Origin of the sequence: Blautia wexlerae, from assembly GCF_013300825.1 — a bacterium.
GTDB lineage: Bacteria > Bacillota > Clostridia > Lachnospirales > Lachnospiraceae > Blautia_A > Blautia_A wexlerae_B.
This window is the reverse complement of sequence record NZ_JAAIMY010000019.1, coordinates 1-57,671: the sequence shown is the minus strand read 5'-3', so window position 1 is coordinate 57,671 and position 57,671 is coordinate 1. Positions and strand designations below refer to the sequence as shown.

The 57,671-nt window shown below is 39.2% G+C and carries 53 protein-coding genes, 2 tRNA genes and 1 riboswitch; of the genes, 29 read left to right on the top strand and 26 right to left on the bottom strand.

Annotated elements, in window-relative coordinates; genetic code table 11:
* Positions 1-154: 154 nt before the first annotated feature.
* On the top strand, positions 155-808 hold the full coding sequence (locus G4417_RS10790; protein ID WP_173683446.1) for a CpXC domain-containing protein: 654 nt from the start codon (positions 155-157) through the stop codon (positions 806-808).
* Positions 809-986: 178 nt separating this feature from the next.
* On the opposite strand, the gene G4417_RS10785 is transcribed toward G4417_RS10790, so the two are convergent.
* From G4417_RS10785 to G4417_RS10775, 3 genes are read right to left on the bottom strand one after another with little or no spacing between them, the layout of a single operon-like run.
* Positions 987-1,529 carry a flavodoxin family protein gene (locus tag G4417_RS10785; protein WP_173683445.1) on the bottom strand — a complete coding sequence of 181 codons (543 nt, stop codon included), beginning with the start codon at positions 1,527-1,529 and terminating at the stop codon, positions 987-989.
* 2 nt (positions 1,530-1,531) lie between these two features.
* Positions 1,532-2,122, bottom strand: coding sequence for a sugar O-acetyltransferase (locus G4417_RS10780; protein WP_173683444.1), 591 nt, complete (start codon positions 2,120-2,122; stop codon positions 1,532-1,534).
* Between the two features lie 2 nt (positions 2,123-2,124).
* Positions 2,125-3,123, bottom strand: a complete 999-nt coding sequence (locus G4417_RS10775; protein ID WP_173683443.1) for an alpha/beta hydrolase — start codon at positions 3,121-3,123, stop codon at positions 2,125-2,127.
* 119 nt (positions 3,124-3,242) lie between these two features.
* Here G4417_RS10775 and G4417_RS10770 point away from each other — a divergent pair, with 119 nt between their 5' ends.
* On the top strand, positions 3,243-3,680 hold the full coding sequence (locus tag G4417_RS10770; protein ID WP_055154026.1) for a MerR family transcriptional regulator: 438 nt from the start codon (positions 3,243-3,245) through the stop codon (positions 3,678-3,680).
* 30 nt (positions 3,681-3,710) lie between these two features.
* On the opposite strand, the gene G4417_RS10765 is transcribed toward G4417_RS10770, so the two are convergent.
* The 9 genes from G4417_RS10765 to G4417_RS10725 all read right to left on the bottom strand — a co-directional run bounded on the left by G4417_RS10765 (position 3,711) and on the right by G4417_RS10725 (position 11,671).
* Positions 3,711-4,040 (bottom strand): antibiotic biosynthesis monooxygenase family protein, encoded by a 330-nt coding sequence (locus G4417_RS10765; RefSeq protein WP_062808198.1) that lies wholly within the window; start codon positions 4,038-4,040, stop codon positions 3,711-3,713.
* Between the two features lie 417 nt (positions 4,041-4,457).
* Positions 4,458-4,531 (bottom strand) — tRNA-Arg (locus tag G4417_RS10760).
* Positions 4,532-4,884: 353 nt separating this feature from the next.
* A complete protein-coding gene (locus G4417_RS10755; protein WP_173683442.1) occupies positions 4,885-6,162 on the bottom strand; it encodes an anti-sigma factor C-terminal domain-containing protein in 1,278 nt (425 codons plus the stop codon).
* Positions 6,159-6,716 carry an RNA polymerase sigma factor gene (locus G4417_RS10750; RefSeq protein ID WP_243872125.1) on the bottom strand — a complete coding sequence of 186 codons (558 nt, stop codon included), beginning with the start codon at positions 6,714-6,716 and terminating at the stop codon, positions 6,159-6,161. The genes G4417_RS10755 and G4417_RS10750 overlap by 4 nt, the downstream gene beginning before the upstream one ends.
* A 300-nt stretch (positions 6,717-7,016) precedes the next feature.
* A complete protein-coding gene (locus G4417_RS10745; protein ID WP_173683440.1) occupies positions 7,017-7,892 on the bottom strand; it encodes a DUF3881 family protein in 876 nt (291 codons plus the stop codon).
* Positions 7,893-7,924: 32 nt separating this feature from the next.
* A complete protein-coding gene (gene serS, locus G4417_RS10740; protein ID WP_022379908.1) occupies positions 7,925-9,217 on the bottom strand; it encodes a serine--tRNA ligase in 1,293 nt (430 codons plus the stop codon).
* A 183-nt stretch (positions 9,218-9,400) separates the two neighbouring features.
* Positions 9,401-9,919, bottom strand: a complete 519-nt coding sequence (locus G4417_RS10735; RefSeq protein ID WP_022379907.1) for a DUF4446 family protein — start codon at positions 9,917-9,919, stop codon at positions 9,401-9,403.
* Positions 9,920-9,932: 13 nt separating this feature from the next.
* Positions 9,933-10,904, bottom strand: coding sequence for a ParB/RepB/Spo0J family partition protein (locus G4417_RS10730; RefSeq protein ID WP_022379906.1), 972 nt, complete (start codon positions 10,902-10,904; stop codon positions 9,933-9,935).
* Positions 10,904-11,671 (bottom strand): ParA family protein, encoded by a 768-nt coding sequence (locus G4417_RS10725; RefSeq protein WP_022379905.1) that lies wholly within the window; start codon positions 11,669-11,671, stop codon positions 10,904-10,906. The genes G4417_RS10730 and G4417_RS10725 overlap by 1 nt, the downstream gene beginning before the upstream one ends.
* Before the next feature lie 368 nt (positions 11,672-12,039).
* Here G4417_RS10725 and G4417_RS10720 point away from each other — a divergent pair, with 368 nt between their 5' ends.
* Positions 12,040-12,993: an alpha/beta fold hydrolase gene (locus G4417_RS10720; protein WP_022379903.1), complete on the top strand. Its 954-nt coding sequence runs from the start codon at positions 12,040-12,042 to the stop codon at positions 12,991-12,993.
* Positions 12,994-13,255: 262 nt separating this feature from the next.
* On the opposite strand, the gene G4417_RS17745 is transcribed toward G4417_RS10720, so the two are convergent.
* The 13 genes from G4417_RS17745 to rpmH form a co-directional block, all read right to left on the bottom strand.
* Positions 13,256-13,342 carry a DUF6783 domain-containing protein gene (locus tag G4417_RS17745; protein ID WP_368197030.1) on the bottom strand — a complete coding sequence of 29 codons (87 nt, stop codon included), beginning with the start codon at positions 13,340-13,342 and terminating at the stop codon, positions 13,256-13,258.
* 80 nt (positions 13,343-13,422) lie between these two features.
* Entirely contained in the window at positions 13,423-15,066 is a 1,644-nt protein-coding gene (locus G4417_RS10715; protein ID WP_173683439.1) for a DUF4340 domain-containing protein, read from the bottom strand.
* A complete protein-coding gene (locus G4417_RS10710) occupies positions 15,067-16,551 on the bottom strand; it encodes a GldG family protein (protein WP_173683438.1) in 1,485 nt (494 codons plus the stop codon). It lies immediately after the preceding gene.
* A 17-nt stretch (positions 16,552-16,568) separates the two neighbouring features.
* A complete protein-coding gene (locus G4417_RS10705; RefSeq protein ID WP_055200607.1) occupies positions 16,569-17,432 on the bottom strand; it encodes an ABC transporter permease subunit in 864 nt (287 codons plus the stop codon).
* 2 nt (positions 17,433-17,434) lie between these two features.
* Complete coding sequence (locus G4417_RS10700; protein ID WP_173683437.1) at positions 17,435-18,508, bottom strand: ABC transporter ATP-binding protein; 1,074 nt, start codon at positions 18,506-18,508, stop codon at positions 17,435-17,437.
* Between the two features lie 233 nt (positions 18,509-18,741).
* Positions 18,742-19,464, bottom strand: coding sequence for a 16S rRNA (guanine(527)-N(7))-methyltransferase RsmG (rsmG, locus tag G4417_RS10695; RefSeq protein WP_020993346.1), 723 nt, complete (start codon positions 19,462-19,464; stop codon positions 18,742-18,744).
* A 188-nt stretch (positions 19,465-19,652) separates the two neighbouring features.
* Positions 19,653-21,527, bottom strand: a complete 1,875-nt coding sequence (gene mnmG / locus G4417_RS10690) for a tRNA uridine-5-carboxymethylaminomethyl(34) synthesis enzyme MnmG (protein ID WP_020993345.1) — start codon at positions 21,525-21,527, stop codon at positions 19,653-19,655.
* A gap of 70 nt (positions 21,528-21,597) precedes the next feature.
* Positions 21,598-22,971 (bottom strand): tRNA uridine-5-carboxymethylaminomethyl(34) synthesis GTPase MnmE, encoded by a 1,374-nt coding sequence (gene mnmE / locus G4417_RS10685; protein ID WP_173683436.1) that lies wholly within the window; start codon positions 22,969-22,971, stop codon positions 21,598-21,600.
* Between the two features lie 277 nt (positions 22,972-23,248).
* Positions 23,249-24,190, bottom strand: coding sequence for an RNA-binding cell elongation regulator Jag/EloR (gene jag, locus G4417_RS10680; RefSeq protein WP_173683435.1), 942 nt, complete (start codon positions 24,188-24,190; stop codon positions 23,249-23,251).
* Positions 24,191-24,210: 20 nt separating this feature from the next.
* Positions 24,211-25,500 carry a YidC/Oxa1 family membrane protein insertase gene (locus tag G4417_RS10675; protein ID WP_173683454.1) on the bottom strand — a complete coding sequence of 430 codons (1,290 nt, stop codon included), beginning with the start codon at positions 25,498-25,500 and terminating at the stop codon, positions 24,211-24,213.
* Positions 25,501-25,587: 87 nt separating this feature from the next.
* Positions 25,588-25,800 (bottom strand): membrane protein insertion efficiency factor YidD, encoded by a 213-nt coding sequence (yidD, locus tag G4417_RS10670; RefSeq protein WP_173681245.1) that lies wholly within the window; start codon positions 25,798-25,800, stop codon positions 25,588-25,590.
* On the bottom strand, positions 25,769-26,140 hold the full coding sequence (gene rnpA, locus G4417_RS10665; RefSeq protein ID WP_173683434.1) for a ribonuclease P protein component: 372 nt from the start codon (positions 26,138-26,140) through the stop codon (positions 25,769-25,771). Before rnpA ends, yidD begins: the two co-directional genes overlap by 32 nt.
* A gap of 63 nt (positions 26,141-26,203) precedes the next feature.
* Complete coding sequence (rpmH, locus tag G4417_RS10660; RefSeq protein WP_008708004.1) at positions 26,204-26,338, bottom strand: 50S ribosomal protein L34; 135 nt, start codon at positions 26,336-26,338, stop codon at positions 26,204-26,206.
* A 623-nt stretch (positions 26,339-26,961) separates the two neighbouring features.
* On the opposite strand from rpmH, the gene dnaA reads away from it, so the two are divergent.
* From dnaA to G4417_RS10625, 7 genes are all read left to right on the top strand, one after another.
* Entirely contained in the window at positions 26,962-28,317 is a 1,356-nt protein-coding gene (gene dnaA / locus G4417_RS10655; protein ID WP_173683433.1) for a chromosomal replication initiator protein DnaA, read from the top strand.
* A gap of 278 nt (positions 28,318-28,595) precedes the next feature.
* Positions 28,596-29,711 (top strand): DNA polymerase III subunit beta, encoded by a 1,116-nt coding sequence (gene dnaN, locus G4417_RS10650; RefSeq protein ID WP_173683432.1) that lies wholly within the window; start codon positions 28,596-28,598, stop codon positions 29,709-29,711.
* 13 nt (positions 29,712-29,724) lie between these two features.
* On the top strand, positions 29,725-29,934 hold the full coding sequence (locus G4417_RS10645; RefSeq protein ID WP_173683431.1) for an RNA-binding S4 domain-containing protein: 210 nt from the start codon (positions 29,725-29,727) through the stop codon (positions 29,932-29,934).
* 4 nt (positions 29,935-29,938) lie between these two features.
* Positions 29,939-31,024 carry a DNA replication/repair protein RecF gene (gene recF, locus G4417_RS10640; protein WP_173683430.1) on the top strand — a complete coding sequence of 362 codons (1,086 nt, stop codon included), beginning with the start codon at positions 29,939-29,941 and terminating at the stop codon, positions 31,022-31,024.
* A gap of 78 nt (positions 31,025-31,102) precedes the next feature.
* The gene (locus G4417_RS10635; protein WP_334296880.1) at positions 31,103-33,544 is read left to right on the top strand and encodes a hypothetical protein; all 2,442 of its coding nucleotides are present in this window, start codon (positions 31,103-31,105) and stop codon (positions 33,542-33,544) included.
* A gap of 29 nt (positions 33,545-33,573) precedes the next feature.
* On the top strand, positions 33,574-34,446 hold the full coding sequence (gene rsmA, locus G4417_RS10630) for a 16S rRNA (adenine(1518)-N(6)/adenine(1519)-N(6))-dimethyltransferase RsmA (protein WP_173683428.1): 873 nt from the start codon (positions 33,574-33,576) through the stop codon (positions 34,444-34,446).
* 401 nt (positions 34,447-34,847) lie between these two features.
* A complete protein-coding gene (locus G4417_RS10625) occupies positions 34,848-35,300 on the top strand; it encodes a DUF1002 domain-containing protein (protein ID WP_173683427.1) in 453 nt (150 codons plus the stop codon).
* Positions 35,301-35,630: 330 nt separating this feature from the next.
* On the opposite strand, the gene G4417_RS10620 is transcribed toward G4417_RS10625, so the two are convergent.
* Positions 35,631-36,287 (bottom strand): GTP pyrophosphokinase, encoded by a 657-nt coding sequence (locus G4417_RS10620; protein ID WP_173683426.1) that lies wholly within the window; start codon positions 36,285-36,287, stop codon positions 35,631-35,633.
* A gap of 242 nt (positions 36,288-36,529) precedes the next feature.
* On the opposite strand from G4417_RS10620, the gene G4417_RS10615 reads away from it, so the two are divergent.
* From G4417_RS10615 to G4417_RS10525, 19 genes are all read left to right on the top strand, one after another.
* Positions 36,530-37,438 carry a S1 RNA-binding domain-containing protein gene (locus G4417_RS10615; protein ID WP_173683425.1) on the top strand — a complete coding sequence of 303 codons (909 nt, stop codon included), beginning with the start codon at positions 36,530-36,532 and terminating at the stop codon, positions 37,436-37,438.
* Positions 37,439-37,451: 13 nt separating this feature from the next.
* Positions 37,452-39,122 carry a putative manganese-dependent inorganic diphosphatase gene (locus G4417_RS10610; RefSeq protein WP_173683424.1) on the top strand — a complete coding sequence of 557 codons (1,671 nt, stop codon included), beginning with the start codon at positions 37,452-37,454 and terminating at the stop codon, positions 39,120-39,122.
* Between the two features lie 34 nt (positions 39,123-39,156).
* Positions 39,157-39,747 carry a flavin reductase family protein gene (locus G4417_RS10605; protein WP_173683423.1) on the top strand — a complete coding sequence of 197 codons (591 nt, stop codon included), beginning with the start codon at positions 39,157-39,159 and terminating at the stop codon, positions 39,745-39,747.
* Positions 39,748-39,798: 51 nt separating this feature from the next.
* Positions 39,799-40,311, top strand: coding sequence for a shikimate kinase (locus tag G4417_RS10600; protein WP_173683422.1), 513 nt, complete (start codon positions 39,799-39,801; stop codon positions 40,309-40,311).
* A gap of 216 nt (positions 40,312-40,527) precedes the next feature.
* On the top strand, positions 40,528-41,820 hold the full coding sequence (locus G4417_RS10595) for a UDP-N-acetylglucosamine 1-carboxyvinyltransferase (RefSeq protein ID WP_173683421.1): 1,293 nt from the start codon (positions 40,528-40,530) through the stop codon (positions 41,818-41,820).
* A 113-nt stretch (positions 41,821-41,933) separates the two neighbouring features.
* Positions 41,934-42,035: riboswitch (SAM riboswitch) on the top strand.
* A gap of 163 nt (positions 42,036-42,198) precedes the next feature.
* Positions 42,199-43,380 (top strand): methionine adenosyltransferase, encoded by a 1,182-nt coding sequence (gene metK, locus G4417_RS10590; protein WP_008707987.1) that lies wholly within the window; start codon positions 42,199-42,201, stop codon positions 43,378-43,380.
* A 237-nt stretch (positions 43,381-43,617) separates the two neighbouring features.
* Complete coding sequence (locus tag G4417_RS10585; protein ID WP_173683420.1) at positions 43,618-44,760, top strand: sensor histidine kinase; 1,143 nt, start codon at positions 43,618-43,620, stop codon at positions 44,758-44,760.
* Positions 44,757-45,446: a response regulator transcription factor gene (locus tag G4417_RS10580; RefSeq protein WP_173683419.1), complete on the top strand. Its 690-nt coding sequence runs from the start codon at positions 44,757-44,759 to the stop codon at positions 45,444-45,446. Before G4417_RS10585 ends, G4417_RS10580 begins: the two co-directional genes overlap by 4 nt.
* Positions 45,447-45,542: 96 nt before the next feature.
* Entirely contained in the window at positions 45,543-47,009 is a 1,467-nt protein-coding gene (locus G4417_RS10575) for an aminotransferase class I/II-fold pyridoxal phosphate-dependent enzyme (RefSeq protein ID WP_173683418.1), read from the top strand.
* Positions 47,010-47,019: 10 nt separating this feature from the next.
* Entirely contained in the window at positions 47,020-47,607 is a 588-nt protein-coding gene (locus G4417_RS10570; protein WP_173683417.1) for a guanylate kinase, read from the top strand.
* Between the two features lie 52 nt (positions 47,608-47,659).
* Entirely contained in the window at positions 47,660-48,649 is a 990-nt protein-coding gene (gene holB / locus G4417_RS10565) for a DNA polymerase III subunit delta' (RefSeq protein WP_173683416.1), read from the top strand.
* 1 nt (position 48,650) lies between these two features.
* The gene (locus G4417_RS10560) at positions 48,651-49,550 is read left to right on the top strand and encodes a PSP1 domain-containing protein (protein ID WP_173683415.1); all 900 of its coding nucleotides are present in this window, start codon (positions 48,651-48,653) and stop codon (positions 49,548-49,550) included.
* Positions 49,543-50,283 (top strand): tRNA1(Val) (adenine(37)-N6)-methyltransferase, encoded by a 741-nt coding sequence (locus G4417_RS10555; RefSeq protein ID WP_173683414.1) that lies wholly within the window; start codon positions 49,543-49,545, stop codon positions 50,281-50,283. Before G4417_RS10560 ends, G4417_RS10555 begins: the two co-directional genes overlap by 8 nt.
* A 40-nt stretch (positions 50,284-50,323) precedes the next feature.
* The gene (gene rsmI / locus G4417_RS10550; RefSeq protein WP_173683413.1) at positions 50,324-51,166 is read left to right on the top strand and encodes a 16S rRNA (cytidine(1402)-2'-O)-methyltransferase; all 843 of its coding nucleotides are present in this window, start codon (positions 50,324-50,326) and stop codon (positions 51,164-51,166) included.
* 199 nt (positions 51,167-51,365) lie between these two features.
* Positions 51,366-53,291, top strand: a complete 1,926-nt coding sequence (gene gyrB / locus G4417_RS10545; protein ID WP_118331274.1) for a DNA topoisomerase (ATP-hydrolyzing) subunit B — start codon at positions 51,366-51,368, stop codon at positions 53,289-53,291.
* 19 nt (positions 53,292-53,310) lie between these two features.
* Positions 53,311-55,884, top strand: a complete 2,574-nt coding sequence (gene gyrA, locus G4417_RS10540; protein ID WP_173683412.1) for a DNA gyrase subunit A — start codon at positions 53,311-53,313, stop codon at positions 55,882-55,884.
* Positions 55,885-55,886: 2 nt separating this feature from the next.
* Complete coding sequence (locus G4417_RS10535) at positions 55,887-56,444, top strand: hypothetical protein (protein WP_173683411.1); 558 nt, start codon at positions 55,887-55,889, stop codon at positions 56,442-56,444.
* Between the two features lie 18 nt (positions 56,445-56,462).
* Positions 56,463-57,176: a lysophospholipid acyltransferase family protein gene (locus tag G4417_RS10530; RefSeq protein ID WP_173683410.1), complete on the top strand. Its 714-nt coding sequence runs from the start codon at positions 56,463-56,465 to the stop codon at positions 57,174-57,176.
* A 176-nt stretch (positions 57,177-57,352) separates the two neighbouring features.
* Positions 57,353-57,440 (top strand) — tRNA-Ser (locus G4417_RS10525).
* Positions 57,441-57,671: the final 231 nt, after the last annotated feature.

The window sequence follows — 57,671 nt, the reverse complement described above, 5'->3', positions numbered from 1 at the left end:
CAATCTTTTATTCTGTTCCAACTTCATACATGATCATAACATGTAAACTTTAAACTATAGAGATACAGAGCAATTTTCTGGCGAAATAATAGCGGATAAGATTATTCTACAATAGAAAAACTATAGATTTATCTCACTAAAAGGGGGATTATTTATGTCAAAACATCATATTGAAAAGGTAACTTGTCCTTCCTGCCATCATGAGGGGGATTTTGAGCTCTGGGACAGTATTAATACTGCACTGAATCCTGAAATGAAAGAGAAGGTACTTAATCAATCTATTTTCCTTTATACCTGCCCGAGCTGTGGAGAGACCTTTCGTTTAAACTATCCTACACTCTATCACCAGATGGAAGATCTTATCATGATTTATCTGGTTTCTGAATCAGAAGCAGAAAAGACATATGAAATGTTTTATGGTGAAAATGCTTTGTTTGATTTTCGTACTGAAAAATATTTAGCCCGAATCGTAACGTCACCAAATCAGCTCGTTGAAAAGATACAGATTTTTGATGCAGGTAAAGATGACAGGATAATGGAACTTGTTAAATTACTTGCGACAGATTCTATTCTCAAAAATGATCCTGATAAAGAATTTGATGAACTGCGCTTTGCTGTCGATGCCGACGGAACAAATATTCTTGTAATCATTAATAAGGGTGAGATCACTGGTGCAGTTGACATTGACAATATGTATGAATTTGCTTCTTCACACTGCGATGATTTCAAGGATCTCCGAGATGATGAGGACATTGTTATCAATCGGGAGTGGATTCTTAACAAACTTGCCGAAGCAGAAAACGAATAGTATATTTGGTGGCTACACCCCCAAGCCCCTGTGGAATCAATAACGCCGGTACTGGATATCAAAATCCCGCACCGGCGTTATTGATTGTAATTATCTCTTTTTTCTAATCATAGAATGACTGATTATCAGCCCTACACATCTTGAAGTTATGGATTTTCTTGTAGCGACAACCAACAAATTATAATTCCCTTCCAAGTTCATATGCTTTCTTCATCACATCCACATGGCTTGCAGCTGTATTTGCGTCATCAATTCCACCGCCACTTACGATGCCTTTTAAGGAAGCCTTTTCAAAACAGTCTACCCATCCCTGCAGACCATTGTAGGCTTTTTCAAATGCACTTTCATCATTCTCAGCGGCAGTTGCAATCATATAAATATCTCTGAATGAATAATCTGTCGAATATAACGGATTCAATCTATCAAGAAGTGTTTTCATCTGGCCGCACATCTCATAGTAATAAATTGGTGTTGCATAGACAATGACCTCTGCATCCTTTACCTTTGCCATAATATCTGCAACATCATCCTTCAATACACACATTCCAGTCTTCTGACAGGATAAACAACCGATACAATATTTGATATCTTTTCCTTTCAAAGAAAGCAGTTCCACATCATGCCCCACTTCTTTCGCTCCCTTCGCACACTCATTTGCAAGCATATCAGAATTGCTGCCTCCTCGAAGACTTGTCGATATGATCAATACTTTTTTTGCCATGATTAAATTTCTCCTTTTTCAGTGTCTTTTTTAACCTTCCGTATAACTTTCGCAGGCACTCCTGCCGCAATCATATTGGCCGGAACATCTTTTGTTACAACTGCTCCGGCTGCAATGATCGAACCTTCACCAATTGTAACCCCTGGAAGAACCGTCACATTTGCTCCAAGCCATACATTTTTTTCAATGTGAATCGGCTGAAATATCATACTAGCTCTTTTCTCGGGATCTTCCATATGATTGATCGTTGCCAGTACTGCATTATGTCCGATCAGAGTTCCATCCTCTATAAAAATACCACCCTGATCCTGAAACTTACATCCTGCATTAATAAAAACATTTTTGCCTATATGGATATTTCGCCCACAATCCGTATAAAACGGAGGAAACATTCCAAAACTTTCATCTATTTTTTGTCCGGTAAGTTCCGACATAAGCTGTATAATTTCTTCTTTTGTATGATATTTGTTATTCAGCTCCATCGTTATCTTTAATGCCCTTTGAGACAGCTCATGCATAACCAGATGTTCTTCACTTCCACCATCTACGATATATCCGGGCTTCATATTACTCAAATATTCTTCACACGTCATAATTAACCAACTCCGTTTTCTTTAAAAAATTTCTGAATTTTGTCAAATGGGATCACATCCGGATTATCGTATAGATCTGTATGAACAGCTCCCGGAATTATCAGCAGTTCTTTATTGGATGTGTACTTGCTGTTCTTAATCATATTTTCATAAGCATCTTTTCCAAAATAATAGCTGTGTGCTTTTTCTCCATGAATGATAAGGACTGCACTTCTGATTTCATTACTGTACTTTAATATTGGCTGATTCATAAATGACATACATCCAATACTGTTCCAGCCATCATTTGAATTCAGACTCCTTTTATGATAACATCTGCCTTTATAATACTCACTGTAATCTTTTACGAAGAAAGGTGCATCTTCCGGAACCGGAAGGGGAACACAACCACCGCCTCTTGAATATTCGCCTTTACGGTATTCTTCTGTCCTAAGGGTATTCAGTGACTGTTTCTTTGCATAACGTGCTTCTTCACTGTCCTCAGAATCAAAGTATCCATTCACATTTACTCTTGTCATATCATACATGGTAGAAGCAACGGTTGCTTTTATTCTTGTATCCAACGCAGCTGCGTTAAGAGCCATTCCACCCCAGCCGCAGATTCCAATGATTCCTATTTTATCCAGATCCACATCTTCCCGAACAGAAAGGAAATCAACAGCAGCCATAAAATCTTCTGTATTAATATCTGGAGAAGCCATAAATCTTGGATAGCCTCCACTTTCCCCCGTAAAAGAAGGGTCAAATGCAATCGTTAAATATCCTCTTTCAGCCATTGTCTGTGCATATAATCCGGAACACTGTTCTTTGACTGCCCCAAATGGTCCGCTTACGGCAATCGCAGGATATTTCCCAGATGCATTTTTCGGTTTATACAAATCTGCGGCAAGTGTGATTCCATAACGATTTACAAATGTCACTTTCTTATGGTCTACTTTTTCACTCTGTGGAAAAGTTTTATCCCATTCAGATACCAGCTTTAATTTTTCTGTTTTTAACATATTTAACATCCTCCATATGCAAAATTTCTTGTAATTACACTAACAATAGTATATGATATAAATATCTTACAACCTAAAGTTAACTTTAGGTCAAGCATAAATTTGAAAGAAGGTTTTTTATGTATACAATCGGTCAGGTCTCTGCAATGTTTAATCTTCCTGTTTCTACATTAAGGTATTATGACAAGGAAGGCTTTTTCCCTAATCTGGAACGCAAAGGAAATATCCGTTATTTCAGCGATAATGAATTAGAAGCACTTCGTATCATTGAATGTCTGAAGAAATCCGGTCTTGAGATAAAAGATATAAAGCAATTTTTTATCTGGGTATCTGAAGGCAGCTCCAGCTATGAAAAAAGGAAAGAATTATTTGAAACCAGAAAATCAGCTGTTGAAACTGAAATTCAGGAACTTCAAAAAACTCTCTCCCTCTTAAAATTCAAGTGCTGGTATTACGAAACAGCAATGAAAGATGGTAACGAAGATGCTATAAATGCCATGTTGCCTGACAAACTTCCAAAAAATATACAGAAACTATATGATAAAGGGCATGACTGATTTTTGCTTTCTCCATCAAACTGGAAGTTGTCAATTTCTTATATATTTTTGATCAGTGTCAGGAATCGTATCTTCTGACCGATATCGCTCTACTTTCATGTGAAGATTATATTTATCTCTTAACTCCGCAATCTTATTCATCATGGGTGATTGATGGTGAAAGTCAATGCTCTCTTGATTTTCCCAACTGTCAATCAGTAGCACAGTTTCCTCATCTCCCAGAGGGAAAAAATAATCATATCTAATGTTCCCCGCTTCATTTCTAATTGCATCAACAGTACCGCTTGAAATCATCTCCTTTGCAAATTTTCGCGCAGAACCATTTTCGCCGGAATAATATATATTAACAACTATACTCATTATACTTTCCTCCAAATTCCAGTTTGCACCTCAAATCCTTTTCTTCATTCTATCACAGCATCTATTATTCCGCCATCAGTCTTTCAAACCAGGTATCCATGACGATGATAAACTGGCTTGCTCAGCTAATTTATGTTTGCAAGTTTGGGAGAGATTGTTTCTTTTCCCGCCTTTTCTCTGATTTGCATCCCCAAATAAGGGGTGACAACAGAGCGGAACCCAAATGTTAGCTGGACTTCCTAAAACCCATGTTTGCAAACCGGTGATTTTGATTAGCTGTCAGCTAACAAAAATCGGATTGCGTTAGCTGGAAATTGATCATTTTGAATGGAATTTTGTGTCACGAACGTGATTTGAAAATAACAAAAGCGTTCGTTGTCAGCTAATCCAGCTAACATTTTCGAACGCTTTGAAGCCCGTCGCCAAGAGGATTTGAACCTCCGACCCCTCGCTTAGGAGGCGAGTGCTCTATCCAGCTGAGCTATGACGACACATGCCGCAAACCCTTGATTTTACTGGGTTTCTGGAATTTTTCCCTTCGGCCATATATTAGATTATCAGCTCTTTTACAAGCTGTCAATCACAGATTTTTCTGGGTTGTTTTTTTTCTCAGAGAAATACCCCTGCTCTCTTTATAGAGACGAATACTATATCTAACTGAACTATGAGAATTCCTAACCCATAGCTATGATTTTACTATATCTAAAGAAAAATTACAAGCATAATCTATGCTTCTCATTTTAAATTTTACATTCAGAAAAATATTCACAATCCGCTTCGCTGCTTACCTGATTTGATTAAAAAAGTGCAGAAATATCTCTTCTGATATATCTGCACTTCTTTCTTAATTTTGTAGTATTGTCTGGACATAGGACACCATATCTTGTTTATATAATTCGAGAAGATTCTTTTTCTTTGCATAAACTGCAAAGCCATGGATCTTCAGCCCATTTTTCTTTACGTAGTTAATCATATCCTGGTATCTGTTCGGAGAATCCGTCGTCTGTCCCATCATTGAAATAATGTCGTCATAATCCTGAATGTAGGAAAGCATGCTGATAAAATGAGTCTGCATAGTTTCTTCGTCTGTCACATCCACATCATGACAGATATCTGTATTATCCAGAAACGACAGATACGGATATTTCTCTCTGTCCCAATTCATGCTCATCCCCGACGGATACGGGCAAAAGCCAATGTTTGGTTCCACACAGTAACCATCCGCGTCTTCCGTATGAACTGCACACCAGAGTTCTCCCCATTCCAGTTCTTTATCATCAGACAGCTTCTGATACCACTCAATAAAATCTCTGTAATCCACAATATCATTTATGGAAACATAGGCAAGATACCAGTCGTTATCATTGTATTCTGCGATTGCATCTTTGGAATCCTGAACGCTTTCCTCCTTACGCATTTCTGTGTCTACTTTAGTTTCTTTTCCATTTTCATCCACTTCCCACGCCTCCCATGCGGTCGTATCTCCCGGAAGATAAAACTGCATAAGTGGTCTGCTCAATATGTTATTGTCATAAAAAGTAAGGTTTCCTCGCACCAAACGTCCGCTGACAGAAGTGAATTTTCCAGTCCAACTAAAAGTCTGCGGAATGATAATATCGTATTCACCATACCCTCTCGATACCGCACTGACCTGACTACGATGATTACCCGGCAAAAACAGCTCAGAATAAACAGAAAGATCCAAATCCATTCTGGTCGTAGTCATTTCTTCATATTTACCAACTACTTCATTGGGATTATAATAAAAATCTGACACGGCCTTTGGAAGGATAAATACAGCACATAAAACAATTACAAGGACAGCTACTCCTACAATTATTCCCATTTTAATAAAAGCCTTGCGGATTGACCACCTGATTTCTTTTATAAATTGCCTGTTGATTTCATCTTTTTGATTGTTTTTCTGTCCTGATAACCATTCTTCATTTTCCGGATTCTCTGCATTCTCACTTTCCAGATCAGAAAATTCTGGTATCTCACCTTCTTCATAGAGAAATTCACTGATTGCGTCTTGTTTTTCAATAGATGCTTCAACTTCTTTTTTTCTAACATCGTCCAATTTTCCCTGTTTATATAAGTTCAGTAACTCACGATACGTCATTGAGATTCCTCCTTTCTACACTCTTCCAGATATTTTTTTAATTCTTTCCTTGCCCGGTATGCAAGCACCCGTACATTTTCCAACGTGATATGTAAAACTGCCGCGATTTCTTTCTGTGTCATTCCGCCAAAATACTGCATCTGAATGATTTCCCGCTTCTTTATATCCAGTCTGCGGATTGCCTGATAAAGCATTCGCCTGTCTTCTTCCTCGAAAATTTTTTCAGGCAGACCTTTCTCCGTTTTTTCTTCTAAAGGATACATCTGTTCATCCATCAGAATCTCCCGTGATTTCTTTTTCTGTTGATTATAGAACAAGTTTCTCGCTACCATATAGAGCCATGCCCGCATATTGCCATGTCCGTCCGGCAAGGCCAGAAGTGCTTTCAGGAAGGTTTCATGGAGCAAATCTTCTGCCAGATGTCTATCCCCACAAAGTGAATACAAATATAAATATAATTCTTTCTGATAAAGGCTGTAAAGCTTTAATAAGATTTGATTATCCACTTCTATCATTCCCCCTTCCTTGATTTTTGCGCCGGATACACCTTTCATATCTGTTTTGTTTCCAGTTTTTTATCTCTTTCACTAATATAACATCTATAAACGAAAAATGTTACAAATAAATCAACACATAGAAAGTACATCTCCCTTTACTTCCAGAAATGTGGTATCTTCTGGATTTCCGGTGTTTTCCTGTATATCTTCATTCCATTTCTGTTCTGTACGTCTTATAGCAATCCTCGTAAATAATGCATTTAAGACAGTTCAGCAGAGTTCGAAGTACTATGACACAAAAAAAGCATGGGCGAAGTACTCTCGTCCATGCTATCATTCTAAACATATCTTTTAATTTTAATAGTGCAACTGTCCCTGGAGCCATATGATTCCTTTGAATCTACGTCCGATCTTTGGCTCCCCCAGCAAATCATTCTTATTGATACAAACATCAAACTGCATATCATTACAGTCTAATGTAAGCTGGCAGATTTCTTCTCCTGTTATAATGTTCTTGAATGTCATAAAATCCAGAATCTCACCCATGACACTATATTGATCACATTCAATCCCATATGGCATGAAATAGGAATCCACTATTGAAAAAATATCGTCTGTAACTATACGCTGAGAAATCATGGAATATGTATCCATATCCTCCATTGTAAGGCTTTCCATTGCATCTTCATCACCGTTTCTGGCGGCTGCAATGAGATGATTTCTGTTCTTTGTCAGTTCACGTTCTGCTTTTACTGCTTCTTTATCTTTCTCTACAGGAAAAAGGATTTTTCCTTCCCTGGCCAGCCCGGAAAGGGTTAAAGACTGGCCACCCGGAAGTATGTTGCCTTTTTCACGCTGTTGCAGATACTCAGCAGCATTCTGAAGATAAAAAATTAAAGTAACCCCAATTCTCAGATCGTCACAGGCACCTGCAAAAGATTCTTTGTCTGCGTGTCTTTCTATCACAACACTCTCATGTGTTGTAATGCCTGTTCCGCGAAAAAAAGGAAAATAATAATCCGGATAAAATACGTTGTTTTCATCATACTGCCCGCAGACAGTAATTCCACAATCGCATCCATAATTCTTGGAAAACTCTGCAAACATACCATCCGGATAGTTCTCTATGACTGTTTTCTCGTCATAGGTTTCAACCACATCCGTAATGATCTGTCTGATACTGCTTCTTTTGGTGATCCTGGAAAAACCAACTGCCCTCAGATAACTGTGCATAAGAACACCTCCCTGAAAAAGCTCACCCTCCATTAAGCGTGCTTTTTCTCAATCTTTGTCATACCACCCATGTATGGCTGCAGAGCTTTCGGAATATTTACAGAACCGTCTGCATTCAGGTTATTCTCCAGGAATGCGATCAACATTCTGGGCGGTGCTACAACAGTATTATTTAATGTATGTGCAAGATATTTCTTACCATCTTTTCCGTTTACACGGATCTTAAGACGACGTGCCTGTGCATCACCAAGGTTTGAACAGCTTCCTACCTCGAAATATTTCTTCTGACGTGGAGACCATGCTTCTACGTCAAGAGATTTTACTTTCAGGTCTGCCAGGTCACCGGAGCAGCACTCAAGTGTACGAACCGGAATATCCAGAGAACGGAACAGATCTACTGTATTCTGCCATAATTTATCAAACCACATCGGACTCTCTTCCGGTCTGCAGACAACGATCATTTCCTGTTTTTCAAACTGATGGATACGATAAACACCTCTCTCCTCAAGTCCATGAGCACCTTTTTCCTTACGGAAACATGGAGAATAGCTTGTAAGAGTTTTCGGAAGTTCTTCCTCAGGAATGATCTGATCAATAAATTTACCGATCATGGAATGTTCACTTGTTCCGATCAGGTATAAATCTTCACCCTCAATCTTATACATCATGGCATCCATCTCAGCAAAACTCATTACACCTGTTACAACATTGCTTCTGATCATGAAAGGAGGTACACAGTAAGTAAAACCTCTGTTTATCATGAAATCACGTGCATAAGAGATTACTGCAGAGTGAAGTCTTGCGATATCTCCCATTAAATAGTAGAAACCATTTCCCGCAACACGTCTTGCACTGTCAAGATCGATTCCATCAAAGTTTTCCATAATTTCTGTATGGTATGGCACTTCAAAATCCGGAACAACCGGTTCACCAAACTTCTCGATTTCTACGTTCTCGCTGTCATCTTTACCAATCGGTACAGATGGATCAATGATATTCGGAATTACCATCATATCTTTGAGAAGTTCTTCCTCTACTTCTTTCTCTCTTGCGGAAAGTTCTTCAATACGGTTTCCGGAAGCAGCTACCTGTTTCTTTACTTCTTCAGCTTCTTCTTTCTTTCCCTGTGCCATCAGTGCACCAATCTGTTTGGAAATTTTATTTCTCTCTGCACGAAGAGCTTCTACTTCCTGTTTAATTTCTCGGTTCTCTCTGTCCAGCTCCAGAACTTTATCCACTAATTCCAGTTTATTATCCTGAAATTTGTTGCGGATATTCTGTTTTACAACTTCCGGATTTTCTCTCACAAATTTAATATCTAACATCTTGTTCCTCCTGAAATGTTCTATTACATTATGTAATGATGTCAGGGTGAAATCTGGCAAAAACTTTTCCCCTGATATCAATTTATCATATCATGTGCATTCCTGCACAAAACAGATTCTTTCTTAGTATGCTCTTGTTTTCAGATTTTAAACATTACTGTTCACAGTAACTTTTAAACAGCTTTATTCTTCAATATTATCCAGTCCAAAATTCACTGCCTTACGAAGTGCCTCTACCTCTTCCTGGCTGAGCATAACATAGGATTCACCTTTTACAATTTCTTTCATATACAAAAAGCAATTGTCCCGGCTGTGTACTGCATTTAAGATAAGGCCTGTATTCTCTTTGTCCAACAAAGCCAGGGCAAAACTTAACTTTCCCCCTACATCATCAAATGCGTCATACTTTTCTACACCATATTTACTAAACATTTTATCAAGATTCTTTTTGATAAAAAGAAGATCATGATCATGTTCTTCCTTCGCATCATAGAGCTTGTCTATCTGAGCGAATTTTCTAACGAATACTTTTTCCAGAGACTGTGCATCTGAACCCTTCATGAAGGTCTTATATTTACGTTCCAGACGGCTCAGGCGCATATTCATACTGATATTCCTTACCAGCAGGAAGATAGTAAGAATCAGCAGTATAATAATGATGATCCCGGAATCAATTCCAAGGCTTTCAAAAATGCCACTCATATTACTGTCACTCCTAACCAATGGATTCGAAAAGATCTATGATTCTTTCCAGTTCATCCTTGGAATAATATTCAATTTCAATTTTACCTTTGTCATTTTTCTTTCTGTGTATCTGGACTCTGGTACCCATGATACTTTTCATTTTTTCTTCCAGACTCTCATATATTGCATCCTCAGCAGAGCTGAATTTGCTCTTCTTTGCTGTTTTTGGCGGTTCCAGCATACGTTTTACAAGTGCTTCTGTTTCACGAACACTTAATTTCTCGTCAAAAATTTTCATTGCAATTGATTCCTGCTTTTCCTTATCTGCTATCGAAAGGATTGCTCTGGCATGACCGGCAGTAATCATCTCATCAATCAGCATCTGCTGCACTTTTTCACTGAGTTTGAGAAGTCTCATTGCATTTGTAACTGCTGTTCTGCTCTTCCCTACACGCTCTGCGATTTCGTCCTGTTTCAGATGAAATTCATCAATCAGTCGTTTATACGCCATTGCTTCTTCCACAGGATTTAAATCTTCCCGCTGAATATTCTCAATCAGGGAAATCTCTACTAATTCCTGTTCAGAAAATTCTTTAACAATTACAGGAATCTCTTTCAGTCCGGCAAGTTTTGCTGCTCTCCATCGTCTTTCACCTGCGATTATTTCATAATAGTCCTTTTTATCGGACACAAGAAGTGGTTGAAGCACTCCGTACTGTTTAATGGATTCTGACAACTCAAGTAACGCATCTTCATCAAACTGTTTACGTGGCTGATTCACATTAGGTTCAACGCTTGATATTTTTACTATCATTGCTGTTTTCTTATGCCCGATTGTGCTTCTGTTACTTTCTTCCGTTGTATCATCTGTTGTCTTTTCAGGTACTACCGTTTTATTCTCTGTCTTAACTGTTGCTTTCTTTACAGATTCTTTGACAGCAGACTTCTTTTCCGGAAACAGTGCATCTAATCCTCTGCCAAGACCATTCTTTCTGCCTGCCATTAATTATCCTCCCTGTTGAGCACTTCCTCAGCTAAAAGTCTGTAGCTCTCTGCTCCTGCCGATCTGGGATCATAAATTGTTATGGGCTGGCCATAGCTTGGAGCTTCCGCTAATCTTACGTTTCTCGGAATAATTGTTTTGTATATATTCTGATTAAGATTTTCTTTGACATTCTCTACTACCTGCAAAGACAGATTTGTTCTTGCATCATACATAGTAAATACTACACCTTCTATTTTCAGGCGTTTATTTAGTCTATCCCTGACAAGATCAATCGTATGAATCAACTGTGAAAGTCCTTCCAAAGCATAGTATTCACACTGGATAGGCACTAATACAGATGTGGCTGCGGTCAGTGCATTGATTGTCAACATATTTAAAGATGGTGGACAATCCATGATTATATAATCATATTTGCGCCGAAGTTTATCTGTGATTCCTTTTAATATAAATTCTTTATTATCAATGCCTACTAATTCAATCTCTGCGCCGGAAAGATTAATATTAGATGGGATCAGATCCACATTCTCAACAACATCTTTTACAATCGTATCTTTCGTCTCAGCCTCACCGAGCAGAAGTTCATACAGTGTATTCTCTACAGAATTCTTATCAACACCAAGCCCACTGGTTGTGTTTCCCTGTGGATCTATATCAATTGTAAGAACTTTTTTCCCTTTTTCCGCAAGGCAGGCTGAAAGATTAATTGCAGTTGTTGACTTTCCAACTCCACCTTTCTGATTGGCAACTGCTACAATTCTTCCCAACTTCATTCCTCCTTTTAGTATATAGCAGATTTATTATAACACTTTTATTCTAATCCTGCCACATAATGTTTCACGTGAAACATAAAAAAACAGATTATTTTTAGTATAAATATTGTATATTTTGTGATGATTGCCATTTTCTCTCCCTGTCAGTCCATATGGTTCTTTTTCTGTTTTTTCAATACTTGAACCGAATCAGGTAAGTCCTCTGCGGAGGTCGCAAAAAAGCAATAAACAGTAACTGCTCAACAATCTCTCCACTATATTCACGTCATATTTTCTTGTAAAACAAACAGTATCGCGGTATAATATGTGTATATAATTTTAGCAGGCTAATCACTTGTTATGCTTGATAAAGGAGGCCGAAAATGAGTAAAAACAAGCACAAATTTTTTACATTTGCTGCTCTGATGACCGGCGCAACTGTTGCTGTTCATTTCATTAACCACACGATTGCTACTGCTGCACAATTAAAACAGATGCTCCACATTTCTAATGACAATTACTTTGAATGGCGCTTTGGGAACATTTATTATACTAAAAAGGGAACTGGTTCACCGATTCTTTTGATTCATGACACTTTACCCGGAGCTTCCGGATATGAATGGAACAAAATTGAAGATGAACTGGCAATTGACCATACAGTATATACTGTTGATCTGTTAGGATGCGGACGTTCAGACAAATCCAGCATTACCTATACAAATTTTGTTTATGTTCAGATGATCAGTGATTTTATCAAAAAAATAATTGGTCAGAAAACAGATGTGATTACAAGTGGCTTCTCAGGCTCTTTTGTTACTATGGCCTGTCACAATGAGAAAGAACTTTTTAACAAAATCATGTTGGTGAATCCTCCCAGCCTGACTCAGTTAAAACAGATGCCAAACAGAAAGGATCGTCTGTTAAAAGCAGCTCTGGAAATTCCGATTTTCGGAACTCTGGTTTATCATATGATCGTATCACGTGATAATATAAATAATCTTTTTATCGAAAAGATGTATTATAATCCATTCCATGTGGATAATCAGATGTCAGATGCTTATTATGAAGCAGCTCATAAAGGTGGATATTATACCAGATTTTTGTACTCCAGTCTTGCAGCTAAGTATATGAATGTAAATATCTGTCATGCACTTAAGGCACTGGATAACAGTATTTATATTGTTGAAGGTGAAACGGAGCCGAACGGAAAGGCTGTCACTGATGATTATTGTGCCTCCAACCCGGCTATTGAAGTTTCTGTTCTCAAAGAAACGAAACATCTTCCACATGTTGAAGCACCGGAAGCATTTCTTGAACAGGTTAAAATCTTCTTTTAATCCTTATATATAACTATTGTTTTAAGCCAGAGTGAAAATGAACTGACAAGTTGATTCTTGGGACAATCTTGAAGGATAATTTTTTATTTCAAGTCGGAAAAAGGCGACGTTGCGTTGACTCTAGTACATCGTTTTCGAAATAACTATACCACTCACTTGTCTGCAAATCCGAGTGCACAGGTCTAAAAGCCTCAGCGTAGCCCGCTACGCCTGCGTTTTTAGACCTGCACACTCGAATCCGCATCCTACGCGATTGGTATAGTTATTTACGAAACGATGTACTAGCAACCGAATTCGGACAAAATATACCGCAAAGTGGGGCGGATAGATTGTGGGAATAATTTTTCAAACACGCTCTAATACAACAAAAAGCGGAGCAGACATATGGAAAAAATTCTATATGCCTGCTCCACTTTTTTATAGATTCTTTTACTCTTCTATGCTCTCACTTGACGTATCTGTTAAATCTGATTTAGTATCATCTGTCGTTGCTTCTTCTGAATCCGTCTCACCTGAATTATCTTCTTCTGTTCCGGCAACTGATTCAAATGCTGTGAACAGTTCTTTTACATTCATCTTATTTACGAGATATACTTTATTATCCACCACTGCCGCATAATAGTTTGTATCGTAGCTATAGTATGCAACTTCCTGTGTATCACCGTCTTCTTCTGTAAATGTAGCTGTCAGTTCTGCATCACCGTCAGGTTCATATTTATCTGTCAGACGTTTCTGAGCCGTCATGTTGATCAGTTTATTGTAGAATGTTGTAAATGTTGTTTCATCCAGATCAGAACCATTCAATTTATAGGTAACTGTTTCTGTATCATTTCCGTCATCGTCAGTGGATGTTTCACGTGAAACATTTACTTTATAATCACTGCCCTGATAATTTACTTTGAGACTTTCGAGGTTATTTAAAGATACATAACTTACTGTCATATCCCAGAAGTCTTCTTCTGATTTATCAGTGAGCGCGGACAGAGTATCTGTTGACATCGTATAGACTTCATTGCTGTCATTTACCATGACATATCTGTTGCTGTCATCCGTTTCATTTCCAACAAGAATTGTAAGCTGCTTATCTGCCATCTTAGTTTCTTCTTCCGAAGAATCCTCATCGTCTGATTCTGTATCCTGTTTAGCATCGTCACTGTTTTCTTCCGCAGATGAAGCATCTTCATCTGCTGCCTCACTGGAAGCTGTCGTATTATCCTGTGTGTCATCATCAGCAACTTCTTCCTGGTAATCTACTATGATTGTTGCATATGGTTTATCCAGACCATATTTGCTCTTGTCGTCGCATTTATAATCTGCAAGTGAACTATATGCCATGCTTCCGAATGAGGATACCAGAGAACTTACGGTAGCTGAGTCTGCTTTTTCTTCATCCTCGCTGCCTTTTACTGACCAGATACTTGTATCTTCGTCTTTTGATAATTCATAGGAATTATCGCCGTCTACAGAAATTTTTGTAATGGTATCTGTATTGGAAATTGCAGGGAAATCTTCCATCTGCGCATAATCATTCAATGATTTGGTAAACGGCTCTACGCAGGAAGAATCTATCAGGTATACTGTCTTCTCATCATCATCTTTTCTTACATAATACTGACTGGTGGAGGAATTTTCATCTCCCACATACAGTGTAGTTGTTATGTCATCGCCATCTTCCTCATCAGATTTTGTTACAATCTTAATCGTGTTTGACGGAGAATCCAGACCATATTCTGAAAGATCATCTACGTCCTCCAGAACTCTGTCCGAATCGACAGATGCAATAGCAGATGCTGCACTGTCCAGAGTAGTCTGATTTACCGGAAAATCTGTTTCGTCTTTCTTTACCCAGCTGTCATCATCTTTTTCAAATGTTGTCTCTGTATCATCAACCATAAAATCCAGAGATTTAATGTTATCTGTTGATGCAGTAAATACAGTTGTGCTTTCTTCAGAATCTTCTTCGGATTCTTTCTGCTCCTGATGGGCTACGTAGGTTTTTACACCTACGTAAGCCCCGCAGCAGACACCAAGAACTACAACTGCAAGAACCATTTTTACAGTTTTATTCTTCATTTAAGCTTTTCTCCTCTTCATCCAGACTGCAAACCCTACAACAAGGAAGAATCCAGGAATCAGACCGATGGTGCAGATCTTCCAGAATGCAGCATCATAGTCTGTAAGTGTCAGATAAGATACAGACAGGCTCTTGGATGGGATAGATACGGTTGCACTGTCTTCTGTGTCTGTCATCCACTTCAGGGATTCGATGATCAGCTTCTCATTTCCGCCGGATACCATCTGATTTACCTGTGATTCCATCAGATTGGAAGTTGAATAGTATACGATCTGCGTTTCTTTGTCATCATCCAGAGTCTCTGTGATGCTTACTCCCAGATCAAACGGGCCAGTTTCGTCTCCGTCTTCTTTCTCCAGAGTATCACTGTTCAGATCTGTCTTGGAATATGCCTGATCTGATGTGGTAAGAATACTGTTAATCGTTACGGTATCTCTTACATCATCCATTTTTCTGATTCCCTGTGCATATGGTGCAAGTACATAATATCCTCCGGAAACAGTCTCAGAGCTTGCATCTGTGCTGTTTATAGTCGGAACCAGATAATATGGCATCTGCATTGCATAATGCTGATTATCACCTTCAAATACGATTCCAGCTTCTCTCTGAACACCATAGTTTTCCAGAACTGCATCAAAGTTTGGCATGTCTTCTGTTGTATAATCAGAGAAAATCATCGCCTTTCCGCCATTTTCAAGATAATCAATAATAGCAGTCTTTTCATCTTCTGAAATATCTGTGGACGGGGAATCAATGAACAGGCAGTCTGCATCATCCGGAACACTTCCCTCTGTAAGAAGATTCAGAGACTGAATATCCATATTTGCTTTCTCGATATCTTCTTTGATAGTAGAATCCATCTCCTTCTCACCATGTCCCTCGAGTGTATAAAGAATCGGGAGATCTTCGGATGTTACATATCCAATCGCACTTGTGATCTGACCTTCACCGTCGAAACCAGTGGTCTGAGAGCTGTAGGTCTGATAGTCCATTGTACTCTCATAGATATTGTTGTAATCAATGACTTTATTTCTGTCACCGCATACAACGATCAAACTGTTTGCAGAAAGATCATCACTTGTATATTCTGTTACAAATTTAGGATTTACTACAGGATCCTTCTGCTCTACTTTAATATGCTTGGATTCATCTTCATATTTCTTAAGCAGATTGGTAATATTCTCATCTTCAGAACCGCTCTGTGCAATCTGATAAATTGTTACGTCCTTGTCCAGATCTTTCAGCATTGCTTTTGTATCATCACCAATACTGTAGAGTTTCTGGCTGCTGATATCAATTTCTGAATATTTGGACGGAATCGCATTTACGATCATGTTGAGCACTACAACTACTGCAATAAATATCACTGACATAACCATTGTGTAAGAGCCGTTTTTGATATGCTTCTTACTGATGGTGCCAATCAGTTTCTTTTTGTCAAATTTTTTATGCTTATTATTTTTCATCTTTTCTTTCAGTTTCATTTTCTTTCACCTCCCCACTAATTCCAGCGTCTCTTCAAAATAGACTGTGTTGTAAGGAACAGGCATACTGCGATCACAGAAAGAAAATATACAATTCCTTTTATATCAAAGATGTTACTTGTAAAATTATCAAAGTGTCCGCTCAGATTAAACACATCCAGGACTTTCTGAATACCGCCCTCAAAAATACTGGATTTTACTACATAAATAATAATCAGTGCCACTTCTCCGATCACACCGATCACTGCTGAGATCAGAATATTCTTGATCATGGTATAGATAATGATGGCTGCTGCCAGGATCAATAACCCAAATGTCACGCATGTCGACATAGATGTCTGAGAGAAGAATGAAGAAATACCATTCATCATGTAAAATGCAAATAAGAAAACAAATGTGAGTACCGCTGCAATTACCTGGCTCTCAGTTAATGCTGACATAAATACACCGATTGCAATATTTGCACATCCCAGGAGAAAGAATCCCAGGACTGCTGTATATGCAGATGCAAACTCTACTGTGCCAAACTTGGACATAATCAGCGGATAAGTACACATAACTGCCATCGGAACAGCAAATACAGTTACCAGTGCAAGATATTTACCTATTACAATACCGCTCACAGAAACCGGTGCTGTCAGAAGCAGCTGATCTGTTTTCTGTTTTCTTTCCTCTGCAAGTACACGCATAGTCAAAATCGGTACTCCGATCAGGAATGCAAAGGTAATTGCACTTAAGGTGTATTCAAATTTCGGATATGTTGCTGAAAGCTGGTATGCTGAAAAATAAATACCTGTCAGTACAAGAATGAAAAAGATAAATAAATATCCTACCATGGATGTCAGGTAACTTTTCAGCTCTCTTTTATATATAGCTGTCATGGTTATTTCTCTCCCCCTTTATCATTATTCTGTTCTTCCGGTATTTCTGCTGATGTCTGTTTTACGTTTGTCTCGTTTGATTTACCGGCATCAGTATCTTTATCTTCAGGTGTATTTGGGACTTCGTCTGCAGATATTGGTTTATCGGATGCAGTAAGTTCAAGGAAGATTTCCTCCAATGATACTTTCCTGGACTTCATCTCATAGATTGGGCTGTTAATCTCCGACATTTTGTAGAATACTTTTTCCCGAATGTCATTCTGCTCTTCTGTTGAAACTTTCACACTCCAGAGATTCTGTTTCTCATCTTTTTCCATTGTTACGCTGTTGACTCCCTCGATTCCCTCGAGAGCCTGCCTGATCTGTGTTTTTTCACCTTTAATAAGCATCTCCAGAGTGTTGGATCCCTCTGCAAGTTTTCCAAGATTCTCAGGAGTATCGCTTGCTACCAGTTTTCCATGAGAAATGATCAGCACGTAATCGCATACCGCGCTTACTTCAGAAAGTATATGCGAGCTGAGAATAACGGTATGTTTCTTTTTTAATTCTTTAATTAAGGTTCGGATTTCAATAATCTGTTTAGGGTCAAGACCTACTGTCGGTTCATCCAGGATGATCACCTCCGGATACCCCATAATCGCCTCAGCAAGACCAACTCTCTGTCTGTAACCTTTTGACAGGTTCTTGATCAGACGATTTCTCATGTCTGAAATCTTTACCATGTCCATGATTTCTTCGATCATGTTTGTTTTTTTATCTTTTGGAATTTTCTTGAGATCTGCCACAAATTTCATGTATTCCAGGACAGTCATATCAAAATAGACCGGCGGCTGTTCAGGCAGATAACCGATACATTTCTTTGCCGCTTCCGGTTCTTCGAGGATATCGTGTCCGTCAATTTTGACGGTTCCTTCGGTGGATGCAATATATCCGGTTATCATATTCATTGTAGTGGATTTTCCTGCACCGTTTGGTCCCAGAAATCCGTAGATTTTGCCTTTCTCTATTTTAAAGGAAAGGTGGTCAACTGCCGTATGGTCACCATATCGTTTAACCAGATTGTTTACTTCAATCAATGTGTTCTCCTCCTCTTAATTTTTGCCAAAATAAAATATAGAAAATGTCCCCAGGTGAAACAGAGAATGGGGGAACCCGAGGACATCTCTATAAAAATAGTTTATGATGAAGTTGTGATGAAATTAGGATAAAAGTGTGATTATTCTGTGATGTTTGTTTGAAAAAAATAGCTGTCCCGAAATCTCGGCATTTTTTGCCAGAAGATTTCATGAGACAACTATACATAGATTTATTATGACAATGGTTCTTTTAATGGTGTTCCTGCTTTACGCGGATACTTTCCAGGTGTAGATTTTTTCTTATTTATAATGACAAGAGATCGATCAATCTCGGAGTCCGGCAATTTAAAGTATGTGATGTCTTTCACCTGACCACCGAGGATATTGATTGCTTTCTCTGCTTCTTCTGCCTCTTCCTGTACAGTTCCTGATTTATAGGAAATGAAAGTTCCTCCTGTCTTTACATAAGGAAGACAATATTCTGACAGAGTTGCAAGGTTTGATACTGCCCTGGATACACAGAGATCATATTTCTCACGATACTCTTTATTTTTTGCATACTCTTCTGCTCTTCCATGAATCGCCTTAATCCCTTCTAATCCAAGAAGCTCAAAACTTTCCTCAAGGAAGTTTACCCTCTTTTTCAGAGAATCCAGCAGACATGCCTCCAGATGTGGAAAAGCAATTTTCAAAGGCACACCTGGAAATCCGGCACCTGTACCGATGTCCATAATTGTTTTTACTTTTGTCATATCAATGGCTTTTACACAGGCAAGACTGTCAAGAAAGTGCTTTGTGAGTACTTCCTCAAACTCAGTAATACCTGTCAGATTCATAACCTTATTTTTTTCTACCAGGAATTCATAAAACTGGATAAACTGATTCTTCTGCTTCTGGCTCAGCTCTATACCCAGTTCTCTGCATCCATTTTCCAATGTCGTCAGATTATACGGCATGTATTATTCTCCTTTTTCTATCTTTATTTTATTATTTTCGCACACCTTACAGAGTTATTTTATGTGCTTTTATGATTTTATTTGTTATTTAAAGTCCGTCATTCCGTTCTTTTGCATGTTCTTTTGTACTATTTTAATATTTTTTCAATTTTCCGTTTTTATAAGTACATTAAAACGTATTCTATTAATTATTTCGTACTGGAAAGATACACCAGTAAAACTGATATATCAGCAGGAGAAACTCCTGAAATTCGGGAAGCCTGTCCGATTGAAATCGGTCTGTATGCTTCCAGTTTCTGACGTGCTTCGATTCTCAGGCTTCCAACTTTCTCATAATCAAGATCTGTCGGGATTTTCTTTGCTTCCAGTTTCTTAAACTGTTCTACCTGTTTTAACTGTCTGCGGATATATCCATCATACTTGATGTTAATGTCAACCTGTTCCTGTACATCCCATGGCAGCTCCGGACGTTCTTTATCAAGTGGTTTGATTGCTTCATAAGAAAGTTCCGGACGGCGGATCAGTTCTGCCAGAGTGGTTCCGGATTTCAGCGGTGTGCTGTTATAACTTTCCAGAAGGGTCTGAACCTCTTTGTTTGCTCCGATATTTGTATGTTCTACTCTGCTGATCTCTGTTTTTATCTGTTCTTCTTTCGTAAGGATTTTCTGATAATCCTCTTCACTGATGAGCCCTGCCTGATATCCCTTTTTACGAAGTCTCAGATCCGCATTGTCCTGTCGGAGAAGTAATCTGTACTCCGCTCTGCTGGTCATCATTCTGTATGGCTCATGGTTTTCTTTTGTTACCAGATCATCAATAAGAACACCAATATAAGCCTCAGAACGGTCAAGAATCAGCTGTTCCTGACCTTTAACTTCCAGAGCAGCATTAATTCCTGCGATCAGTCCCTGCGCCGCTGCTTCTTCATACCCTGAACTTCCGTTAAACTGACCACCGCTGAACAGTCCTTTGATTTTCTTAAATTCCAGTGTAGGATATAACTGACGTGGATTAATACAGTCATATTCGATGGCATATGCATTTTTAACGATTTTTGCATGTTCCAGTCCCGGTACGGAATGATACATTTCTTCCTGCACATCTTCCGGCAGAGAACTGGACATTCCACCGATATACATCTCATTTGTATAGAGGCCTTCCGGCTCAATAAATACCTGATGACGGTTCTTATCTGCAAAACGGACTACTTTATCTTCAATTGACGGACAATAACGCGGACCAGTTCCTTCGATCATACCGGAATACAACGGAGAACGGTCAAGGTTTGCACGAATGATCTCATGAGTTTTCTCATTTGTATATGTCAGCCAGCAGGATTTCTGCTCTATCTGAACATCTTCCGGATTAGTTGAGAATGAAAATGGTACAACTCTCTCATCTCCAAACTGTTCCTCCATTTTGCTGTAGTCAATTGTATTTCCAGCAATACGGGCAGGTGTTCCTGTTTTAAAACGGAACATTTCAATTCCCAGCTCTTTCAGAGAATCAGTCAGGTAGTTGGCTGCCTGCAGTCCGTTTGGTCCTGTATAATTACTTACATCACCGTAAATACATCTTGCTTTTAAATAAGTTCCTGTACAGAGGACCACTGCTTTACAGTTATAAGTTGCACCGGAATATGTTTTTACCCCTGTAATCTTTCCGTCCTCGACCAGAAGTTTTGTTACTTCTCCCTGTTTAATAGTCAGATTAGGTGTATTTTCAAGCGTTTTTCTCATTTCATTGCTGTATGCCTGTTTGTCAGCCTGCGCACGTAAGGAGTGCACTGCAGGTCCTTTGGAACAGTTAAGCATTTTGGACTGGATAAAGGTCTTGTCAATATTTTTTCCCATTTCACCGCCCAGGGCATCAAGCTCTCTTACCAGATGGCCTTTGGAACTGCCGCCTACGTTCGGGTTACATGGCATTAATGCGATACTGTCTACACTTACAGTAAACATCACTGTATTCAGGCCCAGGCGCGCGCCCGCAAGTGCTGCTTCACATCCGGCATGACCGGCACCAACTACAACAATATCATAATCTTCTACTAACGTTCTCATTTTGTCTCCTTTTATTTTACAACTGCTCATCCTATTCTTTCAAAAATCGCCGAAGGCGATTTTTTGATTTTTATTTACCCATGCAAAACTTGCTGAATATCTCATTTACCAGATCTTCACCAACAGACTCTCCGAGGATCTTACCCAGATTTTCATATGCATTCATAAGATCTATAGAAAAGAAATCTTCCGACATTCCCATTTCGATACTGTTTCTGACCAGATCAAGGCTTCTGTCAGCCTCTTCCAATGCTGCTTTATGACGGGCATTTGTAATATATACCTCATCATTAAAGGAAATCTCTCCTCCAAAAAACATATCTTTAATCTGTTCTTCCAGTTCTGTAATGCCTTTTTCTTCTTTTGCAGAAATCGGAATTACCGGATGTCCTGTTTTTTCTTCCAGGATTTCCGGCTGGATTTCCGGCTGAAGATCAGTTTTATTATACAGGATAATCGCCTTTTTTCCAGTAAGCATTTCCATGATTTCTTCATCATTTTCGTCAAGCGGAACAGAAGAATCCACTACATAAAGAATCAGATCTGCTTTCTGTGCCATTTCTCTGGCTCTGTCTACCCCTATTTTTTCCACAATATCCTTTGTTTCCCGGATTCCAGCTGTATCAATAATCTTCAGAGATATTCCATGAAGTGTGATATATTCCTCCAGAATGTCTCTGGTCGTTCCTGCAATATCTGTCACAATAGCCCTGTTTTCTCCGATCAGAAGATTTAACAGTGAGGATTTTCCGGCATTTGGTTTTCCGAGGATAACTGTCTGGATTCCCTCCTGGATCATCTTTCCGTCAGAAGAAGTTTTCAACAGGCGCTTCACTTCTTTCTGTTCATTATCCACAACTTCCAGAAGTTCCTGGGGATATCCATCCAGACTGATATGTTCCGGATCATCCAGTGCCGATTCTATATATGCAATGTGATAAATCAGCTTTTCTCTGATATTTCGGATTGCTTTCTGCACAGAACCTTTTAACTGATCCATGGAACTGCGAAGCGCATATTCATTTTTCGCCTGTATAACATCCATAACAGCCTCTGCCTGGGACAGATCCATCCGTCCGTTCAGGAAGGCACGTTTGGTAAATTCTCCTGGTTCTGCAATTTCGGCACCATTTTTCAGCACTGTATCCAAAACCCTCTGCATAGCATATACACCACCATGACAATCTATTTCTACTGTATCTTCTCCTGTAAAAGTCCTCGGTGCATGCATGATCATTACCAGAACCTCATCAATCAGTTCCTCTCCATCATAAATATATCCATAATGAATGGTATGAGTCGGAACTTCTTTTATTTTTTTCTTCCCGCCTTTTGATCTGTAGATACGGGAAATCACATCCATGGCATTCTCACCGCTGATACGGATGATTCCGATTCCGGACGCACTCATGGCTGTGGAAATTGCTGCGATTGTTGTTTCCATTTTTTTCTCCTCACTTGCCTGTTCTATAATAGTTCCGTCCCTGCGGAACAGTAGACTGTTACAATAATTCTGTCATCTTATATACATAACAGGAAAATCACACTGACTGCTGTTATTTTTTTCTGCAAGTGTGTAATCTCTCTGGTATATATACAAGACTTTCTGTAAAATAAAAATGTTACTCCAGGCAAAAGTACACACGCAAAGTTACGTGTTATTCACGCTTTCACCTAGAATAACATTCTTTTTTCATATCTGCAATGAAGCAGTCATATTACTAATTTCTTTTTAATTTTACCACTACATGACGGTAAGGCTCTTCACCCTCACTGACTGTCTCAACGAATTTATTTCCCTGAAGAGCAGAATGGATAATTCTTCTCTCATAAGGATTCATTGGCTCAAGAATAACCGGCTTGCGGGTTTTTCTTACTTTATAAGCAATACCTCTTGCAAGGTTCTCAAGAGTTTCTTTACGACGCTTGCGGTAATCTTCTGTATCAAGTTTTACACGAATGTAATTTGATTTACCTTTATTTACCACAAGACTCGTCAGATACTGAAGAGAATCCAGAGTCTGGCCTCTCTTGCCGATAAGGATTCCCATATCTTCGCCTTCAAAGTCAACTTCCAGACTTCCGTCCGTTGTGTTATATTCAGATGTAATCTCTACTTCTCCAAGATTCATGGACGCAAATACATCACGAAGGAATACCTTTGCTCTGTTTTCTACTTCTTTAATTTCTTCCGGATCTGTAAGAATCTCAACAGGCTTTGCCGGTTTTACCGGTTTAGCCGTCTTTTCTCTGACTTGTTTCTCTTTTGGCTCTCTGAATTCTCTCGGCTGTTTTTCTTTTGCGGCCCTTTCCTTTACAGGTTTTGGCTGTCTTGGTTTCTCAGAAACAGCTTTCGGCTCTTTGATTTCTTTCTTTACCGGTTTTATAGCTTCCGTTTTCTTTTCTTCCTGAACCGGGGCTTCCTCTTTGAAGGAATCGAGTTTCACTGTCTCTACGATCTCCTTCATTTCTTCTTCCTCAGAAACCGGCTCAATCTTACGAACCTTAATTACTGCAGGCTTGCTTCCGATTCCGAAAAATCCGTTGCTGCCTTCACTTATTACCTGAATCTCAAGCTGGTCACTGGATACGCCAAACTCGATACATGCTTTTGTAATTGCTTCACTCTTTGTTTTCGCTGAAAACTGGATATAATCCTCCATGCCAACCCCTCCGTTCCTGACTACTTCTTCTTATTACGCTCATCAAATGCTTTTACCAGATTGGCTTTTGCAGTAATGCTGCCAGGTTTTGCATTCGCAGCGTCTTTGTAAGCTTCTTCAACCTTCTTGGCTCTTGTCTCAACATTTGTATTGCTGCTGCCTTTTTCAATCTTATTGATATTCTTGGCGCTCTGATGGGCCTGATTTGTAATCTTCTGAGGTGGAAGTCCCGCTTTCTCACGCTTCTTTTCCATCTTCTTCATATTCTCACTGATCAGGTCTTCAATCTGGATCTTATCCATCTTTTTATTGATAACAACCTGCTGCACACTTCTTACTGCTGCACTTGCTACCCAGTAAATACCAAGACCTACAGGGAATGTGAAACAGAATACTGCTGACATCAACGGCATTACCATATTCATTGTCTTCATGGAGTTCATCATTGCATCCTGCTGTGAATCGCCGTTCTGCTGTGCTGCCTGAGGCATCAGCTTTAAGTTGATCATCTGTGTAGCCCATGCAAGTATCGGAATAAGAATCGCAATGATTGCCAGAAGAACAGATCCTCCTGCAAAAACTGCTTTCATATAAGTCAGTGGCTGATCAGCGATATTCAGACCAAAGAAATTCTGCACATGTGAAATCTCTTTTGCAGTGCTGTTCAGTGTATCAGTAAATCCTGCAAACTGGCTTGTCTCAGCAAGTGTTTTCCACTGAGAAGGTGATAATGCATACAAAAAGTCTGTGACTGAATTACTTGTAGCTTTACTTCCATCCATAATAAGCTGAACTCTTGTCATCTTATTATCTGTGATAAACTGCTGAAGGATATCTGTATATCCGTTTACACCTGTAATACTGGTAACTGCAGATGCAAGGATATCCCTTACACTTCCTACATATGCCGGAATTTTATAAATTACCTGATATAAGGCCATCAAAATAGGGAACTGGATTGCAAGCTGTACACAGCTTCCTGTAGGAGATACACCGTATTTCTGATATACAGCCTGTGTTTCCTCCTGCATTTTCTGCATTGCAGCAGTATCATTGTTTTTTCCCTTGTACTTCTTCTGAATTTTCTGAAGTTCCGGCTGCATAATCGCACTCAGCTTAGAGAATTTCTGCTGTTTGATCTGCAGTGGGGTCATAAGAGCATAAATAAGGATACTAAAGATGATAATACAAAGACCGATATTCTGAATTCCAAAGATATTCAGCAATCTGTAAATACCATCCATGATCCATCCCATAACGGTCGCAAGCTGACCAATGATAGGAGTGCTGCTCTTTGTCGCTAAAATCATTTCCAAGTTCATTTCCTCCTAGAATCCATAAATGACAGGAGGTTCCTTCGATCGATCAATATTCAATTTTCAAGTACATTCCTGTCTTTACGGTACAGGGTCATAGCCTCCGTGGGAAAAAGGATTACAGCGAAGTATCCTCCATACCGCAAGAAGACCACCCTTTAATGCACCATATTTTTCGATTGCTTCTAAACCATATTGAGAACATGTGGGAATATAAGGACATTTTGTTCTCTTCATCGGTGACAAATACTTTTGATAGAGTTTAATTATTCTGATCAGAAACTTCTTTATCATTGTTCTTACCTGCTATGCAGTGCTTTCCCGCCAGATGCATCAGTGCGCTCTCTATCTCATGATAGGTCCTGTCCTTTGCCTGTGGGCGTGCAACTACTACAATGTCCAAACTGTTTTCAAATTCCGCTTCATTCAACCGATAACTTTCTCTTATCAATCTGGTGAGTCTGTGGCGAACCACACTATTCCCTACTTTTTTACTTACTGATATTCCCAGACGATTCTTCATGTACTGATTTTTCAGTACGTACATCACCAGATACCGATTACCTTTTGATGTTCCATTTCTGTATACTTTTTGAAAATCTTGATTTTTTTTTAAGGACTCTGATCTTTGCATAGAATCCCCTTTCCTGATCTCTTTTTTAAGAGAAGAAAAGACCACATAACTGCGGTCTTATTCTTAGGCTGATAAATGCTTTCTTCCTTTTAATCTTCTGGCAGCTAATACTTTACGACCACCCTTTGTGCTCATACGAGCTCTGAAACCATGAACTTTTGCTCTGGATCTCTTTTTTGGCTGAAATGTCATTTTCATAGGTAAAGCACCTCCTTTATCTATTATCCATGTTAAATTTTGTAACTTTTTAAGTATGACAGACACCGAATTCTACAGCTCTCCTGCCCGCCAACTTTACTTATTAGAACATCATTTCAATTATATTCATAAAGGGTGGATTCGTCAAGTATTATTTACACAAAGATTTAAATGGTTTTTTATGCCATTGTGGATTACATAATTGGTTTACGTAATATTATCCACATTTTGTGGATAACTTGTGGATAACTTGTGGAATACCTATATATCTTTCCACTTTCTCCTGTCTATTTTACACATATCTTCAAAAAAATGCTTTTATTTCTACTTTTCTTACTGTGCATAAAATTATCCCCATTTTTTATCGTTTTTAAAAGAATAACGTCACATTATGGTAACCGGAATTGGCTTTTCCACTGTTATCCACACTAATCCACATAAAAAGTGGGGATAACTTTTTTTCCACATTTCCCTCAAATATACATTGCGAAAACAGGCATTTTATTATAATATATATAAGGATATTTATGTCTTTTTTAAGAATACGGTCAGAGTTTGTGGAAAACTCAATATTATCAATACACACTTAATATAGAAGTAATACGAACCGGGAGAACCAGAAAATGAACAAAGTTGTGGAAAAATGGGACGAAATCCTGCAAATCGTCAAGACAGAACATGATCTGTCCGACGTTTCTTTTAATACCTGGCTAAAACCACTTACTGTTTACGAAGTAGTTGACAATGTTGTCACTATTATCGTGCCTTCAGAGCAGGTAGGTCTCAATTATATAAGTAAAAAATACAAACTTCCACTTCAGGTAACGATTAGTGAAGTTACCGGAATGGAAAACTGTGACATCAATTTCATATTGCCGGAAGATGTTCCGAAAAAAGAGGAAGTTTCTCCAAAAGCGCAGTCTCAGGACGCACGCTGCGAGGAAGCTCATTTGAATCCAAAATACACTTTTGATACCTTTGTAGTCGGAAGCAATAATAAATTTGCCCAGGCAGCAGCTCTTGCAGTTGCCGAATCCCCGGGTGATACCTACAATCCGCTCTTTATCTATGGCGGTGCAGGTCTGGGAAAAACTCATCTGATGCATTCTATTGCTCATTTCATTATTGATCATGATGAAAACAGCAAAGTACTTTACGTTACCAGTGAAGAATTTACCAACGAACTGATCGAAACAATCCGTAATGGAAATAACTCGGCAATGACCAAGTTTCGTGAAAAATACAGAAACATTGATGTTCTTCTTGTCGACGATATTCAGTTTATTATAGGAAAGGAATCTACACAGGAAGAATTTTTCCATACCTTTAACAGCCTGCACAGTGCCAAAAAACAGATTATTATTTCGTCAGATAAACCTCCAAAAGATATGGAAATCCTGGAAGAACGTTTCCGTTCACGATTTGAATGGGGCCTGATCGCAGATATCACACTGCCGGATTACGAAACCCGAATGGCAATTCTTCATAAGAAGGAAGAAATGGATGGATATGATATTAACGAGGAAGTAATCAAATACATTGCAAACAATATTAAATCCAATATCCGCGAACTGGAAGGCGCGATCAACAAGGTGATGGCTTTTGCCAAACTTGAAAAAAAAGAAGTTACACTTGAACTTGCCGAACAGGCGTTAAAGGATATTATTTCCCCTGATGAAAAGAAAGTCATCACGCCGGATTATATTATTTCCATGGTTGCTGAACATTTTGATGTTACAGTGAATGACCTCTGTGGAAATAAGCGTAACTCCAAAATTGTAACTCCACGCCAGATTGCTATGTATTTATGCAGGGAAATCATCTCAACCCCTCTGAAATCTATTGGTAAATGTCTTGGAAACCGTGATCATACTACCATTATGCACGGTATTGACAAAATTGAAAAAGAAATCAACAACGATGAAAACCTTAAAAATACCATCGAGACCTTAAAGAAGAAAATTAATCCACAGGGATGAGGATAACTGACTGTATAACATGTGTATAAGATGTTGATAGTATGTGAATAACTGTGTATAACTTTCTGCCGCTTTTTGAGCACTTCAGTTATACACAAGTTATTCACATACTTTAAGCACACCTTTACACGAAGTTATCCATATCCGAAACCCTTGAAAAATAAGCCTCCAATGGAGTTTTTCACATATTCACATCCCCTACGGCGGCGACGACGAACTTCTTTTATATATTTATCTATAAAAAACCACATCACCCAGGAAAGGAAGTTATACACATTATGAAAATTATCTGCCAAAAAAATAATCTACTCAAAAGTGTAAACATCTCACTGAAAGCAGTTCCTTCTAAAACAACAATGCCAATTCTGGAATGCATCTTAATTGATGCCACAACAAACCAGATTAAATTTACTACCAACGATATGGAACTTGGTATTGAAACAATTGTTGATGGAAATATTGAAGAAAAAGGAATCATTGCACTGGATGCAAAAATCTTCTATGAAATCATTCGTCGACTGCCAGATAATACGGTAACTATTAAAACAGATGAAAAACTTACTGCCACCATTACCTGTGAAAAAGCGAAATTCACAATTCCAGGTAAATCAGGAGAAGATTTTGCGTATCTCCCAATAATTGAAAAAGAAGAAAGTATCACTATCTCACAATTCACATTAAAAGAGATGATTAGACAGACTATTTTCTCAATTGCATCCAATGAAACCAATAAATTAATGACAGGTGAACTTTTTGAAATCAAAAATAACCACCTGAAAATAGTATCTCTTGACGGACATCGTATCGCAATCAGACGTATGGAACTGAAAAAAGATTATGATGACCGCAAAGTGGTAGTACCTGGCAAAACACTTAATGAGATCAGTAAGATTTTGTCCGGTGAAATTGACGATATTGTAAATATTTATTTCTCAAAAAATCATATTTTATTTGAGTTTGACCAGACTATTGTTGTTTCCAGATTAATCGACGGAGAATATTTCCGTATTGATCAGATGCTTTCCAGCGATTACGAAACCAAAATTAAAATTAATAAAAAAGAATTTCTGGACTGTATCGACAGAGCCACTCTGTTGGTAAGAGAGGGAGAAAAGAAACCAATCATTATTGAAATTACAGATAATTCTATGGAATTACGTATTGATTCCGCAATGGGTTCCATGAATGAAAATATTGATATTGATAAAGAGGGCAAAGATATCCTTATTGGCTTTAATCCAAGATTTCTGATCGATGCACTCAAAGTAATCGATGATGAAACAATCAGTATCTACCTCGTAAATCCAAAAGCACCATGTTTTATCAGGGATGACGAGGAAAATTACACATATTTGATTCTGCCTGTAAATATCAACCAGAATCAGGCGAGATAGGGAGTAAATGAAAATGGAAGAAATTAAAATCAGAGATGAATTTATAAAACTGGGGCAGTTACTGAAACTTGCAGATATGGTTCAGGACGGGGTTGAAGCGAAATATGTGATCACTGACGGACTGGTAAAAGTAAACGGGGAAGTAGATGAACGTCGTGGCCGAAAGGTTTACGAAGGTGACATCGTTTCTTATGATGGAAAAGAAATAAAAGTAATCAGGTGAATAAATGTATATTGAATCTGTTCAGTTAAAAAATTTCAGAAATTATGATTCTCTGGAACTTGATCTGGCACAGGGGACAAATATATTTTACGGGAATAATGCTCAGGGAAAGACAAATATCCTGGAGGCGCTTTATCTTTGCGGAACTACAAAATCACATAAGGGAAGCAGAGATAAGGATATGATTCAATTTGGAAAAGATGAGTCCCATATCAGAATGATGGTGAAGAGAGATGAGCTTTCTTACAGAATCGATATGCATCTTAAAAAGAATAAAGCAAAAGGTGTGGCAATCAATGGTCTTCCTATACGGAAGGCCAGTGAGCTTTTCGGAGTGGTTAATCTGGTATTTTTTTCTCCTGAAGATCTGAATATTATCAAAAACGGTCCGGGGGAGAGAAGGAGATTTCTTGATCTGGAACTGTGCCAGTTAGATAAGATATATCTCACGAATCTGGCTTCATATAACCATATTGTAAATCAGAGAAATAAATTACTGAAGGATATCTGTGTTCAGCCATCACTGAAAGAGACATTGGATATCTGGGATATGCAGATGGCTGAATATGGACAGAAGATTATTGATAAGCGCAGTGAATTTATTCAAGAACTGAACGAAACTGTTCGAAAGATACATGCCAATCTGACAGGAGGACTGGAAGAACTGGAAATTGTTTATGAGCCGGACTGTACAGCCGGGAAACTGGAAAGTGTCATTCACGCAAACAGGGAAAAGGATATGAGGATGAGACTGACATCTGAAGGTCCGCACAGGGATGACATGTGTGTCATGGCTAATGGGGTAGACATCAGGAAATACGGTTCTCAGGGACAGCAGAGGACGGCTGCTCTTTCACTTAAATTGTCAGAAATATATATAGTAAAGAGAAAAATAAAGGATACACCGATTCTGCTTCTTGATGATGTTCTGTCAGAGCTGGACAGCAGCAGGCAGAATTATCTTCTGGACAGTATCAGGGATATTCAGACCCTGATCACGTGTACAGGGTTGGATGATTTTATCAGTCATCAGTTTCAGATAAATAAGGTATTTCAGGTAGTTCAGGGAACAGTATCACAGTCTGCATAAAATTAAATGGGAATGATTCATGATTATTTTGACAAGGATATAGGCTTATGATACACTGAATCTAATTATGGAAAGTTGGTGAATACATTGGACAAAGAAGAATTTCGGATAAAACTGGAAGAAATCAATAAGCTGGTTCAGGATAAAGACTATAAAGGGGCTATGAGTATTGTTGACAGTATTGACTGGAGACGTGTCAAAAATGTCCGTACTTTATGTGTTGTTGGTGAAATATATGCAGCAAATGGAAGATATGAAGACAGTAAGGAGATTTTCCTTCTTGCATATCATAAAGCATCTGTTGGAAAAAATATTCTTTATCGTCTGATTGAAATTTCTCTGAGAATGGATGATATCAGTGAAGCAGAAGATTTTTTTGAAGAATACAGACAGGTGGCTTCTAATGACAATACCCAGTATATTCTGCAGTATAAGATTGCAAAAGCGAAGAATGCATCACTGAATGAACAGATCAGAATTCTGGAAGAATATAAAGAGCAGGAATTTACAGAGAAATGGTCTTATGAGCTGGCTGCTTTATATTATAAAGCAGGAGAGAAACAGAAATGTCTGGATTTGTGTAATGAAATCATTTTATGGTTCAGCGAAGGAAAGTATGTAATGAAATCCTATGACCTTAAGATGAGAATGGGAGAACTGACAGGCGCAGAGAAAGCAAAATATGAGAAACAGTTTATTCCGAAACTTATTACACCAGAACAGGCAAAGGAGCTTAAAAAACAGGAAACAGAAAGTGAATCTGAACAGCAGGAAGATGAAACTGTAAAAGAGTCCGGAGATAGTAAAGAGCAGACTGAAGAAATTCAGAAAATCGAAGTAATGGAAGAATCAGAAGAAAAAGCTCCGGCGAAACCAATTGATATGGCGAGTATGCAAGCTCAGATTTCCAAGAACATTAAGGATATTTTTGGTGGAAAGTCTTTGGAGAGGGAGAATTTCACAGAGGAATCAGTGGATATGATCGATGGAGCCGGAATTACCAAAGAGGATGAGATTCCGGAAGAAATCATAAAAAGTGATGTTTCAGAGAAAGAGCCGGAAAATGTTCCGGAGCTGGAAGCTGAGCCAGAGAAACCAGGAGAGGCACCTGTAGCTGTTCCGGCTGAAAATAATTCAGAAAAGGCTCAGGAGAAAGAGAATCCTGTAGATTTTGGTGCGACAATAAAGATGCCTGAATTAAATATTCCTGATTCTATGAAAAATATGGAATTAAGTAAGGCACCAAAGGTAGAAGATGTTGCAGGTTCTTTTGCTTCTGCCAGTATAGACTTTAATCTGGAAGATACAATTCTGGCGGCAGCAAATGCTCAGGGAATTGAGATACCGAAAGAGGAAACAGAAGAAGAAACCCAAGGAGAAGCACTGCAAAATTCTGATAAATCCAATGAACTGGAAGAACCTGATTTTCTCAGCGAAAATATAATTGAGGAATCCGAGCCAGATGAAACTCCGACAGTAGAGGATTATGTAGAAACCGGGGAGCCTGTATTGCAGGAAGAAGAGGAAGTTACAGAAGAAGATCTCAGAAGAGCGGAAGCAGAATTTTTGCATGGACCCGTGGACAATGCTGATCTGAATCTGGAAGATATTGAGGATTCAGATTTAGATACTGAGGAATTAGTTTCCGCACCTGAAGCGGAAAATGAAGAACCTTTATCTGAAGAAGAAGAGCTGGAGCGTTTTATTGAATCTATTCAGTCAAAAGATGAGACAGATCCAAGAAATCTTGTACCAAGGGAAAAAGAACTGACTGATGATGAGAAACAATTGTTTACATATTTTGTGAAAGTTCCAGGTATGAAGGAACAGTTGGTTGATACATTATGTGATGTGCAGATGGCGGCAGCAGACAAGACATCCAAAACAGGAAATATCATTGTTATGGGTGGAAAAGAATGCGGAAAGACAAGATTGATTTCCGGTCTGATTCCGGCAATATGCAAAGAATTAAATCTGGAAGCATCCAAGGTTGCTTATGTTTTTGCAGAGCAGATAAATGGTAAAAATATTTATAAAATTTTTGCAAAACTGGCAGGAGGTTTTCTGGTGATTGAGAATGCCAATCAGCTGACTCAGGAAACTGTTGAGATGCTTGATAAGGCAATGGAAGTAAATACGGACGGATTGACTGTAATCGTAGAAGATGAAAAGATTGGTATGCGTAAGTTCATTGCCAGATACCCGAAATTTGCTAAAAAGTTTACTTCGATGATTAATATTCCGGTATTTACAAATGATGAACTTGTTAATTTTGCAAGGATTTATACGAAAGAAAATGGTTATATTATAGATCAGATGGGAATGCTTGCATTATACAATTTGATCGGAATTAATCAGAAAGAAGATTTACCAATGAACATCGGTGCTGTAAAAGAAATGATAGATGCAGCAATTGCGAAGTCGCAGGGAGGAATTCGCAAGTTTAAGCGAAATATATCCAAGAAACGTATAGACAGAGACGGCTATATTGTGCTGTACGAAAAAGATTTTACCAAATAATACATACAGGAAAAGAAGGAGTAAAGATTATGCCCAGACCGTATCTAGGAGATCCAAAGTATACCATAGAAGTGCTTCAGAAGTATAATTTTGCATTCCAGAAAAGGTTTGGTCAGAACTTTCTGATCGATACGCATGTTCTGGATAAGATTATAGATTCTGCTCAGATCACAAAAGATGATTTTGTATTGGAGATTGGACCGGGAATCGGAACCATGACACAGTATCTGGCTGAAGCGGCGAGAGAAGTGGCAGCAGTTGAGATTGATAAAACGTTGCTTCCCATTCTGGCAGATACCCTGAAAGAGTGGGATAATGTAACTGTTATCAATAATGACATCCTTAAAGTAGATATCCGCCAGCTTGCACTGGAAAAAAATCAGGGACGTCCGATCAAGGTCGTTGCCAATCTGCCGTATTACATTACTACCCCGATTATTATGGGATTGTTTGAGAATCAGGTGCCTGTTGATTCGATTACCATTATGGTACAAAAGGAAGTTGCAGACAGAATGCAGGTAGGACCCGGAACAAAAGATTACGGGGCGCTTTCACTGGCAGTGCAGTATTATGCGAAACCACAGATTGTGGCAAATGTCCCTCCGAACTGTTTTATGCCAAGACCCAAAGTGGGAAGTGCGGTGATCAGACTGGAACGATATGAAAAACCGCCGGTTGAGGTAAAGGATGAGAAGCTGATGTTTCGTATTATCAGAGCATCTTTTAACCAGAGAAGGAAAACGCTGGTAAATGGTCTGAAGAATTCACCGGAGTTTCCATTTTCTAAAGAACAGATTGAGAAAGCGCTGGAGATGTGTGGGTTCTCTCTGAATGTCAGAGGAGAAGCATTGACACTGGAGCAGTTTGCACAATTGGCAAATGCGTTTCTAAAGATCTCATAAAATGTCATATCAGATAAATATAAAAAGCATCCGGTGGCTAAGCGGATGCTTTTTATATTACGTTCAAATTTATTTTTTAAAAGGAAGGAGAGTTAATTGCCGTCTCTGGCAATCAACATATGAAAAAGAAATTTTATAAAAATAATGTTGGCTTTATTATTTTTATGACCTTAGTATATCCTGCAATTATGAGAGAATCGTGTTTAAGTTGTGAAAAAAATTTGAACAAATGTCGAAGGATTTATGAAGGCAGAAAGTGTGATATTTATTTTACAAAAGGTATAGGATTTCTGATATAATGAGCCGGTAAATGAAAATGATTGCTAACTGTCAGTGATCTGCTGACAGAGAAACGACAGAGATTTGTTATTGATTGTAAGAAGTATGGAGGTAATTAAATTATGAGAATAAAAAAAGCAGGAATATTTATTATTGCGGCAGCACTCACATGTACAGCACCGGCAGTACCGTCGATGGCTGCAGATACTTCAGAATCTGTACAGGAGATTATTTCTGATAATGAGATTGACTCTCTTATATCGGATCCTGATAAAGTAGTTGATATCATTATGTATGTGAAAAATGAGGCGGCAAAACAGGATATTTCAGATGATCAGCTCAGATCTTTGCTCCAGACTGCAGAGAGTACTATAGGAGTTAGTCTTTCAGAGGAAGAGGAGAACCGTATCATCAAGATTGTTAAGCAGATTAAGGATTCAGATATTGATGAGGAACAGCTTAGAAGTGCTGTGACGAAGGCATATGATAAATTGGAAGAAATGGGAATTGGTAAAGAAGAGGTAAAAGGAATTCTGCATAAGTTAGCTGATTTTGCGAAGAGTCTCTTTAATTAAACCTGCTCATTTTCAAATAGTAGCTGTGGAAAGACAGAACAGTTATTAAAAATTATGAAAGTGTGCAAGATAAACAGGTGAAAAAATATGATGAGAACAAAATATGTGGTAATTTCCTAAAAAATATAATAAAATCATAGGATAATTGTGCAAATGAACGAAAAGTTAACCATGAGTTCATATTTTGTTCATAAGTAATTGCTACTATATAGCTAGTTCGAAAGAACCTACGAAAGACGTTGTAATGTGTTATCATTACACATAAATTTTTTTCATAATAATAGCCCCGGTAAACCACTGCCGGGGCACTCCTCGTTTTATGGGGATTTTTCATTTTTTATCCGATGATTTTCCATATTTCTGGATTTCATTATTGAGTTCTTCCATGCGGGTATCCAGTTCTGCAACATATCGGGCACATTCTCTTAATTCCTTTGTGATATAGTCAGGTCCGTCTCCCTCAAATTTATAATGCATCTTATGTTCCAGAGTTGCCCAGAAATCCTGTGCAACTGTACGGATCTGAATCTCTACTTTGGTATCAATGATACTGTCAGAGAGAAAGACAGGTGTGGTAACCAGCATATGATAACTGCGGTAACCGCTTTTCTTAGGATTTTTCATATAATCGCGTCTTGCGAGAATTGTCAGATCATTTTGTTTGGAAATCATGTCTGCAATCAGATAGATATCAGATGTAAAGGAACAGCTGATGCGGATTCCTGCGATATCATTTACATAGCGTACCATGTTTTCAATACTGGATTCATAACTATGGCGTTTTAGTTTCTTTACAATACTTTCCGGAGTTTTAATCCTTGACTTTACATGTTCGATAGGATTGTATTTATGTCTGTGCTGAAATTCACCGTTTAGAATATCAATCTTTGTTTCTACCTGTTTAAGGGCAGACTGATAGACAAAAATAACTGTCTCCCAGTCATTCAGTTCTTTAAAATCTTTCAATGGGACAGAATCATAATTCATGTGTAATATCCTTTCATAATACAGGCAGTTTTCTGTTGATTTTCATAATCTTACAGGGGAATGATTATGGAATTGCTGTAGTTGTAGTTGGTTAACAATAATATTATTGTAACATATAAATATCCGTTTGTGTAAACTATCTATACGAAAATTCAGATTTCCATTATTAAAGGGATTGTGTTATAATGTTGGAAAAAAGCTGGCATTATATAATCTATTCCAGATAAAGGAGAAAACAGATAATGGCTGAATCAATGAAAGATTATGAGACAGAACTGGAAGCCTCTTTTAAGAAAATTGAAGAAGGGGATATTCTTACAGGAACTGTTATCAGTGTAGATGAAAAAGAAGTTGTGGTAGATCTTAAATATTATGCAGAAGGTATTATTCCGGCAGAGGATTATAGCAGAGAACCGGGCTTCTCATTAAAAGAACAGGTACATGCGGGAGATGAGGTTTCTGCAACTGTTGTGAGAAAAGATGATGGAAATGGAAATATTCTTCTGTCCAGAGTAGAAGCGGCAGATATGCTTGCATGGGATAAGCTGAAGGAATTAAAAGATTCAAAAGAAGTAGTGGATGTAGTGGTAAAAGGAATCGTAAATGGTGGTGTGATTGCCTATGTAGAAGGTGTACGTGGATTTATTCCTGCTTCAAAGCTTGCCCTGAATTATGTGGAGGATACAAACGAATATCTGAACAAACCAATTCAGGTTCAGGTTTTCGATATTGATAAAGAAAAAGGAAGATTAATTCTCTCTGCAAAGGAAATATTAAGAGAAAAAGCAGAAGAGGAGAGAAAAACAAAAATCTCCAATGTGCAGGTCGGACTTGTAACAGAAGGTGTTGTTGAGAGCTTACAGCCATATGGTGCATTCGTAGATCTGGGAAATGGTCTGTCAGGTCTGGTTCATATTTCACAGATCTGTGAGAAGAGAATTAAGAAACCGTCAGAAGTTCTGACAGTTGGAGATAAAGTAAAGGTAAAAGTAACTGCTGTCAAAGATGGAAAATTAAGTCTGAGCATCAAAGAGGCAACAGATATGATGGCTAAGGAAATTGAGGAGGAAGTGATCGAGCTTCCGGATTCAAAGGAAGAGGCTTCCACATCTCTTGGCGCACTTTTTGCAAACATTAAATTAGATAATTGAGGTTAGAATCTGTATGAGAAATCAGGAAAAAATATTTGTAATAGGTCACAAGAATCCGGATACGGATTCCATCTGTTCAGCAATTGCCTATGCGGACATCAAAAACAGGACTTCTCAGAAGGTGAAATACATTCCAAAGCGTGCAGGACAGATCAATGAAGAGACAGAATATGTGTTAAATCGTTTCGGCATGCAGCCGCCGGGATATCTGTCTAACATTGGAACACAGATAAAAGATATGGATATCCGTATGAGTCCGGAAGCTGATAAGAGTATGTCCCTGAAAAATGCATGGGATCTGATGATGGAGAAAAGTATCGTATCTCTTCCGATCAGAGACAGAGAAGGACAGCTGGAAGGTCTGATCACAATCGGTGATATTGCTAAGACTTATATGGATACAACGGACAGTTATCTGCTGTCAAGAGCGAAGACACAGTACAGAAGAATTGCCGAGACAATTGCAGGTACCGTAGTAGAGGGAAATGAGCATGGATATTTTACAAAAGGAAAAGTTCTGGTGGGAACTGCAAATCCGGAAATGCTCAAAGCCTATATTGAACCGGATGACCTGATAATCATGGGAGACAGAGAAGAGGATCATCTTCAGGCGATTGCGCAGAATGTTAGCTGTATTATCGTTGGTATGGGAATTGAAGTCAGCGAAAAGGTGATAAAGCTTGCTCATGAGAGAGAAATTGTAATTATTATGTCTCCGTATGATACATTTACGATCGCAAGACTGATCAACCAGAGTATTCCTGTACGGTATATTATGAAAACAGATAATCTGGTTACTTTTAATACAGAGGATTTTACGGATGATATTCAGAATGAGATGATCAAACACCGTCATCGTGCGTTCCCTGTAATTAACAAAAAGGGAAAATGTATCGGAACAATTTCCCGAAGAAATTTCCTGGATATGCACAGGAAAAAAGTAGCACTTGTGGATCATAATGAGAAAGATCAGGCAGTTGACAATATTGATAAAGCTGAAATTGTGGAGATTATTGATCATCATAAACTTGGCTCTCTGGAAACTATGGTACCGATTTCTTTCAGAAATCAGCCGGTTGGATGTACTGCAACGATTCTGTATGAAATGTATGGGGAGCAGAAACTTGAAATCTCACCGAGTATTGCAGGGCTTCTCTGTGCTGCAATTATTTCAGATACACTGATGTTCCGTTCACCTACCTGCACATTATCTGACAAGATGGCAGCAGGTGCGCTGGCACTGATTGCAGGAATCAATATTGAGCAGTTTGCAAAAGAGATGTTTAAAGCAGGAAGTAACCTGAAAGACAAATCACCGGAAGAAATTTTCTATCAGGATTATAAGAAATTTATTGCTGAGGATGAGATTAACTTTGGTGTTGGACAGATCAGTTCTATGGATAGCGATGAGCTGGCAGAAATCAAAGAGCGTCTGGTTCCGTTTATGGTCAGCGAGTGTGGCCGTCATGGCGTTACCCGCGTATTCTTTATGCTTACCAATATTATTGAGGAATCTACAGAGCTTCTCTATTATGGTGAGGGAAGTGAGGACATGGCACGTATTGCTTTCCATATGGAGCCAGAGGATGGTGTATTTGATCTGAAAGGCGTTGTTTCACGTAAGAAACAGCTAATTCCGGCACTTATGGAAGCTGCACAGGCCGGACAGAATGATTACAACTGATGGCAGCAGATAGAATAGCTGAGGATAATAAGAAATGGCAAAAGAAACCTGGAAAGCAGGAAATATGCTTTATCCACTTCCGGCAGTTATGGTAAGTGTTTCTGACGGAGAGGGAAATGACAATATTATTACAGTTGCATGGGCAGGAACTGTCTGCACGAATCCGCCGATGGTGTCTGTTTCTGTGCGACCGTCCCGTTTTTCTTATGACATGCTCAGAAAGACGGGAGAATTTGTAATAAACCTGACAACAGAGAAACTGGCATATGCAACGGATTATTGTGGAGTCCGTTCAGGCAGGGATGTTGATAAATTTAAAGAAATGAAGCTTACCAAAGAGAAGGCGGATTTTGTGAAAGTTCCCATGATCGCAGAATCTCCGGTGAGTATTGAATGCAAAGTAAGGCAGGTTCTGGAATTGGGTTCCCACCATATGTTTCTGGCGGATGTGCTTGCAGTTCATGCTGAGCCGCAGTATATGGACGAGAAGAAGAAATTTCATCTGAATGATGCGAAACCTTTGGTGTATTCTCATGGTGAATATCTGGGAATTGGAAAAAAACTGGGAACATTTGGGTACAGTGTAAAAAAGAAGAAAAAATTTTCCGGAAAAAAGAAACAGTAACCCGCAATTTGCATATGCAGACATGTATGATAAAAATGAGAGGACATAAACATGAATAATGTGACATTAATAGGAATGCCCGGTTCAGGGAAAAGTACAATAGGAGTTATTCTTGCAAAAGCATTGAGATATGAATTTCTGGATTCGGATCTTCTGATACAGAAACAGGAGAAAAGAAAACTTTCAGAGATCATAGAGCAGGACGGACCGGAAAGATTTAAGGAAATTGAAAATCAGGTTAATGCAGATATTCATGTGACAGATACGGTCATTGCACCCGGCGGAAGCATTATTTACTGTGAGGAGGCAATGGAACATCTGAAGTCCATAGGTAAGGTTGTATATCTTAAACTGTCACTGGAATCTTTATCCAAAAGACTGGGAAATCTGAAAGGCCGCGGAGTTCTGTTAAAGGACGGTCAGAGCCTGAAAGATCTGTATGAGGAACGTGTACCTCTGTACGAGAAATATGCAGATATTACCATTGATGAAGAGGGGAAAGATTTGGATGAAAGTCTTCGGGCAATTCTGGAGATAATACATATCAAAGAGCAGGGAAAGTGATTATTACAGCTCGGGAAAAGGACAGTGGTAAATAATTTTTGTTTACAAATGATAAATATATGATATAATATACAACTGACTTTAAAATAGGATGATCGTTTAGTATAAATATATATGCATTTGAAACAGAAGTTACATGTTCGCAGAAAACGAAAAACAGAGTGAACAGTGACCATTAATTCTGCTCATGGAGTGAAAATAAATAAGAGGTGTGATATGGAACAGTATGTTATAAAAGGAGGCAACCCTTTAGTCGGTGAAGTTGAGATTGCCGGTGCCAAGAATGCGGCACTTGCTATTCTTGCAGCAGCCATAATGACTGATGAGACGATTCTGATAGAGAATCTGCCGGATGTAAGGGATATCAATGTATTGCTTGAAGCGATCGCTGGTATTGGAGCGCAGGTAGAACGTATTGATAAATCTACCGTGAAGATTAACGGATCTACAATTGGAGATGTAAGTGTTGATTATGAATATATCAAGAAGATCAGAGCTTCCTACTATCTGCTGGGAGCACTTCTTGGTAAGTATAAACATGCAGAGGTACCGCTTCCTGGTGGATGCAACATTGGAAGCCGTCCGATCGACCAGCATCTGAAGGGATTCAGAGCACTTGGTGCAGATGTAGATATCATGCATGGAGCAATTGTTGCGAAAGCAGATGAACTTCATGGAAGTCACATTTTCCTTGACGTTGTTTCTGTAGGTGCAACGATCAATATTATGATGGCAGCCTCACTGGCTCCGGGACGTACTATTCTGGAAAATGCTGCAAGAGAACCGCATGTAGTTGATGTTGCTAACTTCCTGAACAGTATGGGGGCAAACATTAAAGGTGCAGGTACAGATGTAATCCGTATTAAAGGTGTGGAGAAGCTTCACCGTACAGAGTATTCTATTATTCCGGATCAGATCGAGGCAGGTACATTTATGTTTGCAGCAGCAGCAACAGGCGGAGATGTAACAGTTAAGAACGTAATTCCGAAACATTTGGAAGCAACTACAGCTAAACTTGAAGAAATTGGATGTGAGGTTGAGGAATTTGATGATGCAGTTCGTGTACGTGCACCAAAGAGACTTCACCGTACTCATGTAAAGACTCTCCCATATCCTGGATATCCCACAGATATGCAGCCGCAGATTGCTGTAACTCTGGCCCTCGCAGAAGGAACCAGCATTGTAACAGAGAGTATCTTTGAGAACAGATTCAAGTATGCGGACGAGCTTTCACGTATGGGAGCAAACATCAAGGTTGAAGGTAATTCAGCAATCATTGATGGAGTAAAGAAGTTTACAGGTGCGAGAGTAAGTGCTCCGGATCTGCGTGCAGGTGCAGCTCTGGTAATCGCAGGTCTTGCAGCAGAGGGAATCACAGTTGTGGACGATATCGTATATATCCAGAGAGGATATGAAAATTTTGAAGATAAGCTGAGATCCCTGGGTGCTGAGATTGAGAGAGTATCCAGTGAGAAGGAAATCCAGAAATTCCGTCTTAGAGTGGGATGATAAAAAATACAAAAAAATTGCTTGACATTTGTAAGTGTTAAGTATATTGTATGGTGTGCAGCAATTTTATAGCAGTTCTATAAAATTAATGCAAGTTAATAATTAGTAATAGCCTTTTATTCAGAGTGGTGGAGATACAAAGGATCTGCGAAGCCACGGCAACCCCTGTTTGTGTAGGAAGGTGCCAACCTGAGCGAGTGATCGAACAATAAGAGGATTGTTGAGATAATCAGACAGTCCGATTACTTCGGGCTGTTTCTTTTTGTTAACGGAAAAGTATCAGCGGAGAGAAATAATCTGTTGATACAGTACATAAATGGCTGCGGGTTATTCTGCGGTCGGGAAACAATTATAAATGAATAAAAAAAGGAGAACACAATGGAGAAAATTTTATTTACTTCTGAATCTGTAACTGAAGGCCATCCGGATAAAATGTGTGATGCTATTTCCGATGCTATTCTTGACGCTCTTATGGAAAAAGATCCTATGAGTCGTGTTGCATGTGAAACTGCTACAACTACAGGTCTTGTACTTGTTATGGGTGAGATTACAACAAATGCATATGTTGATATCCAGAAAATCGTAAGAGATACTATCCGTGAAATCGGATATACACGTGGAAAATATGGATTTGATGCTGATACATGTGCAGTTATCACAGCAATCGATGAACAGTCTGCTGATATCGCTCTTGGCGTAGATAAAGCTCTTGAAGCAAAAATGGGTGAAGATGAAATTGATGCCATCGGAGCAGGTGACCAGGGTATCCAGTTTGGTTATGCTTCCAATGAGACAGAAGAGTATATGCCATATGCCATCAACATGGCACACAAACTTGCACGTCAGTTAACAAAGATCCGTAAAGACGGTACATTAAAATATTTAAGACCGGATGGAAAAACACAGGTTACTGTAGAATATGATGAAGCCGGAAAACCAAGCCGTATCGATGCAGTAGTATGCTCTACACAGCATGATCCGGATGTAACTCAGGAGCAGATCCATGAGGACATTAAGAAATATGTTTTCGATGAGATCATTCCGGCAGATATGGTAGATGAGAACACAAAATATTTCATCAACCCAACAGGACGTTTCGTGATCGGCGGACCTCATGGTGACAGCGGACTTACCGGACGTAAGATTATCGTTGATACTTACGGTGGAACCGGACGTCATGGCGGCGGTGCTTTCTCCGGTAAAGACTGTACAAAGGTAGACCGTTCCGCAGCGTATGCTGCACGTTATGTTGCAAAAAATATTGTTGCAGCAGGTCTTGCAGATAAATGTGAGATTCAGCTTTCCTATGCGATCGGTGTTGCTCATCCGACATCTATCCACGTAGAAACATTCGGAACCGGTAAACTTTCTGATACAAAGCTGGTTGAGATCATTCGTGAGAACTTTGACCTTCGCCCGGCGGGAATTATCAAGATGCTTGATCTGAGAAGACCGATTTACAGACAGACAGCTGCTTATGGACATTTCGGACGTACGGATGTAGACCTTCCATGGGAGCATCTGGATAAAGTTGATGACCTTAAAAAATACCTTGCTTAAATAAGAAAATCGTAACTGTTCAGTACTTGCACAGACAGTGGAATGCTGAATAATTACAGAATATCGCAAAAATTGCAGTGCAATGGGATAAAACAGGAATTATCTGAAAGAACAGGACAGATGATTCCTGTTCTTTTTATAGAAAATTTAGATATGTAAAACAGACTTTATGATATAATGCTTGCAGAGGGCAAAATTATAGAAACCTTATAAATCAACAGATAAAGGATGATCGGGATGAAGTTAAAAACAAGGATTATAGTTGGATTCGGTATGAGTATTCTGGTTCCTCTGCTTTTATTTTCGGCAACTTTGTACGGATTAGGTCATACAAAGTTTGCACAGCAGACAAAGGATTCCTCGGAAGTGGTGTATGATATTTCAGTAGGGGAATCCACCCACAGCCAGACACAGGTAAGGATTATTGCAAAAGATCTGCTGTTTACTGCGACGGTAATATTAGTATTCACAGCTTTATCTATTGGATTATGGATTTACAGAAGTATTGCCACACCGCTGGTTAAATTAAAGAAAGCCACTCAGAATATCAAAGAGGGAAATCTTGATTTTGTTCTGGAAGTAGATGGTGACGATGAGTTTTCGGAACTTTGCCGGGATTTTGAGGAGATGAGAAAGCGGCTGAAGGAATCAGCAGAAGAGAAAGTTCTTATGGATAAAGAAAATAAAGAACTTATCAGCAATATTTCTCATGATCTTAAGACGCCGATCACAGCGGTAAAGGGATATGTAGAGGGGATTATGGACGGCGTAGCGGATACGCCGGAGAAAATAGACCGTTATGTGAAGACTATTTATAATAAGACGAATGAGATGGATCATCTGATCAATGAGCTGACTTTTTATTCAAAGATTGATACCAACAGAATTCCATATACTTTCAGTAAACTGAATGTAGAAGATTATTTCAGTGATTGCGCAGAAGAAGTAGGGCTGGAACTGGAAACGAGAGGAATTGAACTGGTATATGCCAATTATGTTGAGGATAATGTGCAGGTGATCGCAGATGGAGAACAGATTCGCCGTGTTATTCATAACATTATCAGCAATGCTATCAAATATATGGATAAATCGAAAGGTATCATCCAGATTCGCGTAAAGGATGTGGGAGATTTTATCCAGGTTGAAATTGAAGATAATGGAAAAGGAATTGCAGCAAAGGATCTGCCGTCTATTTTTGATCGTTTTTACAGAACAGATGTGTCCAGAAATTCATCCAAGGGTGGAAGCGGAATCGGGCTTTCCATTGTAAAGAAGATCCTGGAGGATCATGGAGGAAAGGTCTGGGCAACAAGCAGGCTTGGAATCGGCACAATTATGTATTTTGTACTTAGAAAGTATCAGGAGGTACCAATGAAATGAGCAGGATTTTAATCATAGAAGATGAAGAGGCAATTGCAGATCTGGAGAAGGATTATCTGGAGCTTTCCGGATTTGAAGTTGAAATCTGCAACAGAGGAGACACCGGACTGGCACGTGCGCTGAATGAAGAATTTGACCTGATTATTCTGGATCTGATGCTTCCGGAAGTGGATGGATTTGATATCTGCAGGCAGGTAAGACAGGAGAAGAATACTCCTATCATCATGGTATCTGCAAAGAAAGATGACATAGATAAAATCAGAGGTCTGGGACTGGGGGCAGATGATTACATGACAAAACCATTCAGTCCAAGTGAACTTGTAGCCAGAGTCAAGGCACATATGGACAGATATAATCGTCTGATCGGTTCAAATGTACGCAAAAATGATATTGTGGAAATCCGCGGGATCAAGATTGATAAGACTGCACGCCGCGTATGGATAAACGGAGAAGAGAAAACATTTACTTCTAAGGAATATGATCTGCTTACCTTCCTTGCAGAGAATCCGAATAGAGTGTTTACCAAGGAAGAGTTGTTTCGGGAAATCTGGGATATGGAATCTGTGGGAGATATTGCAACAGTTACTGTTCATATCAAGAAGATCCGGGAGAAAATTGAATTTAATACTGCAAAACCTCAGTATATTGAAACAATCTGGGGCGTAGGATATAGATTTAAAGTTTAACAGAATCAGGGAAGTTCCATGCTCCAGGCACGAAAAGGCAATAATCAGTGGAAAATTTGGAACGAGTATTGGAAATTAGTATAAAAAAGGAAAAAAATGGAAAGATTATATAAAAAATTAGAAAGCTATGGGCAGTCTGACTATTATCCGTTTCACATGCCGGGACATAAGAGAAACAGGGCATCTTCAGCAGATGACTTTCTTTTTGAGAGAGATATTACAGAGATTTCAGGATTTGACAATCTTCATCATGCGGAAGGGATTTTGAAAGAAGCACAGGAATATGCAGCTCAGATTTATGGGACAAAGAAATGTTTCTTCAGTGTAAATGGAAGTACGGCGGCTCTTCTGGCAGCAGTCAGTGCAAGTGTAAATAAAGGCGGGAAGATACTTGTCGCAAGAAACTGTCACAAGGCTGTTTACCATGCATTGTATTTACGTGAGCTTCAGCCGGTCTATATTTATCCACATGAAGATCAGAGACTGGGGATAAACGGAGGGATTTCACCTGAACGTGTGGAAAGATATCTGGAAGAAAATACGGATGTGCAGGCTTTTCTGCTTACTTCGCCTACGTATGACGGAGTTGTGTCTGATATAAAGACAATTGCAGAAGTTGCACACAGACATAAGATTCCTCTTATTGTGGATGAAGCACATGGTGCACATTTTCATTTTTCTAAGTATTTTCCGGTGTCTGCTGCTGATCTGGGAGCTGACATCGTAATACAGAGTTTCCATAAAACGCTGCCATCTATGACTCAGACGGCGGTGCTTCATATATGCAGTGATATGGCAGATGTGGAAAAGATAAAGAGATTTATGGGGATTTACCAGACCAGCAGTCCGTCGTATATTCTGATGGCGAGTATGGATGCATGTATGGATAAACTGAGAAAAGACGGGCAGCAGATGTTTCGCGAATTTACCTTCAATCTGGAAAAAGCCAGACAGCGTCTTTCAAAGTGTGAAAAAATAAAACTGATTGAAGGTTCTATGATCGAAGGCAGTGGAATCTATGATTTTGACAGATCCAAGCTGTTGTTTTCCACAGTCGGAACTTCTGTTAACGGACAGCTTCTCCATCAGATACTTCGTGACAGATATCACATTGAAATGGAAATGGCGGCTGAGAAATATGTTCTTGGAATTGCAGCAGTGGGAGATACAGAAGAGGGATTTGAGAGACTGTGTACTGCAATTGAAGAGATTGATGCAGAGATACAGCAAACAGATGAGTCGGAGGAATCGCAGTATCATACTTCTCATGCGAGAATGACACAGCTTATGACAATTTCTCAGGCAGTGGATGCGCAGCAAAGGCGATATTCTCTGAAAGAAAGTGTTGGCAAAGTCAGTGCAGAGTTTGCTTATCTGTATCCGCCCGGAATTCCGATTATTGTGCCGGGAGAGCAGATAACTGGACAATTTGTAAGAAATGTGAGAAGATACATGGAACAGGGGCTGGAAGTACAGGGACTCAGTGATACATCTGCTGAAACAATCTGCGTAGCTGCCCGAAATGAAATTGGGCAGGAAGAATACAGTCCGGCAAAGGAATAACATAACAGATATGGGAAAGATTTTTTACATCATGGGAAAGAGTGCATCCGGAAAAGACAGAATCTATTCACTTCTGGCCGCACATAAAGAATTGAATCTGAAAACACTTATTCTGTATACAACCCGCCCGATCAGGGCAGGAGAGCAGGATGGAAAAAATTATTATTTTGTAGATGACGGAAAACTGGAAGAATTCAGAAAAAACGGAAATCTTATTGAGGAGAGAGCATATCATACGGTTCATGGAATATGGACTTATTTTACTGCAGATGATGGTCAGGTGAACCTTACAGATTCCGATTATCTGGGAATCGGTACTCTGGAGTCATTTAAAAAGATGCGTAAATACTATGGGGAAGATGCAGTCTGTCCTGTTTATGTCCAGGTAGAAGATGGAGAAAGACTGAGTCGTGCTCTTAATAGAGAGAGAGAACAGGAAAATCCAAGATATGAGGAAATGTGCAGAAGATTTATTGCAGATCAGTCGGATTTTTCAGAGGAAAATATTCTGAACGCAGGGATAGAAAAACGTTTTCAGAATATAAATCTTGATGACTGTGTGAAAGAAATCGCAAATTATATAAAGTCTGTGCAATAGTTCTTCTTTTATGGTATAATATCTTACAAAACGGACTGGTGAGGTGATTCTTATGATGGGATTTAACAATATTATCGGACATGAAGAGATTATAGGACATTTAAAAAATGCAATAGAATCAGGAAAAATATCGCATTCTTATATTTTTACCGGCGAACCAGGTTCTGGTAAGAAGCTCCTTGCAGGGACTTTTGCGACAACACTTCAGTGTGAGGCCGGAGGTACAGAACCCTGCCAGAAATGCGACTCCTGCAAAAAGGCGATGGGTAAGAATCATCCGGACATTATTATGGTCAGTCATGAGAAACCCGGAACGATCACAATTGACGAGATCAGGGATCAGGTGATCAATGATATAGATATCAGACCATATTACAGTCCTTACAAGATTTATATTATTGCAGATGCAGATCTTATGACACCACAGGCACAGAATGCTCTTCTTAAAACAATTGAAGAGCCGCCGGAATATGCAGTGATTCTTTTGCTGACTAATAATATCGGGGGACTGCTGCCGACTATTCAGTCAAGATGTGTTCGTCTTGATCTGAAGGTAGTGGATGACGGTCTTGTAAAGAAATATCTGATGGAGCATCTTCATGTTCCGGATTACCAGGCAGAGATTGACGCATCCTTTGCACAGGGCAGTATTGGAAGGGCAAAAGAAGCAGCTACTTCTCAGGAGTTTGCAGAGATGACTCAAAATGCACTGAGGATTCTTAAATATGCAAACACCATGGAAGTTTATGAACTGTCAGATGCGATTAAGAGTCTTTCTGAGGACAAACAGAATATCAACGATTATCTGGATATTTTCCAGTTCTGGTTCAGAGATGTCCTGATGTTTAAGGCAACACAGGAGATTGACAATCTGGTATTTAAACAGGAAATTAATTTTATCAGAGAACAGGCAAAGCAGCGTTCCTACGAGAATCTGGAGAACATTCTGGATTCTATTCAGAAGACAAAGGTACGTCTGAAAGCAAATGTTAATTTTGATCTGGCATTTGAATTGCTGTTCCTGACGATCAGGGAGAAATAGAATGACAAAAGTAGTAGGCGTGAGATTTCGTAATGTAGGCAAGATTTATTATTTCAGTCCTAAAGATTACGAGATTAAAACAGGCGATCACGTGATCGTGGAGACAGCCCGGGGAATTGAATACGGGAAAGTCGTACTTGCACCAAGAGAAGTTGGGGAGGAAGATGTTGTCCATCCTCTCAAAGAAGTTCTTCGTGTGGCAACAAAGGAGGACGACGAGAGAGAGGTACAGAACAGAGTCAGAGAGAGAGAGGCATTTAAAATCTGTCAGAAGAAGATTCGTGAACATGGTCTGGAAATGAAGCTGATAGATGCGGAGTATACATTTGATAATAATAAAGTGCTGTTTTATTTTACTGCTGACGGCAGAATTGATTTTCGTCAGCTGGTAAAAGATCTGGCAGCAATTTTTAAAACACGTATCGAACTTCGCCAGATTGGTGTCCGCGATGAGACGAAGATTCTGGGAGGAATCGGTATCTGCGGAAGATGTCTGTGCTGTCACACATATCTGTCTGAGTTTGCACCGGTATCCATCAAGATGGCTAAAGAGCAGAATCTGTCTCTTAATCAGACAAAGATTTCCGGTGTGTGTGGAAGGCTGATGTGCTGTCTGAAGAATGAGCAGGAGACATACGAAGAGCTGAATAAAAAGCTTCCGGGCCTGGGAGATACAGTTACGACTCCGGATGGACTTACCGGAACTGTACACAGTGTAAATGTGCTCCGTCAGCGTGTAAAGGTAATTGTAGAGATTAATGACGAGAAAGAAATTCAGGAATTTCCGGTAGATGACCTGAAATTCAGACCGAGAAAGAAGAAAGTCAAAGTCTCTGAGAAAGAATTAAAAGAACTTGGAAATCTGGAAGATAAAAAAGGAGATTCCAAATTAAATGACTGATCAGCTGGTAAAAGATAATGAACGTGTAGATGATCTTCAGAATGGATATTATGTGATTCAGGATCCGGATAAATTCTGTTTTGGGATGGACGCAGTTCTTCTTTCTGGCTTTGCAAAAGTAAAAAAAGGTGAGACTGCTCTGGATCTGGGAACAGGAACGGGAATTATCCCGATCCTGCTTAAAACCAAAACAAATGGGAAACACTTTACAGGACTTGAGATTCAGAAAGAGTGTGCAGATATGGCCGGACGCAGTGTCAGATATAATCATCTGGAGAACGATGTTGAGATCGTACAGGGTGATATTAAGGAAGCTGCTGAGATTTTTGGGGCAGCTTCTTTTGATGTAGTGACAAGTAATCCACCTTATATGATCGGACAGCATGGACTTCGCAATCCGGACATGCCAAAAGCAATTGCCAGACATGAAGTACTCTGTAATCTGGAGGATGTGGTGAGCCAGGCATCAAAGGTTCTGAAAGAACGTGGAAGATTTTATATGGTCCACAGACCGTTCAGACTTGCAGAGATTATGAATGTTCTCACAAAGTATCGTCTGGAGCCAAAAAGGATGCAACTTGTATATCCATACATAGACAGAGAACCAAACATGGTTCTGATCGAGGCATTAAAGGGAGGAAATTCCAGAATTACAGTGGAACCGCCTCTGATCGTATATAAAGAGCCAGGAGTCTATACGGAGAATATACGGAAGATTTATGATATGATTTAACCGAACTTTATTTGCAAAGTAATATGAGAGGAAACAAATTATGAGTGGTAAATTGTATTTATGTGCAACACCCATAGGAAATCTGGAGGATATCACACTCCGGGTACTTCGAACATTGAAAGAAGTGGATCTTATTGCAGCAGAGGATACCAGAAACAGTATTAAACTGCTGAACCATTTTGATATAAAAACACCTATGACCAGTTATCATGAGTACAACAAAATTGATAAGGCATATGTTCTGATCAGTAAAATGCAGGAAGGTCAGAATATTGCATTGATCACAGATGCGGGAACGCCAGGAATCTCGGATCCGGGAGAGGAGCTTGCGGCAATGTGTTATGAAGCAGGGATTGAAGTAACGTCTCTTCCGGGACCTGCTGCCTGTATCACTGCCCTGACACTGTCCGGACTTCCAACAAGAAGATTCGCTTTTGAAGCATTTCTTCCGGCAGATAAAAAAGAAAGAAAATTGATTCTGGAAGAACTGAAGAATGAAACGAGAACTATCATTCTCTATGAGGCTCCTCACAGACTGGTAAGAACTCTGGAGGAATTGAAGGAAACTCTTGGAAATCGCAGAATGACTCTTTGCAGGGAACTGACGAAAAGACATGAGACTGCATTCCATACGACTATCAAGGAGCTGATCCTTTATTATCAGACAGAGAAGCCACTGGGTGAATGTGTGCTTGTGATCAAAGGCAGAAGCAGACAGGAGATGGAAGAGGAACAGAAGGCTTCCTGGGAGAAAATAACAATAGAAGAACATATGGAATTATATGAAAATCAGGGGCATTCCAGAAAAGAAGCTATGAAACTTGTGGCAAATGACAGAGGAATGACCAAAAGAGATGTTTACCAGTATCTGATAAATAAATAGTCATAATACTTACAAAAGAATTCCCATTTTCGGGGATTCTTTTTTGTTAAGGCTGTGGCAAGCGATGGGCTTTTGTGCTATAATAAATTTGTATTATTATGTCCAGATACCAGAATATATTTGAAAACCTGTTTATGATTTTTACGCAGGGGTTTTCAGATATATTCTGGTGATAAGTATATATAACAGGAGGAAAGAAATGGGCGGAGAAAATACAGAATACGGAGCGGATCAAATCCAGATTCTGGAAGGTTTGGAAGCCGTACGAAAGAGACCAGGTATGTATATCGGAAGTACATCCGGCAGAGGTCTTCATCATCTGGTTTACGAGATTGTAGATAATGCAGTTGATGAAGCACTGGCAGGATTTTGTACAGAGATTCAGGTAGTTATTAATCCGGACAACTCTATCACAGTTGTAGATAACGGACGTGGTATTCCGGTAGGTATCAATCATAAAGCAGGTATTCCTGCTGTAGAAGTAGTATTTACCATTCTTCATGCTGGCGGTAAATTTGGAGGTGGAGGGTACAAGGTATCCGGTGGTCTTCACGGAGTAGGTGCGTCTGTAGTAAATGCACTTTCCACATGGCTTGAAGTAAGGATCTATCATGAAGGTAAGATTTATCAGCAGAGATATGAACGTGGTAAAACCATGTATCCCCTGAAGGTTGTGGGAGACTGCCAACCGGATAAGACCGGAACAACAGTTGTTTTCCTTCCGGATAAAGAAATATTTGAGGAAACAGTATATGATTATGACATTCTGAAACAGCGTTTGAGAGAGATGGCATTTCTGACAAAGGGATTGAAGATTTCTCTTAAAGATACCAGAGAAGGAATGGAAAGAGAGAAAATTTTCCATTATGAAGGTGGTATCCGTGAATTTGTAAGCTATCTGAACAGAAGCAAGGAAGCGCTTTACCCGGAAATCATTTACTGCGAAGGACAGCAGAACGGTGTGTCTGTAGAGGTTGCCATGCAGCACAATGACTCTTATACAGAGAACTGCTATGGATTTGTAAATAATATTAATACACCTGAGGGTGGTACTCATATTGTAGGTTTCAGAAATGCCCTGACAAAGACGTTCAATGATTATGCTAGAAAGAACAAGCTGCTTAAAGACAGTGAACCCAATTTGAGTGGCGATGATATCCGCGAAGGTCTGACTGCAATCGTCAGTGTTAAGATTGAGAATCCCCAGTTTGAAGGTCAGACAAAACAGAAGCTTGGAAACAGTGAAGCAAGAGGGGCTGTTGACAGCGTGGTGAGCAAGCAGCTTGAGATTTTCCTTGAGCAGAATCCAACAGTAGCGAAAACTACAGTAGAGAAATCAGTTCTTGCACAGAGAGCACGTGAGGCTGCACGTAAGGCTCGTGATCTGACCAGAAGAAAATCAGCACTTGATAATATGTCACTTCCTGGAAAGCTTGCAGACTGTTCAGATAAGAATCCTGAGAACTGTGAAATCTACATTGTAGAGGGAGATTCCGCCGGTGGCTCTGCAAAAACAGCCAGAAATCGTGTAACACAGGCTATCCTTCCGCTGAGAGGTAAGATCCTGAATGTAGAGAAAGCACGTCTGGATAAGATTTATGCAAATGCAGAGATCAAAGCTATGATCACAGCTTTCGGAACAGGAATTCATGAAGATTTTGATATCAGTAAACTTCGTTATCATAAGATTATTATTATGACTGATGCCGATGTCGATGGTGCGCACATCGCAACCCTTCTGCTGACTTTCCTGTATCGTTTTATGCCTGAGCTTATCAAACAGGGATATGTGTATCTTGCACAGCCGCCATTATACAAGGTGGAGAAGAACAAGAAAGTATGGTATGCATACGACGATGATGAACTGAATCAGATTCTGACAGAAATCGGACGTGACGGAAATAACAAGATCCAGCGTTATAAAGGTCTTGGAGAGATGGATGCAGACCAGCTTTGGGAGACGACAATGGATCCTGAGAAACGAATCCTGCTTAAGGTTACCATGGATGAGGCTGCGACTTCTGAGATTGACCTTACATTTACTACACTGATGGGTGACAAGGTAGAGCCGAGACGTGAATTTATTGAAGAGAATGCAAGATTTGTAAAGAATCTGGATATCTGATAATAGGGAGAATAGATAAATGGAAGATAATATTTTTGACAAAGTCCACGAGGTGGATCTGGAAAAGACCATGAAGGACTCTTACATTGATTATGCCATGAGCGTTATCGCTTCCAGAGCACTGCCTGATGTAAGAGACGGTCTGAAACCGGTTCAGCGACGTGTATTGTATTCCATGATAGAACTGAATAATGGTCCTGACAAACCGCATCGTAAATGTGCGCGTATTGTCGGTGATACAATGGGTAAATATCATCCACATGGCGACAGTTCTATTTATGGAGCACTTGTAAATATGGCACAGGAATGGTCTACCAGATATCCGCTGGTAGACGGACATGGAAACTTTGGTTCCGTAGATGGTGACGGGGCAGCAGCCATGCGATACACTGAGGCACGTCTGAGTAAGATTTCCATGGAAATGCTGGCAGATATCAACAAAGATACGGTTGACTTTCAGCCTAACTTTGATGAGACAGAGAGAGAGCCGGTTGTGTTGCCGTCCCGTTATCCGAATCTTCTGGTAAATGGAACTTCAGGTATTGCAGTAGGAATGGCTACTAATATCCCTCCTCATAATCTGAGAGAGGTTGTGGATGCTGTTGTCAAGATTATTGACAATACCATCGAAGAACAGCGCGAAACTACCATGGAAGAGATCCTGGATATTGTAAAAGGTCCTGATTTTCCTACAGGTGCCACAATTCTTGGAAGAAGAGGAATTGAAGAAGCATACAGAACAGGACGCGGCAAGATTCGTGTACGTGCGGTAACAAACATTGAGACTCTTCCAAACGGAAAGTCCAGAATTATTGTTACAGAGCTTCCGTATCTGGTAAATAAAGCGCGTCTGATCTCAAAGATTGCAGAACTTGTAAGAGATAAAAAGATTGACGGGATTACAGACCTGAATGACCATTCCAGCCGTGAGGGAATGAGAATCTGCATTGATCTGCGTAAAGATGCAAATGCAAATGTAGTTTTGAATTTATTGTACAAGCATACTCAGTTACAGGATACTTTTGGCGTAAATATGCTTTCACTTATTCCGAATAATGGAAGTCTGGAACCGAAGGTATTAAATCTGAAACAGATGCTGGAATATTATCTGGCCCATCAGGAAGATGTAGTAACCAGAAGAACGAAATATGACCTGAATAAAGCAAGGGAGAGAGCTCACATTTTAGAAGGTCTGTTAAAAGCACTGGACAATATTGATGAGGTAATCCGTATTATCAGAGCTTCGCAGAATGTGCAGATCGCAAAACAGGAATTAATGGATCGCTTTGAACTGACAGATGTTCAGGCATTGGCAATCGTAGATATGCGTCTGCGTGCTCTGACAGGTCTGGAAAGAGAGAAGCTGGAAGCAGAATATGCTGATTTAATGGAAAAAATCCGTAAATACGAAGCAATCCTTGCTGACAGAAATCTTCTTCTTCGCGTAATTCGTGAGGAAATTCTTGCAATTGCAGAGAAATACGGAGACGACAGAAGAACTTCTGTCGGATATGACGTATACGATATTTCTACAGAGGATCTGATTCCGAGAGAAAATACAGTGATCACAATGACTAAACTTGGATATATTAAGAGAATGACAGTAGACAATTTCAGAAGCCAGAACAGAGGTGGAAGAGGAATCAAGGGAATGCAGACTCTTGAGGATGACTACATTGAGGAACTTTTGATGACAACTACCCATCATTATCTGATGTTCTTTACAAATACAGGAAGAGTATATCGTCTGAAGGCATATGAGATTCCGGAGGCAGGACGTACCGCAAGGGGAACCGCGATTATTAACCTGTTACAGCTTATGCCGGGCGAATGCATCACTGCAGTAATTCCGCTCCGCAAATTTGAAGATGGTCATTATCTGATGATGGCCACGAAGAATGGCCTGGTAAAGAAAACACCAATTAAAGAATATGCAAATGTGCGTAAAAACGGACTGGCAGCTATCACACTGCGTGATGATGATGAGCTGATCGAGGTTAAGCTTACAGATGATAAGAAGGATATAATTCTTGTTACGAAAGATGGTATGTGTATCCGTTTTAAAGAAACAGATGTAAGGAGTACAGGCAGAACTTCTATGGGTGTACGCGGTATGAATATTGATGATGGAGACGAAGTGGTGGCAATGCAGCTGAATTCTCAGGGAGATTGTCTGCTGATAGTTTCTGCAAATGGTATGGGTAAACGTACTTCTATGGGTGAATTTACCTGTCAGAATCGTGGTGGTAAAGGTGTAAAATGTTATAAGATTACCGAGAAAACAGGTGATGTAATCGGAGCAAGAGCTGTAAATGAAGATAATGAAGTAATGCTGATTACTACGGAAGGTATTATCATCAGAATCGCATGCTCTGATATTTCCATTCTTGGAAGAATTACATCAGGTGTAAAACTGATTAATCTTACAGAGGGTGTCACTGTAGCCAGTGTAGCTAAAGTGAGAGATAAAGAAGAGAAAGATGCAAATGCACAGCAGGCAGCAGTGGAAATTACAGACAGTACAGAAACAGAAGAGTCTGATCCGCTTACAGATCTGGGCACACAGGATGAAAACAGAGGGGAAGAGGAATAACCATGAAGAAATGGTACAGATATCTTGCAGCCGGAGTGTTGGTATTACTGACACTCTGTGTGGCAGGATGTGGGGGAGTGAGTCATAAATCACCGGAAAAAGTAACAGAGGAATTGATTCAGTCCTATACTGACGGGAAAGAAAAGAAGGTAAAGGAGTGTTATAACCAGGCAGATAATACAGAAGCAGATCTTCAGACAGAGATTACAGCAACACTCAAATATTTTGCATCACATAATCCTAAGAAAGTATCTGTTCAGGATTGCGAGATCCTTTCTGAAAATGACAAGTACAGTTATGTATACATAACCTACAATCTGATCCTGGAGGATGATCAGGAATATCCATGTATTGGAACTTATATGGTCGGTAAACAGGATAAAGCTTATTATATCATGGCACCGTCACAGATCACAGATGATATGAAAACTCAGGCGTCTACAGCATATGTCAAATTTATGAAGACAGATGCTTACAAGACATATACCAAAGCATATGAAACATTTATCAAGAAGAATCCGGGATATGAAGACAAAATTTCGGAAAAAGCAGGAGCATAATATATCGAGGGCAAAAAAATGAAAAGAATATTACTGATGGTATTTAGAAATCTCTTTTTTGTTCCATATGGATGGTTTAAGTTATGCTGGTATGCATCGCATGCAGAACGTTATAGTGAACAACAGAGATATCAGCTTCTTAAATATGTAGATAACAGAGCAGTGAAAGGCGGAAATCTGGTAATTGACGGTCATGGTATGGAAAATATTCCCAAAGAAAATGGATTTATTTTCTTTCCCAATCATCAGGGGTTATTTGATGTACTTGCAATCATACAGGTATGTCCGGTACCTTTCTCGGTAGTGGCAAAAAAAGAACTGACAAACGTACCATTTCTGAAGCAGGTATTTGCATGCATGAAAGCGTTTATGATTGACCGCGATGATGTCAAACAATCTATGCAGGTAATCATTAATGTTATCAAAGAAGTAAAGGCAGGACGAAACTATCTGATTTTTGCCGAGGGAACTAGAAGCAAAGACGGCAATCATCCGCAGGAATTTAAAGGTGGAAGTTTTAAAGCTGCAACGAAATCAAAATGTCCGATCGTACCTGTAGCACTGATTGATTCTTATAAAGCGTTTGATACGGGATCTGTTAAGAAACTAACAGTGCAGGTACACTTTCTGGAACCCATATACTATGATGAGTATAAAGATATGAAAACAACAGAGATTGCAGCAGAGGTAAAAAGCCGTATCGAAGCGACAATAGCACAGTATACTTCTTGAGGGAAGTATGAAATTTGCAGGTTCTGAAACTGGATTTTAGGGTAAAAAATAAAAAATATGAAAAAAAGTAAAAAAACCTGTTGACAAAACAGGTTTTTTTACATATAATTACAAATGCGCTTCGGGAGATTCCAAAGTGCATTCGAATTTAATATTGAACTATTAGTTCGGAGTCTGGAGAAGTACTCAAGAGGCCGAAGAGGTGCCCCTGCTAAGGGTATAGGTCGCTAACGCGGCGCGAGGGTTCAAATCCCTCCTTCTCCGCTTTTATTTTTTGGAAAACAAAAAATAAATAAAAAAGATGTTGACAAACACTTGAAACTATGATAAAGTAAACAAGCTGTCAACGAACAGTAAATCGGTTGAAAAAAGATTTGAAAAAACTTAAAAAAGTTCTTGACAAATCAAAAACAACATGATAAAATAAACAAGCTGTCGCAAGACAGACAACCTTGATAACTAAACAGTGAAACACATACGATTCTCGAAAATTCT

Bases quoted from the DNA above. Each gene is read 5' to 3' on its own strand.
- G4417_RS10790 (WP_173683446.1), top strand. From the start codon at position 155: ATGTCAAAACATCATATTGAAAAGGTAACTTGTCCTTCCTGCCATCAT.
- G4417_RS10785 (WP_173683445.1), bottom strand. From the start codon at position 1,529: ATGGCAAAAAAAGTATTGATCATATCGACAAGTCTTCGAGGAGGCAGC.
- G4417_RS10780 (WP_173683444.1), bottom strand. From the start codon at position 2,122: ATGACGTGTGAAGAATATTTGAGTAATATGAAGCCCGGATATATCGTA.
- G4417_RS10775 (WP_173683443.1), bottom strand. From the start codon at position 3,123: ATGTTAAAAACAGAAAAATTAAAGCTGGTATCTGAATGGGATAAAACT.
- G4417_RS10770 (WP_055154026.1), top strand. From the start codon at position 3,243: ATGTATACAATCGGTCAGGTCTCTGCAATGTTTAATCTTCCTGTTTCT.
- G4417_RS10765 (WP_062808198.1), bottom strand. From the start codon at position 4,040: ATGAGTATAGTTGTTAATATATATTATTCCGGCGAAAATGGTTCTGCG.
- G4417_RS10755 (WP_173683442.1), bottom strand. From the start codon at position 6,162: ATGACGTATCGTGAGTTACTGAACTTATATAAACAGGGAAAATTGGAC.
- G4417_RS10750 (WP_243872125.1), bottom strand. From the start codon at position 6,716: ATGAAAGGTGTATCCGGCGCAAAAATCAAGGAAGGGGGAATGATAGAA.
- G4417_RS10745 (WP_173683440.1), bottom strand. From the start codon at position 7,892: ATGCACAGTTATCTGAGGGCAGTTGGTTTTTCCAGGATCACCAAAAGA.
- serS (WP_022379908.1), bottom strand. From the start codon at position 9,217: ATGTTAGATATTAAATTTGTGAGAGAAAATCCGGAAGTTGTAAAACAG.
- G4417_RS10735 (WP_022379907.1), bottom strand. From the start codon at position 9,919: ATGAGTGGCATTTTTGAAAGCCTTGGAATTGATTCCGGGATCATCATT.
- G4417_RS10730 (WP_022379906.1), bottom strand. From the start codon at position 10,904: ATGGCAGGCAGAAAGAATGGTCTTGGCAGAGGATTAGATGCACTGTTT.
- G4417_RS10720 (WP_022379903.1), top strand. From the start codon at position 12,040: ATGAGTAAAAACAAGCACAAATTTTTTACATTTGCTGCTCTGATGACC.
- G4417_RS10715 (WP_173683439.1), bottom strand. From the start codon at position 15,066: ATGAAGAATAAAACTGTAAAAATGGTTCTTGCAGTTGTAGTTCTTGGT.
- G4417_RS10710 (WP_173683438.1), bottom strand. From the start codon at position 16,551: ATGAAACTGAAAGAAAAGATGAAAAATAATAAGCATAAAAAATTTGAC.
- G4417_RS10705 (WP_055200607.1), bottom strand. From the start codon at position 17,432: ATGACAGCTATATATAAAAGAGAGCTGAAAAGTTACCTGACATCCATG.
- rsmG (WP_020993346.1), bottom strand. From the start codon at position 19,464: ATGCCGTATAATCTGACGACATTGGAAAATGGATGCAGAGAACTGGGT.
- mnmG (WP_020993345.1), bottom strand. From the start codon at position 21,527: ATGAGAACGTTAGTAGAAGATTATGATATTGTTGTAGTTGGTGCCGGT.
- mnmE (WP_173683436.1), bottom strand. From the start codon at position 22,971: ATGGAAACAACAATCGCAGCAATTTCCACAGCCATGAGTGCGTCCGGA.
- jag (WP_173683435.1), bottom strand. From the start codon at position 24,190: ATGGAGGATTATATCCAGTTTTCAGCGAAAACAAAGAGTGAAGCAATT.
- G4417_RS10675 (WP_173683454.1), bottom strand. From the start codon at position 25,500: ATGATTTTAGCGACAAAGAGCAGCACTCCTATCATTGGTCAGCTTGCG.
- yidD (WP_173681245.1), bottom strand. From the start codon at position 25,800: ATGATAAAGAAGTTTCTGATCAGAATAATTAAACTCTATCAAAAGTAT.
- rnpA (WP_173683434.1), bottom strand. From the start codon at position 26,140: ATGCAAAGATCAGAGTCCTTAAAAAAAAATCAAGATTTTCAAAAAGTA.
- rpmH (WP_008708004.1), bottom strand. From the start codon at position 26,338: ATGAAAATGACATTTCAGCCAAAAAAGAGATCCAGAGCAAAAGTTCAT.
- dnaA (WP_173683433.1), top strand. From the start codon at position 26,962: ATGAACAAAGTTGTGGAAAAATGGGACGAAATCCTGCAAATCGTCAAG.
- dnaN (WP_173683432.1), top strand. From the start codon at position 28,596: ATGAAAATTATCTGCCAAAAAAATAATCTACTCAAAAGTGTAAACATC.
- G4417_RS10645 (WP_173683431.1), top strand. From the start codon at position 29,725: ATGGAAGAAATTAAAATCAGAGATGAATTTATAAAACTGGGGCAGTTA.
- recF (WP_173683430.1), top strand. From the start codon at position 29,939: ATGTATATTGAATCTGTTCAGTTAAAAAATTTCAGAAATTATGATTCT.
- rsmA (WP_173683428.1), top strand. From the start codon at position 33,574: ATGCCCAGACCGTATCTAGGAGATCCAAAGTATACCATAGAAGTGCTT.
- G4417_RS10625 (WP_173683427.1), top strand. From the start codon at position 34,848: ATGAGAATAAAAAAAGCAGGAATATTTATTATTGCGGCAGCACTCACA.
- G4417_RS10620 (WP_173683426.1), bottom strand. From the start codon at position 36,287: ATGAATTATGATTCTGTCCCATTGAAAGATTTTAAAGAACTGAATGAC.
- G4417_RS10615 (WP_173683425.1), top strand. From the start codon at position 36,530: ATGGCTGAATCAATGAAAGATTATGAGACAGAACTGGAAGCCTCTTTT.
- G4417_RS10610 (WP_173683424.1), top strand. From the start codon at position 37,452: ATGAGAAATCAGGAAAAAATATTTGTAATAGGTCACAAGAATCCGGAT.
- G4417_RS10605 (WP_173683423.1), top strand. From the start codon at position 39,157: ATGGCAAAAGAAACCTGGAAAGCAGGAAATATGCTTTATCCACTTCCG.
- G4417_RS10600 (WP_173683422.1), top strand. From the start codon at position 39,799: ATGAATAATGTGACATTAATAGGAATGCCCGGTTCAGGGAAAAGTACA.
- G4417_RS10595 (WP_173683421.1), top strand. From the start codon at position 40,528: ATGGAACAGTATGTTATAAAAGGAGGCAACCCTTTAGTCGGTGAAGTT.
- metK (WP_008707987.1), top strand. From the start codon at position 42,199: ATGGAGAAAATTTTATTTACTTCTGAATCTGTAACTGAAGGCCATCCG.
- G4417_RS10585 (WP_173683420.1), top strand. From the start codon at position 43,618: ATGAAGTTAAAAACAAGGATTATAGTTGGATTCGGTATGAGTATTCTG.
- G4417_RS10580 (WP_173683419.1), top strand. From the start codon at position 44,757: ATGAGCAGGATTTTAATCATAGAAGATGAAGAGGCAATTGCAGATCTG.
- G4417_RS10575 (WP_173683418.1), top strand. From the start codon at position 45,543: ATGGAAAGATTATATAAAAAATTAGAAAGCTATGGGCAGTCTGACTAT.
- G4417_RS10570 (WP_173683417.1), top strand. From the start codon at position 47,020: ATGGGAAAGATTTTTTACATCATGGGAAAGAGTGCATCCGGAAAAGAC.
- holB (WP_173683416.1), top strand. From the start codon at position 47,660: ATGATGGGATTTAACAATATTATCGGACATGAAGAGATTATAGGACAT.
- G4417_RS10560 (WP_173683415.1), top strand. From the start codon at position 48,651: ATGACAAAAGTAGTAGGCGTGAGATTTCGTAATGTAGGCAAGATTTAT.
- G4417_RS10555 (WP_173683414.1), top strand. From the start codon at position 49,543: ATGACTGATCAGCTGGTAAAAGATAATGAACGTGTAGATGATCTTCAG.
- rsmI (WP_173683413.1), top strand. From the start codon at position 50,324: ATGAGTGGTAAATTGTATTTATGTGCAACACCCATAGGAAATCTGGAG.
- gyrB (WP_118331274.1), top strand. From the start codon at position 51,366: ATGGGCGGAGAAAATACAGAATACGGAGCGGATCAAATCCAGATTCTG.
- gyrA (WP_173683412.1), top strand. From the start codon at position 53,311: ATGGAAGATAATATTTTTGACAAAGTCCACGAGGTGGATCTGGAAAAG.
- G4417_RS10535 (WP_173683411.1), top strand. From the start codon at position 55,887: ATGAAGAAATGGTACAGATATCTTGCAGCCGGAGTGTTGGTATTACTG.
- G4417_RS10530 (WP_173683410.1), top strand. From the start codon at position 56,463: ATGAAAAGAATATTACTGATGGTATTTAGAAATCTCTTTTTTGTTCCA.